The organism is Spiractinospora alimapuensis, assembly GCF_018437505.1.
In the GTDB taxonomy this organism is placed as follows: domain Bacteria; phylum Actinomycetota; class Actinomycetes; order Streptosporangiales; family Streptosporangiaceae; genus Spiractinospora; species Spiractinospora alimapuensis.
Window position 1 is genome coordinate 2,403,356 of the sequence record NZ_CP072467.1, and the last position, 56,183, is coordinate 2,459,538.

At 67.6% G+C, this 56,183-nt stretch carries 53 protein-coding genes, 3 rRNA genes and 2 pseudogenes (2 of these 58 running past the window's edge); 16 read left to right on the forward strand and 42 right to left on the reverse strand.

Going from position 1 to position 56,183, the window contains the following annotated elements; all coding sequences use genetic code 11:
- On the reverse strand, positions 1 to 1,890 hold the 5' portion of the coding sequence (locus J4H86_RS10940; RefSeq protein WP_236543391.1) for an ATP-binding cassette domain-containing protein. It extends 417 nt beyond the left edge of the window; the window shows 1,890 of its 2,307 coding nt (coding positions 1–1,890); its start codon is at positions 1,888 to 1,890; its stop codon lies beyond the left edge, outside the window.
- A gap of 99 nt (positions 1,891 to 1,989) precedes the next feature.
- Here J4H86_RS10940 and J4H86_RS10945 point away from each other — a divergent pair, with 99 nt between their 5' ends.
- Complete coding sequence (locus J4H86_RS10945; RefSeq protein WP_236543392.1) at positions 1,990 to 2,988, forward strand: helix-turn-helix transcriptional regulator; 999 nt, start codon at positions 1,990 to 1,992, stop codon at positions 2,986 to 2,988.
- Here J4H86_RS10945 and J4H86_RS10950 read toward each other — a convergent pair.
- The 10 genes and pseudogenes from J4H86_RS10950 to J4H86_RS10990 form a co-directional block, all read right to left on the reverse strand.
- Positions 2,960 to 3,499 carry a pyridoxamine 5'-phosphate oxidase family protein gene (locus tag J4H86_RS10950; RefSeq protein ID WP_236543393.1) on the reverse strand — a complete coding sequence of 180 codons (540 nt, stop codon included), beginning with the start codon at positions 3,497 to 3,499 and terminating at the stop codon, positions 2,960 to 2,962. The two genes, J4H86_RS10945 and J4H86_RS10950, sit on opposite strands and share 29 nt — an antisense overlap.
- Before the next feature lie 157 nt (positions 3,500 to 3,656).
- A complete protein-coding gene (locus tag J4H86_RS10955) occupies positions 3,657 to 4,004 on the reverse strand; it encodes a hypothetical protein (RefSeq protein WP_236543394.1) in 348 nt (115 codons plus the stop codon).
- Positions 4,001 to 5,620 (reverse strand): AMP-binding protein, encoded by a 1,620-nt coding sequence (locus J4H86_RS10960; RefSeq protein ID WP_236543395.1) that lies wholly within the window; start codon positions 5,618 to 5,620, stop codon positions 4,001 to 4,003. Before J4H86_RS10960 ends, J4H86_RS10955 begins: the two co-directional genes overlap by 4 nt.
- A complete protein-coding gene (locus J4H86_RS10965) occupies positions 5,617 to 5,820 on the reverse strand; it encodes a hypothetical protein (protein ID WP_236543396.1) in 204 nt (67 codons plus the stop codon). The genes J4H86_RS10960 and J4H86_RS10965 overlap by 4 nt, the downstream gene beginning before the upstream one ends.
- Positions 5,821 to 5,860: 40 nt before the next feature.
- Complete coding sequence (locus J4H86_RS27240) at positions 5,861 to 6,484, reverse strand: hydantoinase B/oxoprolinase family protein (RefSeq protein ID WP_269134580.1); 624 nt, start codon at positions 6,482 to 6,484, stop codon at positions 5,861 to 5,863.
- 2 nt (positions 6,485 to 6,486) lie between these two features.
- Positions 6,487 to 7,701: pseudogene (locus J4H86_RS27245) on the reverse strand (hydantoinase B/oxoprolinase family protein); the annotation flags it as partial.
- Positions 7,698 to 9,740: a hydantoinase/oxoprolinase family protein gene (locus J4H86_RS10975; RefSeq protein ID WP_236543397.1), complete on the reverse strand. Its 2,043-nt coding sequence runs from the start codon at positions 9,738 to 9,740 to the stop codon at positions 7,698 to 7,700. The gene J4H86_RS10975 and the pseudogene J4H86_RS27245, both read right to left, overlap by 4 nt.
- A 596-nt stretch (positions 9,741 to 10,336) precedes the next feature.
- The gene (locus J4H86_RS10980; protein WP_236543398.1) at positions 10,337 to 10,966 is read right to left on the reverse strand and encodes a TetR/AcrR family transcriptional regulator; all 630 of its coding nucleotides are present in this window, start codon (positions 10,964 to 10,966) and stop codon (positions 10,337 to 10,339) included.
- 317 nt (positions 10,967 to 11,283) lie between these two features.
- Entirely contained in the window at positions 11,284 to 12,048 is a 765-nt protein-coding gene (locus J4H86_RS10985) for an SDR family NAD(P)-dependent oxidoreductase (RefSeq protein WP_236543399.1), read from the reverse strand.
- A gap of 214 nt (positions 12,049 to 12,262) precedes the next feature.
- Positions 12,263 to 12,634: a DoxX-like family protein gene (locus J4H86_RS10990; protein ID WP_236543400.1), complete on the reverse strand. Its 372-nt coding sequence runs from the start codon at positions 12,632 to 12,634 to the stop codon at positions 12,263 to 12,265.
- A 6-nt stretch (positions 12,635 to 12,640) separates the two neighbouring features.
- Here J4H86_RS10990 and J4H86_RS10995 point away from each other — a divergent pair, with 6 nt between their 5' ends.
- Both J4H86_RS10995 and J4H86_RS11000 read left to right on the forward strand, forming a co-directional pair.
- Positions 12,641 to 13,498, forward strand: coding sequence for an AraC family transcriptional regulator (locus tag J4H86_RS10995; protein ID WP_236543401.1), 858 nt, complete (start codon positions 12,641 to 12,643; stop codon positions 13,496 to 13,498).
- Positions 13,495 to 13,962, forward strand: a complete 468-nt coding sequence (locus tag J4H86_RS11000) for a hypothetical protein (RefSeq protein WP_236543402.1) — start codon at positions 13,495 to 13,497, stop codon at positions 13,960 to 13,962. The genes J4H86_RS10995 and J4H86_RS11000 overlap by 4 nt, the downstream gene beginning before the upstream one ends.
- A gap of 21 nt (positions 13,963 to 13,983) precedes the next feature.
- Here the strand turns inward: J4H86_RS11000 and J4H86_RS11005 are convergent, their stop codons facing one another.
- From J4H86_RS11005 to J4H86_RS27625, 3 genes are read right to left on the reverse strand one after another with little or no spacing between them, the layout of a single operon-like run.
- A complete protein-coding gene (locus tag J4H86_RS11005; RefSeq protein ID WP_236543403.1) occupies positions 13,984 to 14,649 on the reverse strand; it encodes a class I SAM-dependent methyltransferase in 666 nt (221 codons plus the stop codon).
- 30 nt (positions 14,650 to 14,679) lie between these two features.
- A complete protein-coding gene (locus J4H86_RS11010) occupies positions 14,680 to 15,144 on the reverse strand; it encodes a GbsR/MarR family transcriptional regulator (RefSeq protein WP_236543404.1) in 465 nt (154 codons plus the stop codon).
- Complete coding sequence (locus J4H86_RS27625; RefSeq protein ID WP_394356475.1) at positions 15,135 to 15,437, reverse strand: helix-turn-helix domain-containing protein; 303 nt, start codon at positions 15,435 to 15,437, stop codon at positions 15,135 to 15,137. The genes J4H86_RS11010 and J4H86_RS27625 overlap by 10 nt, the downstream gene beginning before the upstream one ends.
- A gap of 134 nt (positions 15,438 to 15,571) precedes the next feature.
- Here J4H86_RS27625 and J4H86_RS11015 point away from each other — a divergent pair, with 134 nt between their 5' ends.
- Complete coding sequence (locus tag J4H86_RS11015) at positions 15,572 to 17,095, forward strand: FAD-dependent oxidoreductase (RefSeq protein ID WP_236543405.1); 1,524 nt, start codon at positions 15,572 to 15,574, stop codon at positions 17,093 to 17,095.
- Positions 17,096 to 17,188: 93 nt separating this feature from the next.
- Here the strand turns inward: J4H86_RS11015 and J4H86_RS11020 are convergent, their stop codons facing one another.
- On the reverse strand, positions 17,189 to 17,596 hold the full coding sequence (locus J4H86_RS11020; protein WP_236543406.1) for a MerR family transcriptional regulator: 408 nt from the start codon (positions 17,594 to 17,596) through the stop codon (positions 17,189 to 17,191).
- A 47-nt stretch (positions 17,597 to 17,643) separates the two neighbouring features.
- Between J4H86_RS11020 and J4H86_RS11025 the strand changes: the two genes are divergently transcribed.
- A complete protein-coding gene (locus J4H86_RS11025; protein WP_269134554.1) occupies positions 17,644 to 18,531 on the forward strand; it encodes an NAD(P)-dependent oxidoreductase in 888 nt (295 codons plus the stop codon).
- Positions 18,528 to 18,881: a nuclear transport factor 2 family protein gene (locus tag J4H86_RS11030; RefSeq protein ID WP_236543408.1), complete on the forward strand. Its 354-nt coding sequence runs from the start codon at positions 18,528 to 18,530 to the stop codon at positions 18,879 to 18,881. The genes J4H86_RS11025 and J4H86_RS11030 overlap by 4 nt, the downstream gene beginning before the upstream one ends.
- Positions 18,882 to 19,020: 139 nt before the next feature.
- Here J4H86_RS11030 and J4H86_RS11035 read toward each other — a convergent pair whose 3' ends face one another.
- Positions 19,021 to 19,617 carry a TetR/AcrR family transcriptional regulator gene (locus J4H86_RS11035; RefSeq protein ID WP_236543409.1) on the reverse strand — a complete coding sequence of 199 codons (597 nt, stop codon included), beginning with the start codon at positions 19,615 to 19,617 and terminating at the stop codon, positions 19,021 to 19,023.
- A gap of 80 nt (positions 19,618 to 19,697) precedes the next feature.
- Between J4H86_RS11035 and J4H86_RS11040 the strand changes: the two genes are divergently transcribed.
- A complete protein-coding gene (locus J4H86_RS11040) occupies positions 19,698 to 20,606 on the forward strand; it encodes an NmrA/HSCARG family protein (RefSeq protein WP_236543410.1) in 909 nt (302 codons plus the stop codon).
- Positions 20,607 to 20,844: 238 nt separating this feature from the next.
- On the opposite strand, the gene J4H86_RS11045 is transcribed toward J4H86_RS11040, so the two are convergent.
- Positions 20,845 to 21,699 (reverse strand): NAD(P)H-binding protein, encoded by an 855-nt coding sequence (locus J4H86_RS11045; protein ID WP_236543411.1) that lies wholly within the window; start codon positions 21,697 to 21,699, stop codon positions 20,845 to 20,847.
- 149 nt (positions 21,700 to 21,848) lie between these two features.
- On the opposite strand from J4H86_RS11045, the gene J4H86_RS11050 reads away from it, so the two are divergent.
- On the forward strand, positions 21,849 to 22,436 hold the full coding sequence (locus J4H86_RS11050; protein ID WP_236543412.1) for a TetR/AcrR family transcriptional regulator: 588 nt from the start codon (positions 21,849 to 21,851) through the stop codon (positions 22,434 to 22,436).
- Here the strand turns inward: J4H86_RS11050 and J4H86_RS11055 are convergent.
- From J4H86_RS11055 to J4H86_RS11065, 3 genes are all read right to left on the reverse strand, one after another.
- The gene (locus J4H86_RS11055) at positions 22,433 to 23,476 is read right to left on the reverse strand and encodes a DNA-binding protein (protein WP_236543413.1); all 1,044 of its coding nucleotides are present in this window, start codon (positions 23,474 to 23,476) and stop codon (positions 22,433 to 22,435) included. The two genes, J4H86_RS11050 and J4H86_RS11055, sit on opposite strands and share 4 nt — an antisense overlap.
- Before the next feature lie 200 nt (positions 23,477 to 23,676).
- Positions 23,677 to 24,378, reverse strand: a complete 702-nt coding sequence (locus J4H86_RS11060) for a phosphotransferase (RefSeq protein ID WP_236543414.1) — start codon at positions 24,376 to 24,378, stop codon at positions 23,677 to 23,679.
- A gap of 124 nt (positions 24,379 to 24,502) precedes the next feature.
- Positions 24,503 to 24,994: a glycine-rich domain-containing protein gene (locus tag J4H86_RS11065; protein ID WP_236543415.1), complete on the reverse strand. Its 492-nt coding sequence runs from the start codon at positions 24,992 to 24,994 to the stop codon at positions 24,503 to 24,505.
- A gap of 153 nt (positions 24,995 to 25,147) precedes the next feature.
- Between J4H86_RS11065 and J4H86_RS11070 the strand changes: the two genes are divergently transcribed.
- Positions 25,148 to 25,645: an NUDIX domain-containing protein gene (locus J4H86_RS11070; protein ID WP_394356476.1), complete on the forward strand. Its 498-nt coding sequence runs from the start codon at positions 25,148 to 25,150 to the stop codon at positions 25,643 to 25,645.
- Positions 25,646 to 25,823: 178 nt separating this feature from the next.
- Here J4H86_RS11070 and J4H86_RS11075 read toward each other — a convergent pair whose 3' ends face one another.
- From J4H86_RS11075 to J4H86_RS11085, 3 genes are all read right to left on the reverse strand, one after another.
- On the reverse strand, positions 25,824 to 26,000 hold the full coding sequence (locus tag J4H86_RS11075; protein ID WP_236543417.1) for a DUF397 domain-containing protein: 177 nt from the start codon (positions 25,998 to 26,000) through the stop codon (positions 25,824 to 25,826).
- A 224-nt stretch (positions 26,001 to 26,224) separates the two neighbouring features.
- Entirely contained in the window at positions 26,225 to 26,470 is a 246-nt protein-coding gene (locus J4H86_RS11080; protein ID WP_330932519.1) for a DUF397 domain-containing protein, read from the reverse strand.
- Positions 26,391 to 27,224, reverse strand: a complete 834-nt coding sequence (locus J4H86_RS11085; RefSeq protein WP_269134555.1) for a helix-turn-helix domain-containing protein — start codon at positions 27,222 to 27,224, stop codon at positions 26,391 to 26,393. The genes J4H86_RS11080 and J4H86_RS11085 overlap by 80 nt, the downstream gene beginning before the upstream one ends.
- 361 nt (positions 27,225 to 27,585) lie before the next feature.
- Between J4H86_RS11085 and J4H86_RS11090 the strand changes: the two genes are divergently transcribed.
- Positions 27,586 to 28,005 carry an ATP-binding protein gene (locus tag J4H86_RS11090; RefSeq protein ID WP_236543420.1) on the forward strand — a complete coding sequence of 140 codons (420 nt, stop codon included), beginning with the start codon at positions 27,586 to 27,588 and terminating at the stop codon, positions 28,003 to 28,005.
- A 75-nt stretch (positions 28,006 to 28,080) separates the two neighbouring features.
- Here J4H86_RS11090 and J4H86_RS11095 read toward each other — a convergent pair whose 3' ends face one another.
- The 15 genes from J4H86_RS11095 to clpS all read right to left on the reverse strand — a co-directional run bounded on the left by J4H86_RS11095 (position 28,081) and on the right by clpS (position 44,883).
- The gene (locus J4H86_RS11095; protein ID WP_236543421.1) at positions 28,081 to 29,451 is read right to left on the reverse strand and encodes a serine/threonine-protein kinase; all 1,371 of its coding nucleotides are present in this window, start codon (positions 29,449 to 29,451) and stop codon (positions 28,081 to 28,083) included.
- A gap of 314 nt (positions 29,452 to 29,765) precedes the next feature.
- Positions 29,766 to 31,118, reverse strand: a complete 1,353-nt coding sequence (locus tag J4H86_RS11100; RefSeq protein ID WP_236543422.1) for a M16 family metallopeptidase — start codon at positions 31,116 to 31,118, stop codon at positions 29,766 to 29,768.
- A 45-nt stretch (positions 31,119 to 31,163) separates the two neighbouring features.
- Positions 31,164 to 32,459, reverse strand: a complete 1,296-nt coding sequence (locus J4H86_RS11105; RefSeq protein ID WP_394356477.1) for a M16 family metallopeptidase — start codon at positions 32,457 to 32,459, stop codon at positions 31,164 to 31,166.
- A gap of 315 nt (positions 32,460 to 32,774) precedes the next feature.
- Positions 32,775 to 32,891, reverse strand: a 5S ribosomal RNA gene (gene rrf, locus J4H86_RS11110).
- A gap of 125 nt (positions 32,892 to 33,016) precedes the next feature.
- Positions 33,017 to 36,108: ribosomal RNA gene (locus J4H86_RS11115) — 23S ribosomal RNA — on the reverse strand.
- Between the two features lie 310 nt (positions 36,109 to 36,418).
- Positions 36,419 to 37,957, reverse strand: a 16S ribosomal RNA gene (locus J4H86_RS11120).
- The 16S, 23S and 5S rRNA genes sit together here, the layout of an rRNA operon.
- A gap of 733 nt (positions 37,958 to 38,690) precedes the next feature.
- Entirely contained in the window at positions 38,691 to 39,323 is a 633-nt protein-coding gene (gene rdgB / locus J4H86_RS11125; protein ID WP_236543423.1) for an RdgB/HAM1 family non-canonical purine NTP pyrophosphatase, read from the reverse strand.
- A complete protein-coding gene (gene rph, locus J4H86_RS11130; RefSeq protein ID WP_236543424.1) occupies positions 39,320 to 40,039 on the reverse strand; it encodes a ribonuclease PH in 720 nt (239 codons plus the stop codon). Before rph ends, rdgB begins: the two co-directional genes overlap by 4 nt.
- Before the next feature lie 10 nt (positions 40,040 to 40,049).
- Positions 40,050 to 40,817, reverse strand: a complete 768-nt coding sequence (locus J4H86_RS11135; RefSeq protein WP_236543425.1) for an MBL fold metallo-hydrolase — start codon at positions 40,815 to 40,817, stop codon at positions 40,050 to 40,052.
- A 185-nt stretch (positions 40,818 to 41,002) separates the two neighbouring features.
- On the reverse strand, positions 41,003 to 41,806 hold the full coding sequence (locus J4H86_RS11140; protein WP_236543426.1) for a thioesterase family protein: 804 nt from the start codon (positions 41,804 to 41,806) through the stop codon (positions 41,003 to 41,005).
- Positions 41,807 to 42,187: 381 nt separating this feature from the next.
- Complete coding sequence (locus J4H86_RS11145; protein ID WP_236543427.1) at positions 42,188 to 43,135, reverse strand: PLP-dependent cysteine synthase family protein; 948 nt, start codon at positions 43,133 to 43,135, stop codon at positions 42,188 to 42,190.
- Positions 43,136 to 43,140: 5 nt separating this feature from the next.
- Positions 43,141 to 43,419, reverse strand: coding sequence for a MoaD/ThiS family protein (locus J4H86_RS11150; RefSeq protein WP_236543428.1), 279 nt, complete (start codon positions 43,417 to 43,419; stop codon positions 43,141 to 43,143).
- A gap of 161 nt (positions 43,420 to 43,580) precedes the next feature.
- Positions 43,581 to 44,000: a Mov34/MPN/PAD-1 family protein gene (locus J4H86_RS11155; protein ID WP_236543991.1), complete on the reverse strand. Its 420-nt coding sequence runs from the start codon at positions 43,998 to 44,000 to the stop codon at positions 43,581 to 43,583.
- Positions 44,001 to 44,039: 39 nt separating this feature from the next.
- Positions 44,040 to 44,567, reverse strand: coding sequence for a DUF2017 domain-containing protein (locus J4H86_RS11160; RefSeq protein WP_236543429.1), 528 nt, complete (start codon positions 44,565 to 44,567; stop codon positions 44,040 to 44,042).
- A 19-nt stretch (positions 44,568 to 44,586) separates the two neighbouring features.
- Positions 44,587 to 44,883, reverse strand: a complete 297-nt coding sequence (gene clpS / locus J4H86_RS11165; protein ID WP_236543430.1) for an ATP-dependent Clp protease adapter ClpS — start codon at positions 44,881 to 44,883, stop codon at positions 44,587 to 44,589.
- A gap of 123 nt (positions 44,884 to 45,006) precedes the next feature.
- Between clpS and J4H86_RS11170 the strand changes: the two genes are divergently transcribed.
- From J4H86_RS11170 to J4H86_RS11180, 3 genes are all read left to right on the forward strand, one after another.
- Positions 45,007 to 46,359 carry a nicotinate phosphoribosyltransferase gene (locus tag J4H86_RS11170; protein WP_236543431.1) on the forward strand — a complete coding sequence of 451 codons (1,353 nt, stop codon included), beginning with the start codon at positions 45,007 to 45,009 and terminating at the stop codon, positions 46,357 to 46,359.
- On the forward strand, positions 46,356 to 46,973 hold the full coding sequence (locus tag J4H86_RS11175; RefSeq protein ID WP_236543432.1) for an isochorismatase family protein: 618 nt from the start codon (positions 46,356 to 46,358) through the stop codon (positions 46,971 to 46,973). The genes J4H86_RS11170 and J4H86_RS11175 overlap by 4 nt, the downstream gene beginning before the upstream one ends.
- Before the next feature lie 205 nt (positions 46,974 to 47,178).
- Positions 47,179 to 48,852 (forward strand): hypothetical protein, encoded by a 1,674-nt coding sequence (locus J4H86_RS11180; protein ID WP_236543433.1) that lies wholly within the window; start codon positions 47,179 to 47,181, stop codon positions 48,850 to 48,852.
- Here J4H86_RS11180 and J4H86_RS11185 read toward each other — a convergent pair.
- A pseudogene (locus J4H86_RS11185) lies at positions 48,849 to 49,421 on the reverse strand (HD domain-containing protein); the annotation flags it as partial. The gene J4H86_RS11180 and the pseudogene J4H86_RS11185 overlap by 4 nt on opposite strands.
- A 285-nt stretch (positions 49,422 to 49,706) precedes the next feature.
- Positions 49,707 to 52,043: a tetratricopeptide repeat protein gene (locus tag J4H86_RS11190; protein ID WP_236543435.1), complete on the reverse strand. Its 2,337-nt coding sequence runs from the start codon at positions 52,041 to 52,043 to the stop codon at positions 49,707 to 49,709.
- Positions 52,044 to 52,383: 340 nt separating this feature from the next.
- On the opposite strand from J4H86_RS11190, the gene J4H86_RS11195 reads away from it, so the two are divergent.
- The 3 genes from J4H86_RS11195 (at position 52,384) to J4H86_RS11205 (ending at position 54,453) form a co-directional block, all read left to right on the forward strand.
- Positions 52,384 to 52,914, forward strand: coding sequence for a DinB family protein (locus J4H86_RS11195; protein WP_236543436.1), 531 nt, complete (start codon positions 52,384 to 52,386; stop codon positions 52,912 to 52,914).
- 291 nt (positions 52,915 to 53,205) lie between these two features.
- Positions 53,206 to 53,694, forward strand: a complete 489-nt coding sequence (locus tag J4H86_RS11200) for a globin domain-containing protein (protein WP_394356479.1) — start codon at positions 53,206 to 53,208, stop codon at positions 53,692 to 53,694.
- 99 nt (positions 53,695 to 53,793) lie between these two features.
- Complete coding sequence (locus J4H86_RS11205) at positions 53,794 to 54,453, forward strand: pyridoxamine 5'-phosphate oxidase family protein (RefSeq protein ID WP_236543438.1); 660 nt, start codon at positions 53,794 to 53,796, stop codon at positions 54,451 to 54,453.
- A 120-nt stretch (positions 54,454 to 54,573) separates the two neighbouring features.
- On the opposite strand, the gene J4H86_RS11210 is transcribed toward J4H86_RS11205, so the two are convergent.
- Both J4H86_RS11210 and J4H86_RS11215 read right to left on the reverse strand, forming a co-directional pair.
- Positions 54,574 to 55,701: a serine hydrolase domain-containing protein gene (locus J4H86_RS11210; RefSeq protein WP_236543439.1), complete on the reverse strand. Its 1,128-nt coding sequence runs from the start codon at positions 55,699 to 55,701 to the stop codon at positions 54,574 to 54,576.
- 82 nt (positions 55,702 to 55,783) lie between these two features.
- Positions 55,784 to 56,183, reverse strand: the 3' portion of a protein-coding gene (locus J4H86_RS11215) for a hypothetical protein (RefSeq protein WP_236543440.1). It continues 272 nt past the right edge of the window; the window shows 400 of its 672 coding nt (coding positions 273–672); its start codon lies beyond the right edge, outside the window; the stop codon is at positions 55,784 to 55,786.

A 56,183-nucleotide genomic window follows, 5' to 3' on the forward strand; every position in this document is an offset into this window, starting at 1 on the left:
CGGCCGGTCGGCGAACAGGGGCGCGGCCTGGGCGGGAGACATGGCGAGCACGTCGGCCATGGAGTGACCCCCCAGGGTGGCCGCGCGGGTCTCCGGGGCGAAGCGGGTTCCGTCGCAGGCGTCGCAGGTGGTGCGCACGTCGTCCAGGAAGGCGAGGTCGGTGGTGATGACGCCCTTGCCCTTGCACACCGGGCAGGCGCCGCGGGCGTTGGCGCTGAACCACGACGGGTGTCGCCCGGTGGCGCGGGCGAACGTCTCCCGGATGGGCTCGGCGACGGCGAGCGCGGTGGCGGGGGTCGACCGGGTGCCGCCGCGCAGGGGCGCCTGGTCGACGGCGACGAAGTCGGGGTGCTGGCGCGGGAGTTCGGTGCCGAACAGGGAGCTCTTGCCGGAGCCGGCGACCCCGGTCACGGCGGTGAACACGCCGAGGGGCACATCCACGGTGACGTCGCGCAGGTTGTGGGTGGTCGCGTGGCGGATGGTGACATGGTCCCGGGGGTCGCGGGGGTCGGTGCGGAGCGCGACGGGTGCGCGCAGGACACGGCCGGTGGCCGTCGCCGTGTCGCGCACGCCGGCGGGGCTTCCCTCGTACTGGACGGTGCCCCCGTCCGTTCCCGCGCCCGGGCCCAGGTCGATCACGTGGTCGGCGGCGGCGATCACGCTCGGGTGGTGCTCCACGACGAGGATCGTGTTGTTGAGGTCGCGCAGCCGGGTCAGGAGTTCGAGGAGCCGGTGCACGTCGTGGGGGTGCAGGCCGGTGCTGGGTTCGTCGAACACGTAGCAGATGTCGCTGAGTGGGCTACCCAGATGCCGCACGATCTTGACGCGCTGGGCCTCCCCACCGGAGAGGGTGCTGGAGACCCGGTCGAGGCTGAGATACCCGAGGCCGACGGCGTCGAGCGAGTCCAACCGGTCGCGGATGGCCGCGAGCAGAGGTTGGACCTCGGGGGCGCGCATTGAGGCGACCACGTTGCGCAACGCGCTCACGGGCAGCGCGGACCAGTCGGCGATCGACGCACCGTCGACGCGGCTGGCCCGGGCTCGGTCGTTCAGGCGGGTGCCGCCGCAGTCCGGGCAGGGGTGACGGGTCACCACCCGCTCCAGCGCGTCCCGCTCGGCGTCGGTGAGGCGGGACGGCGTCTGGCGGAGGTAGGCGTCGCGGAGCCGGGGCAGGACGCCGTCGAAGATACCGGACTTCGGGTACTCGGGATGGGGGTTGGTGAGTCGTAGTCCTTCGGCGTGCAGGATCGTGTCCAGGTCGCGGGGCGACCAGCGGGACAGGGGCAGGTCGGGGTCGCCGACCCCGGACTGGGTCAGGCGTTTCCAGCGATAGGTCCCCGGGGCGAAGGTGGGGAACCGGACCGCGCCGTCCCGAAGGCTCACCGCGCGGTCGAGCAGTTGGTCCAGGTCGATGTCGTCGACGGCTCCCAAGCCCTCGCACCGGGGGCACATGCCCTCGGGGTCGTTGAAGGAGTAGGCGGGGGTGAACCCGGCGGAGGGGCGGCCCAGGCGCGAGAACAGGAGTCGCAGCGGGGCGGCCAGGTCGCTGGCGGTGGCGACGGTGGAACGCGCGTTGCCGGTGAAGCGGCGCTGGTCCACCACGGTCGTGTAGGTCAGTCCGTCGACCCGGTCCACGTCCGCCGGCGGGTGCTGCGGGAGCCGGTTGCGGATGAACGTCGGATAGGTCTCGGCGACCAGCCGTCGCGCCTCCGCGGCGATGGTGTCGAACACGAGCGACGACTTCCCCGACCCCGAGACTCCGGTGAACACCGTCAACCGGTGTTTCGGTATCCGCACCGAGGCCCCGCGCAGGTTGTTCGACCGGGCGCCCTCGACGGTGATCCACTGGGCTCGGGCGGTGGGCGGGTCGGGTGTGTGTTCGCTTGCCATACGTCCACGCTACGATCAGATGTGGACATTTATTGACCACAACGGACTGCATCATTCACCGGTGACGTGACCTGGGTCATGCACTACGGGAGGGACGCCATGGCGGCGCCACGCGCACGGATGCTTCGACTTCTCTCACTGCTGCAGACCGGACGCCCCTGGCCCGCGGACGAACTCGCCGCCGCCATGGACACCACGTCCCGTACGTTGCGCCGGGACATCGACCACCTGCGCACCATGGGCTACCCCGTGCGCAGTGCCCGTGGCCCCGGCGGAAACTACCGGCTCGTCGCCGGGTCCGCGCTGCCTCCCCTGATGCTGGAGGACGACGAGGCGACCGCGACGGTGCTGGGCCTGCGGCTTGTGTCCGCGGGCGGGGCGGGGCTGGAGTTCTCGGCGGAGTCCGCGGAGCGGGCCGCCGCCAAGCTGCGGCGCCTTCTCCCCGCGCCCCTGCGGCGGCGAACGGACGAGGTTCTCGCCGCGGTCGAGGTCGCGGGGGCCGAGCACCCCCTGCCGAGCCCTGAGGCGGTGAGTCTGCTCGCCGCCGCCATCACCGCACGGGAGGGGGTCACCTTCACCTACGCGGGCAAAGAGGGGACCTCGCATCGCCGCGTGGAACCGGCCCGCCTCGTCCGGCTCCGCCAACGCTGGTACCTGGTCGCCTGGGACTCCGACCGCGACGACTGGCGGACGTTCCGCCTCGACCGCGTCGACGACCCGCGCCCCACGGGCGAGACGCACCCCGCACGGGACCTCCCCGCGGACGACCTGACGCGCTACCTCCGGGAACGGTTCCGCGGCCCGGAGACCATCGAGGTCGTGCTCACCCTGCGCACCGACGCCCGTGACGCCGCGACCCGGCTCCACCGTGTCGACGGCGCGCTGGAGCCCGTCACCGAGCACGAGTGCCGCTACGTCGCCCACGTGGACTCCTACGCCTGGCTCGCGACGGTCCTCGTCCACTCCGACGTCGAGTTCACCGTGGAGCGACCCGCCGAGTTCGCCGACTACCTCGCGGGCGTGGCCCAGCGCCTGCTCCGGGGCACCGGCCGGGGATCCGACGTCGGCGTCACCGAAAGCGGTAGCGGGTCTGACTGAAGGGCTCCCCCTTGTGGAAGGTCAGCACTTTGGCGGGCGCCACGGCGAAGACGTGCGCGGAGCCACGGTCGTCGAACTCCTGTCCCGCGAGCTCCGAGGTGCTCTCCCGGAATCCGTCGTCGGTCGCCTCGAAGGGCCAGTCCAGCTTCTCCCGCCACATGCGGGCCAACCGCTCCAACAACGCTCGGTCGGTGACGCGGACGGCCGATCCCTCCACGACGACATCGGTCCCCGACCCGAAGACGTTCGTCCCGGTGGTGAGGACGCACGCCGGGTTGCGGCCGAGGTTCACCGCCTTCTGTTCCCCCGGGCCGGTACAGAAGTGCAGGGCACCGTCGAGCCACATCGCGGGAAGCGGTGTGACGTGGGGGCGTCCGTCCCGACGCACCGTGGAGAGCCAGAAGATGTCCGCGGCGTGGATCAGGTCCACTACGTCCGACCATGGCAGGGCGAGCGCGCCCTGGCTGGAGAAACGGGTATCGATCTCGGTGATGGGCTCCTGGGTGGACATGACCTCTTCTTTCCCGCTGGGCACAGGTGACACGACTCTGACCAGGTCTGAGTCGAAAAGTCACCGGACACCGAACGTGCCTTGGGCCTCACCCTCCGCCCCCTCACGGGGGTGAGGCTGAGGCCCACAAGCGCGTAGGCGGCGGGTCACCCCACCTTCACGAGGGGGACGCTTGGTCGCCCTCCCCCTGGCGGCGCTTCTCGTAGTCGGCGGCGAGCCCGAGCATGAGCCCTCGAGCCAGGGTGTGCCGATCGACCGCCATGACCCGCTCCACGCTCTGCAGGCCGGGAAGGGCGCTCACACACTCCTCGAGGGTTTCCCGGTCGGGAGCCTCGAACAGCATGTAGTACTGCAACGTGTCGACGGTGCCGCAGCCACCCAGCCAGATCACCGGCCCACGCGGCGGATCCTCCAAGGAGCGCGCGACCACTGCGGCGAGTGGCTGGAGATGGTCCTCGGTGGGGTCGGCGTCCGGGGGGAGCCGCTGGCGCACCATGAACTTCATCGCCGCTCCTCGGGGATCTCGTCCGTCCCGTCGGTGCCGAGCTTCTTCAGCTTGAACTTCTGGATCTTTCCGGTTTCGGTCTTCGGCAGCTCCTCGAGGAACCGTACGTAGCGGGGCACGGCGAAACGCGGCAGGTGCTCCCGACAGAACGCCACGATCTCCGTCGCGGTGGACTTCTGGCCGGATTTGAACGTGACCGCGATCGCGATCTCCTCCTCGCCGAACGGCGAGGGCACCGGGTAGGCGGCCGCTTCCGCCACGGTGTCCATCGCGTTGACGACGTTCTCGACCGTCTGCGCGGCCACGTTCTCCCCACGGCGCCGGATCATGTCCTTGATCCGGTCGGAGAACCAGAGATAACCGTCCTCGTCCAGGTAGCCCGCGTCCCCGGTGTGCAACCCGAAGTTGCGCGTGGTCTCCAGGGTGGTCGCCGGCTGGTTGAGGTATCCGGAGAAGGTCGACCACGGCTCGTCGCTGGACACGACGATCTCACCGACCTCGCCCGCGGGCACCTCGCGGTCGTACTCGTCGACGATCCGAAGCCGGTAGGGCGGGTACGGCTTCCCGCAGGCTCCCTTCGGCCCGCCGAAGTTGAACACCGTGATGTTGCTTTCCGTGCTGGCGTACGCCTCGAACACCGTGACGCCGAAGCGTTCGGTGAACCGGTCGCCCACCGCGGGCGGACACGGGGCGAGTAGGCCACGGGTGATCGAGTGCTCCCGATCCTTGGCCGAGGGCGGTTGGGCCATCAGGAAGTGGCCCACGGAGAGCAGGGCGTGCATCGCCGTCGCCTCGAACCGCCGCGCCTGGTCGAAGAACGCGCGACCGCTGAACGCACGAACGTACCCGCAGCGCGCCCCCGACAGGAAGCTGGCCCCGACGTTCATGTACCGCCCCGCCGCGTGGAACAGCGGAAGGATGCTCATGAGGGTGTCCGAGCCGTCCAGGGTGAGAGCGGCGGCCGTGCGCTGGCTGATCAGGTAACAGTGGTGGTGCGGCAACACGGCGCCCTTGGGCAACCCGGTCGTCCCCGACGTGTACATGATCGTGGCCGCCATGTCGGTCCGGACGTCCTCGCCGGTGTTCAGGACCGTCGTCTCGTCGGCGAGCATCTCGTCCAGGGTGTGCCCGGAGCCGGGATCGTCCGCGCCCTCGCCCCCCTCGGGGGCCGCCTCGAACATCATCGGCGACGCGCCCTCGGGGAGGGCGGCGAGGAGGGCGTCCCGGAACTGGGGAGCGACGACGACCGCCTTGGGGTCGGCGTCGGCGAGCAGGTGCCGCAGACTCCCACCCACCAGCGCCGGGTTCACCGGGACCTCGACGGCGCCGATCTTGGCCAGAGCGGTGCCGATGTACACGACCCGTACGTCGTTGGCCATCAGGGTCACGACCCGGTCGCCGGCCCCGAGGCCGCGCGCCCGCAGCGCGGCGGCGACCGCGCTCGCCCGCTGGTTCACCTGCGCGTAGGTCACGGCGACGCCGTCGTCCTGCACGTAGCACTCGCGGTCCGGGTCGTGCTCCACCCACCGCTCGATGATGGTGCTGAACACACGGTCATGGACGTCGAGGTGGAACGGGAGGGCCAGTTCGAGACGCGTGGGCGGTGACCAACTCACGATTCCCCCTGCGGGGGTGCCACGATCTTCTCGCTTTCCAAGGTGGTGAGGCAGGTGCGGCACTTCACGACGCGGAGCCAGCCGCGGTAGTCGGCCAGCCGGTAGCGGAACACGGTGTCGGCGCCGCAGGCACTACAGCTCGTGTCCACCCGCTCCAGGGGTTCGTCGATCGTTAGTTCTTGGGGTTGTGGGAACAGCATGTGTTTTCTCCTTGCCCGTCAACTGTCGGCCCGTACGTGCTCACCAACCATCGGCTCCCGGTGTCACGAGCCCGTCGCGGATGTCCTTGCGCAGTGCCTCCGGGTCACGCTCGGCGGGGTCGCCGTAGCCGCCTCCGCCCGGCAAATGGACGGCGATCACGTCGCCCGCGGCGAACGGCTTCCCCGCGCCCTTGCTGTTGCGGAACTCCGTTCCGGGTTCGTCCTCGGACGGGGCGGGCGCGCCCGACTCCGAATAGGCGAACCCCGAGATCACCTCGGCCTGGGGCAGGTCCGCTCCGCTGGCCCAGCTCTCCAGTCCGCCCCGGTGGACGGTGATCGAGGCGCGGGCGCCAGTACCTCCGCCCAGCACCCCCTGAGTCGGGAAGCGGCACTGGTCGAGCTGGTAGATCATCTCCACGCCGGTCTGGGGCGCGACGACCAGTCGGGTGGCCGGGCCGCCCCGGTGCTTGCCCGGGCCCGCTGTGTCGGGGACGAACTCCCGCGCCACCACCAGAACGGGATACGCCTCCTCGTCGAGCTCGATGGAGGGCTCCACACAGTTGGCGCCTTCGGAGAGGGTGAAGCTGCACCCGTCGCCGACGGCGGTACCACCGAAGGGACCGACAGGGCGCGGATGGTGATGAACGGCGTCGGCACCCCCGATCGGGCGTCGAGGCCCGCGAGGCCGAACGCGGCGACGTCGTCGTAGTTCTCGGCGACCGCGAGCTCGGGATCCGCCTTGGAGAGGGCGAGCTTGACGAGGCTGAGCGCCTTGGTGAGCAGCATCGTGTGCCCGGCGTTGGTCGAGGCCGGGGGTAGGGCATGCAGACAGCTCCCCGGCGGAACCACGACGTGGATGGGCCGGTAGCTGCCGGCGTTGGGGCTCGCGCCCACCGTCCGCAGAATCGCGCCGAGTCCGAGGTGCGCCGCCGACACGGTGTCCGACCACTGGGAGGCGTATCCGCCCCACTCCTCCCGCCGGGTGCCGGAGTAGTCGACCTCGACGTTCTCACCATGCTTGCGAACAGTGCAGCGCAGCACCATCGGTTCGCCGTGCATGTTGTTGTCCAGGTAGTCCTCCGCCGTGTACTCCCCGTCCGGGACCTGGCGCAGGGCGTGCCGCACGGCGCGCTCGGAGTAGTCGAGGGTGTACTGGATGGCGCTGCGGTAGGCCTCGCGGCCGTAGCGCGAGACGTAGTGGCCGACCATGTCCGCGCCGAGCTGCAGGGCCGACTTGATGACCTGCATGTCGTTGGTACTGACCTCGGGGATCCGGGTCTGCTCGGTGAACAGTTCCAGGGTCTCCTGGACCAGCTCCCCCTTCTTGTACAGAAGGCGGGGGGACAGCCGAATCCCCTCGGAGTACATGTCCTGCTGCAGACCGGCGCCCAGGCCGCCGGGAACCGGGCCGCCGATGTCCAGCCAGTGGGTGATGCTGACGGCGAACCCCATCAGCTCGTCGCCGTCGAAGATCGGCATCGCCGCTCCGACGTCGTTGACGTGGCTCCCGCCGCGGTAGGGGTCGTTGTAGACGATGACGTCGCCGGGCTCGAAGCGGTCCACGCCCCAACGCTCGATGGCCATTCGCGCGTAGTACTGGTTGATGACGTAGTGGCCGGCCGCGGCGGTGGCCATCGCGACCGCGTCGAAGTCCAGGTCGCGTTCCTCGTCGCGGGGTGTCAGCAACCCGATCCCGAAGTCGTTGACCTCGCTGAGGAGCGGGCTGAGCGCCGCCGTGTTGATCCGCAACTGCATCTGGAGCGCCACGAAGCCCAGGGCGTGGCGCAGCACCTCGGCCGTCGTGAGGTCGATGCCGTACCGGTCCTGTACCTCCTGGGCGTTCAACTGCAGCGAACCCGACTGCTCTGAAGCGTTGGTCATGACCGCTTGGCCTCCTTCAGTTCCACGATGACGTCTCCGACCTCGTTGACCCGGGCGACGTCCCCGGCGTCGAGCACTCCGGTGTAGCTGGCCGCCTCGATGACGGCGGGGCCGTGCACGACCTGCCCCGGGGCGAACTCGTCGGCCCGGTAGACCGCGGCCCCGTCGTGCTCGACTCCCCCGATGACGATCGTGCGGTGCGTCCGCGGGGCGGCGTCGGCCTTCGGTGTCAGGGCCTGGGGTCGGACGGTGCGGTCGGCCGTGGAGACGACCCGCACTCGGACACTGGAGATGTGCAGGGGCGCGGGCAGGCTGTAGCCGAACTGCCGGTGGTGCGCCGCGTTGAACGCCTCGGTGAGATGCGCGAGGGCGTCGGTGCGGGTCGGGTCGACGAACGCTGGAAGCTCCCAGCGCTGTCCGGCGTACATCGCGTCCACGACGAACTCGGCGTGCAGGGTCTCGGTGTCGCCGCCGAGGTTCCCCTCCAGGCGCGCGGCCGTCTCCCGCATGCGGGCGAAGGCGTCGGCCACGAGCTCCTCGGAGGCCAGGGCCATCACGGGCGAGACCTCCTCCTCGAACCCGGCTCCCTCCAGGAGTCCGAACGCGGAGAACACGCCGGCGAGCGCGGGGAACACGACCCGCGGCATCTCCAAGACGCGGGCGACCTGGGTGGCGGCGAACGGTCCGGCGGCGCCGTAGGCGAGGAGGCTGAACTCGCGCGGGTCGACGCCGCGGTACACGGTGAGCTGGCGGATCGCTTCGGCCATGCGGTGGATCGCGACCTCGGCGACCGTGCTGGCCACCTCTCGGGGCTCCGCGCCGAGCGTCTCCGCGAGTCGGCCGTACGCCTGCTCGGCGGCGGCGACGTCGGGACGGATCTCCCCGCCGAGGGGGTTGTCGGGCGCCAACCAGCCGAGCAGGAGGAGGGCGTCGGTCACGGTGGGCAGTTCGCCGCCCCGGCCGTAGCACGCCGGACCGGGGTTGCTTCCGGCGCTCTCCGGACCGACGTTCAGGCCGCCGGCGGCGTCGAGCGCGGCGATGCTGCCGCCGCCCGCGCCGATGCTGTGGATCTCCAGCACCGGCATGCTCACGATGAGGTCGTGTTCGAGCTCCAGCTCGCGTTTGGTGGAGGCCCGGCCGTCGGCGACGACGGCGACGTCGGTGCTGGTGCCGCCCATGTCGAACCCGACGAGGTTGGGCGTGTTCAGCAGCCGCGAGTAGGTCTGCACTCCCATGACCCCACCGACCGGGCCACTGTTGAGCGTGGTCACCGGGATCGAGCTCACGGTGTCGGGGGTGCTCAGCCCGCCGTCGTTCGTCATGAACATCAGGGGCGCCCGGTGCCCGGCGTCGCTGAGCCGTCGCTCGATGGAGCGTGTGTAGTCGGCCATCATGGGCTGGGCGTAGGCGTTGAGCACCGAGGTGGAAAGCCGGTTGTACTCACGGGGGAACGGAGCGACCTCCGAGGAGACGCTGACGCCGAGGTCCGGGAACCGGTCGCGGATGAGCTTGGCCGCGCGTTGTTCGTGCTCGGGGTGCTTGTAGGAGTGCAGGAAACACACGGCGATGCTGCGGCAACCGTCCGCGCGCAGGTCCTCGACCTCCCGTAGGAGCCCTTCCTCGTCGAGGGGAACGAGGATGTCGCCGTTGGCCTGGATGCGCTCACGCACGGTCCGGCGCCGGTAGCGTTCCACGATCGGCCGGAGCTCGTGGGGGCGTCGCCATCGGGGATCGAGGAGCGCGTCGGCGGAGCGCCACCCCCGGCCCATGTCGAGCAGGTCACGGAAGCCGTCCGTCGTGATCAGCCCGATCTCCGCGCCACGGCGGGTGAGGATCGCGTTGAGCGCGACCGTGGTGCCGTGCACGATCTGCTGGACGGCGTCCGCGTCGACCTCGGCCTTGCCCAGTGAGTTCAGCAGGCCGGCGGCGAGGTCTCCGTGCGTGGTCAGGGACTTGGCGGCGACCTTCACTCGGTCGTCCTCCGCGACGACCAGGTCGGTGAAAGTCCCACCCGTGTCGATTCCGATTCGTGTCGCCATTGCTCCTCATTTTTGGTTTGTACAGGGGGCGAATCCACGGCGAGGCCGTCGAGGAGAGAAGAGAGCCGGCGGTCACATGCCCGTTCCCAGAGGGAGCGGGAACGGTTCTGGCGCCGCATGCGCCGCCGGCCATTTGACCACGGGCCAATAATTAACCCGTTGGTAAGTACAAATTCCCCAGGGTGTCGCCGCACATCGGCGACCGCGAGCCACGTGAGGTACTCACCGACGGAACCCGTGGGATGTTTCCGGTGGACAACCACAAAATGGCGACCGTTCACCGCCTTTGCTCGTCATGCCACCGCCGCCCGATTTGTCGTGCCTGAGTGGAATTGGCGGTTGGATTTCGTTTCGATCCGCAATACTAACCGGATAGTACAATAACTGTGACGCACCAGACAAGACGTCAGTTTGGCGAGATGTCGGTTCGTGCGGAGTCGCCGCGGCGTGGCCTCTCCGCGCCCGGTTCACCAGGAGGTGTCCGGCGCACAGGGGATTTCGCTACCGGAAACACCCGACCGACCGACGCGGAGGCGGCACCGGTGCGCGACACGACAAAGGACTGGCGTCCGGCCCGGACCACCGGCGGCGCGGAATCAGTCCGCGGAAGCCGGTGCGCGACGCTGGGCGGACTCGGACTCGGACTCGGGTTGAACGTAACCGGAGAGCAGGCCCATCACCTCGTCCAGGATCTCGTCCGGCTTGAGCCTGCCGAGGGGGTCGTACCAACGGGACACCGACAGCGTCATGCCGTGGATCAGGTTCACCATCGTGCCGACGTCGAGGTCAGCGCGCACGACGCCCTCCTCGGCGCACTGCCGCAGCAGCCCGGCCGCGGCGCGGTTCACGTCACGCGCCCACGACTGGTAGTTGCGGAGCGCCTGGGGCGAGAGCTGACGCTGGTCCGTCGTCAACACCACGATGTAGGTCCGATACCGGATCGCGGACTTGACCTGGACCCGAAGGTAGCTCTCCAGCTTGCTCCTGGCGCTGGCGTCGCTGCTCAGGATCTCCTCGATGTTGTGGCGGAGCGGATAGATGACCTGCTCGACGATGGTCTCCAGCAGCCAGCTCTTGGACTCGACGTACTGGTAGACGGTCGGCTTGCTCACCCCGGCCTCGGCGGCCACGTCACTGATGGTCGCGTTCACGAAGCCCTTGCGCTCGAAGACCCGTGCGGCGGCGTCGACAAGTTCCTGGACACTGGTAGCTCGCTCTCGCGCCATGCCGTCCTTTCGCTCCGACCCCGCCTACGCCGACCTCGCCTGGTGAGAGATTACCGAACCGACCGTTCAGTAGGTTGTATAGTCTTTCGATTCATGCCCCACCGCGCGAAAGACCAACACTCCCCGGAAAGTCAACCCTCCGTGGCGTGAGCAGTTCCTGGCGGGAGGGGGGACACGGTGTGACACGTCGACGTCGCCGAGCGTGCGCGCGGCCGACATCGGTCAAGCCCGCCACCCGGTCACCTCACCGGGGAGGCCGACCGACACGATGGCGGGCTTCGCGTGACCATCCGGTCCGACGGACCGGAAACGCGGCATCAGCGGGCGGACATGCGCGTCGCGGCGTCGAGACGGACGCACTCGGCGTTGATGTAGGCGTTCTCCACCATGCTTCGGACGAGTCGCGCGAACTCGTCCGGCTCACCCAGACGTTGGGGTTCGGTGACCATGGAGACCAGTCCGGCGCGCACCGCTTCCGGTAGCCCCGCGGCCATCGGGGTGTCGAAGAGGCCGGGCGCGATGGTGTTCACCCGAACGCCCTTGCCGGCGAACTCCCGCGCGACCGGGAGCGCGAGGCCGACCAACCCGGCCTTGCTCGCGCTGTACGCGGCCTGACCGATCTGTCCCTCGAAGGCGGCGCCCGAGGCCGTGTTGATCACGACGCCGCGCTCCCCGCCGCCATCCGGCTCGTTGCGCAGCATCGCCGCGGCCGCCACCCGCATGACGTTGAACGTCCCGCACAGGTTGATGTCCACCACGCGCCGGAAGTCCTCAAGGCTGGCGGGTTCTCCCCGGGACACCAATTTCGCTCCGGAGCTCACGCCGGCGGTGTTCACGTTCACGTGCACCGCGCCGAACGCGTCGACGGCCTCGGCGATGGCGGTCTCGACGGACTCCGCGTCCGTGACGTCGATCTCGACGGCGATCGCGCGGGGAAGCGCGTCGGCGACCTCGCGGGCCCCGTTTCCGTCCCGGTCCAAGACCGCGACCGCGGCACCGTGCTTGGCGAGATCAGCGCACACCGCGCGACCCAGGCCCGAAGCGCCACCAGCGACGACAGCGACTTTGTCGGCGACATCCACTTGGTTGTTCCTTCCAACGCCGCGGGAATTAACTTTCCTTACTGGTTAACCTTGATTTAAACACGCGCCCCCAAATGACGTCAAGAATGGTCAGACCTGCGCCACGCGCCCTCTCGGACGCGTCATCGCACGTCAGCCCACATCGCTACCCGCGACGGAGAACCGACGCGACGACGGTCGCTGTCCGGAGAAGGCCACGACCACGCGACCGGGTTCACCCCACGGTTGTCGCCACCGCGACCGCCCACGCGATATAGACACCGTTGACCACCAGTCGCGCCGCCACACCCACCGGTCGGTCGAGCACGCTGGGGTGTTGTGGGGAGACCCGCCACAGGGCGTCCAGGTGGGAGGCCAGGTAGCCGGTGATGAGAGCCGCCGCGCCCCACGCCCCCACCGCGCGGGTCTCCGTCCAGGCGACCAGGACGCCGAGCACGATCTCCACCAGGCCCGTGCCGAGGACGATCACGGTGGACCACGGCGCCCACCCGGGGACCAGGCCGCGGAAGTAGTCTCGGAGAACGAAGTGAGCGATGCCCACTCCGACCAGGAAGATCGCCAACACGGTCGCCGCAGTGGAGTGCATGACGTCATGGTCGACGAACGCAACGACTGGACGCTTGAACGGAACGATCGTCGGATCGTCTTCGCCTCAGGCGCCGATGCCACCGTGTTCGCGGAGTCCACCGCGTTCCGAGTCACGCGACATGCCCTTCCGGTGTGGAAGGTGGTCCTGCCGATCGGGGGCGACGTGGAGGTCGGCGGTAGGGGGCCCGCCGCGGCCGCCCCGGGGGTGGTGGTCCCCCCTGGGTTCGCACACGACTGCGGGACCGTGTCTCCCTACCTGGCCGTCTTCCTGGATCCGTGGCACCTCGCGCCGGACACCCGCACGCGCCTCCTCGACCGGCGTGTCGTGCGGCGCCTGCTGGCCGCCCTGGGGGACATTGGGGAGCACGGCCCCGAGGGGATCCTCGACCTCGCCGCGGTCCGGGCCGAACTCGAGGCCGTCGCCGGGGTTGGCTCCGCGCCTGACCCCCGGGTGCGTCACGCGCTTCGCGCGGCGAGCCGTCCCGGGGCGGGTGGGAACCTCAGGTCTGTCGCGGCCGAGGTCGGTGTCTCCGCCCCTCGGCTGCGTGCGCTGGCGCGGGAGGGCGCGGGGGTCCCGCTTGTTCGGCTCCGGCGATGGGCACGGCTGCGGTCCGCGGTCGCGGCGTTGCCGGGTCGATCGATCGCCGAGGCGGCGGCGGAGGCCGGGTTCGCCGACCAGGCGCACTTCGCCCGCACCGCACGCGGCATGCTCGGACGGGCGCCGTCCTCGGTCCTCGCCGGGGCGGGGTTAGCGCGGGCGAACGCCGGGATCGATCTTTCTGACCCCCCAGCGTGTTCGGCCGAACACCGATGCGAGAGGATCCCCGGGTTTGGATTTCCGATCATCGAGGACTGGTCATGAAGCGCCCGCTTTTCCTGAGGACCGCCCTGAGTGTCGCCCTGCTGAGCGTCATCGCCGCCTGTGGCACTTCGGACCCGGAGGACACCGAGAGTTCCGAGCCGGACGAGCAGGAAACCGCGGTGGAGGAGACGCCGGAGCCCGAACCGGAGGAGCGGGACACCCCGGAGGAGACCGAGGCTGACGGCGCCAACCCCGAGGTCGCGGCGCTGGAGGGTACGTGGTCGGGGCCGAAGAACGAGGATGGTTCGGACGCCAGTCTCACGTTCCAGCCGAACGGGGCCGCGACGCTGGACTCGGGTGGCTTCGTCTGCAACGGCGAAGTGGACCCGGTGGATGGCAGCACCTTCGTCCTGACGATGTCGGAGTGCATGATCCCGCTGCCATCGGTCCAGTTGGAGATGGCCGACGACGGGGAGTCCTTCGTCGACGACGACGGCAGTGAGTGGTTCCGCGAGGAGTCCTAGTAGGGGGTACCGCCTGGCGCCTCAGTCCGGCATGCGTGCCATGAGGTAGCCGAACGGCAGTGACAGCCCGGGGCCGTCCGCGTCGACCCTGGGCTGGCTGACCAACTGCGCCTCCACCCGAAACCCCGCCTCGGAGAGCTGTTGGCCCAGGTGTTCGGGCCGCCAGCGTTGGTAGTCGAGGTCCAGGCTCCGACCGAACGCCTCGTCGAGGTGGAACGGCTGGTCGCCGACCTGGAAGGCGAGCACCACCATTCCGCCGGGAGCGAGCACTCGACGGAACTCCGCCCACACGGTGTCGAGGTCCGCCGGGGGCACGTGGATGAACGAGAACCAGGAGACGAGGCCGGCGAGCGCGCCGTCGGCGACGTCCAACGCCCGCAGGTCACCGACTTCGTAACGCACCTCGGGATGTTCACGCCGCGCCAGGGCGACCATCTCCGGCGAAAGGTCGATCCCGTAGGCGTCGAGGCCGAGCTCCAGGCGCAGCAAAGCGGTGACCTGGCCCGGGCCACACCCAGCGTCGACGACGAGCCCACCACCGGCCGCGCGGACCATCTCCGCGAAAGACCCGAGGAAGCCGCGCCCAAAGACCATCTCCCGCAGCTCGCCACGGAACAGGTCCGCGTACTCCTGCGCGACCGCGTCGTAGGACCGCCGGGTGGCCTCCAGGTACTCAGGTTCGCTCATCCGCGCATGGTAGTCCTCGGCAGCCTCGGTTCACTCCGAGACCGTGCGGCGCCAGCGCTCCCTGGCGTGGGTTATCGTGCCGCGCACCATCCGCATGAAGTACGCGAGGTCCATGAAGCGTGCGCCACGCACGGTGTCCGGGCCGAAGAGTTCGGCTCCCCGCAGCGCACCGTCCTCCCATGGGGCGAACAATGCCTCACGCCGCGTGAAAGTCTCCACCCAATCCCCACTGAACCGATAGATGTCCCGGCCTCCGACCCGGGTGCGGTGGAGCAAGCCGAACGCCTCCAGGTACCGGACCGCTTTTGACACCGATCCCGGACTGATCGAAAGCTCCGCACGAATTTCCCGCGCGGTCAACTCGCCCGTCTGGCTGGCGAGCAGAGCCGCGAACACACGGGCCGGCATTCGTGCCATCCCCGCCTGGGTCAGCATGGTCGCGAATCGTTCCGTGAAGCGTCGTATGTCCTGCGGGTGCGGATCCGTCAGTGCCACGGTGGAGGCGGGAGTGGCCTCCCGTGGCACGCCGCTCTGTGCGCGCCTCCTGCGTGCACGCTCACGCGTTGCCCGACCGGCGGCAGTGGCGGCGCCCCAGAGCGGCCACCGTTGCGGCCGACTTCTCGGCTCACCGTGGATGTGGGCTGGCCCAGCCGCTGGGCGATCACCGCATAGCTCTCTCTCCGGCCGAGCCCCTCGGCGATTTGCGCCCGCTCGGTGGCGGAGAGCCTCGCTCCCGGCATCACCAACACCCCGTTGCAATGAATACCACACACACCAACACGAGTCATTGCAATGAAGGCCACAGATCAACCCTGCCTACTGGGCGCTCGCAATCGACACGGCTAGGAAACTCTTCAATTCTGCCGGGTACACCCTGAGAACAGTCATTCACCACTCTGGAAACAGGTTCTACGGTCAAGCCATGGATCTCGACTCGTCAAACACCCCGGTGGTCATCATCGGCGCCGGCCCCGTGGGTCTGAGCCTCGCTCTCGGGCTCGCACACCACGGTGTCCACTCCGTTCTCCTCGAACGTCGCTCCGAGACGAGCGAACGTTCCAAAGCTCCAGCCCTACACACCCGGACACGGGAGATCCTGCGCCAGTGGGGAATCGCCGATGCCCTGGAACGCGAAGGGACACTGGTGGAAACCATGAACGTCCATTCCCCCGCGGGACGCCGCCAGTTGACACTGGACTTCACCGAACTCGCCCACGAGGCGCTGGCGCCGGGCATTCTGTTCCTTGAACAGGCGGCGACCGAACGCATCCTGCTTGCGGCGGTACGAGCGAGCGGATACTGCGACGTCCGATTCGGTGCGGAGGTAACCGCGCTGGAGAACGACGCCGACGCCGTACACATCAGCTACCGATCCGGCGATACGCAGCACCACCTCACCGGCCGCTTCGGAGTTGGCTGCGACGGCGCGTCGAGCTTCGTGCGTTCATCGCTCGGTCTCTCATTCGACGGAGCGACGTTGCCGCTACGGGCGAGCCTTGCCGATGTTCGTGTGGACGACACCAGAGACACCCTTCCTTGGCCCCGCACGCACAACGGCTCGTCCGGAATCATCGGCGCACAGCGCCTCGCGCCACACCTGTGGCGCATCGTGCGTGTGGAACCCGGTGCGGCGCGATCGGGTACACCCGTCCCGGACGCGGAGGTTCGGTCCTGGGTGGACACAGTGCTCGGGGCGGGTTCCGCCACCGTTCTCTGGGCGAATCGGTTCCAGTTCAACCGCCGGACGAGTCACCGGTTTCGCGTGGGACGCGTCCTGCTGGCTGGCGACGCGGCGCACGTCTTCCCCCCGGTGATGGGGCAGGGCATGAACTCCGGTATCCAGGACGTACACAATCTCGCTTGGAAACTCGCCGAGGCGCTGGACGGCGGGGATCACGAGCTCCTCCTGGCGTCCTACGACGAGGAACGTCGGCACGCCATTGGGGCGGTGTCTCGCTACGTCGCCCAACAGACGCGTATCGGGGTTCGTGCGCCACGACCGCTGCGGATCGGCTTGGTGTGGCTGATGCGCATCGCTATGGGAGTACCTGCGATGCGACGGAGGAGTCTTGGGAACATCGCCATGACAGATCGTTCGTATGGCGCGTCGGCGCTCCTCGACCCACAGGAACGCGCGGCGGGCGTCCGACTGCCCAATCCGGAACTACTCACCCCTACTGGTGATGGGATCCGTCTGTACGACCTTCTGCCCACTGGAGGGGCACTGGTGCACCTCGACCCGGCCCCCGCGAAGGCGGACAACGCACCCGAAGTCGACGGGCTTCCCGTCGTCAGGATCGGCCCTGACGGCTACACCGACCCCTCCGGCCTACTGCGCAGGCTCCTGGGCTCGTCACGCGGATGGATCCGTGTCCGCCCCGACCGCCATGTCTCCTGGGCACGCGCTCAGCGGCCACTCAGGACCGGGGAACCGCTGGCCGAATGAGCGGGCCCTGTATCCCGTCCGCGGCGCACACCATGGTGTCGCGGGAACAGGACGCTGACCGCGTCACCTGGGTCGGTCCCGTTGTCCGATCGCTCAGACGGGGGCTGGTAGAGCTTCGCTCGCGCCGAACGGGCCGTAGGTTTCACCGCCGACTCGGGCAGCTTCGTCAATGTAATGCCCGAGGGCCTCCCGGGAACGGGTGAGGGTGTCCATCTGTTCGTCCAGTCGACGCAGTCTGTTGCGCATCGCGGCCAGCAACTCGGGACAGCCGACAAGTTCGGGGGGCTCGCCCGTGGCGCATGGCAGCAGGTAGGCGATGTCCTCGGTCGAGAGCCCCGCGTTGAGGAGGTGCCGGACCTGCTTCACCTTGATGACGTCCGTCTCCTTAAACACCCGGTAGCCGGCAGCGGTTCGGGTGGGCTGCAGCAGTCCTCGTGCTTCGTAGTACCGCAGCTGGTGGGAATTGACCTCAGTACGACGACTCAGCTCTCCGATATGCACCGCTCCCCCTTGACCTTCACACCGGTATCAACGTCCACCATGTTGCCATGAACACAAAGACTCGTTCCGACGTGACGATCATCGGTCTCGGGCTCATGGGGAGGGCACTGGTGGACACGTTGCTCCAAACGGGGCATTCGACCACCGTGTGGAACCGCACGGCCGACAAAGCAGAGGAACTCATAACCCGGGGGGCGCTACGTGCCGACTCGGTCGACCGGGCGGTCATCGCGAGCCCGGTTACGCTCCTCTGTGTCTCCGACTACCCATCACTCCACACTGTGCTTGACCCGGTCGGCGAACAGCTCGACGGACGACTCCTGGTCAATCTCACCTCGGGCGACTCCGCGCAGGCGCGTGAGATGGCCCGATGGGCCGAAAAGCGGGGGGCTCGGTATCTCGACGGCGCGATCATGGCCGTCCCTCCAACCATTGGCACCCCCGAGGCGGTGATCCTGCTGAGTGGCTCAAAGGCCGCGTTCGAAGCGCAGCGGTCGATTCTCGACGCGCTTGGGACCGCCACCTATCTCGGGGAGGATCATGGCTTGTCCTCGCTGTACGACGTCGCCGGACTGAGCGTGATGTGGGGCGTCCTGAACGCCTGGCTGCAGGGTGTCGCCCTGCTCAGCACCGCTGGCGTCGACGCCGCCAGCTTCACGCCGTTCGCGGCGCAGGTGGCGCAGGGAACGGTCGGATGGCTGGAGGATTATGCGGGCCAGGTCGACGGTGGCAGCTATCCGGCCAACGACGCGACGCTCACCACTCATGCCGGCGGGATGGCACATCTCATCGAGGAGAGCGAACGGCTCGGTGTCAACGCGGAGCTTCCGAAACTGTTCAAGACGCTGGTGGACCGTGCGATCACCGATGGCCAAGCAGAAGCCAGCTACCCCGCGCTGATCACACAGTTCAGCCCAGAATCGACGACCTCATGACGGCGGAGAAAACCGACACGGATGTGTTTGCCGCGTACATCTCGGTGTGGAACGAGCGCGAATCACACGCCAGACGGACGATCGGTGCCGAGGTCTTCACTCCCGACGCGTGCTACGTCGACCCCAACACCTCGTCACAGGGAAGGGATGCGATCGACATCTATATCGCCGCCTGGCAGGCGCGGTTTCCCAACTTTGCCTTCATTCTGGGTACGGTGCGCTGTCACCACGAGGTCGCGCACTTCCGCTGGAGCTTCGGCCCGCCCGGCGGTCCATCGGCGGCCACGGGCGAGGACGTTGTGGTGATAGAGCAGGGCCGGCTCAGCAGGATCTACGGCTTCTTCGACTGAAAAGACTGAGGTCCAGTTGCCCAGAGCGCGACACGACGACACTGAAGGCATTGTGCTGCGGGCCAGAGCTGCGTGAACCTAGCGCGGAGCGGGAGCCTCGCCAATGGGTTCTGAACGAGAAGTCACGACGTCGATTCGCTCACTCGCTCTGGTCCTCTGCGCCAACGAGGATCCCGCGAAGGGCGACGTCCGCCAGGCGGCGGGGGGTCGTCTGGCCACCGCTCTGCTGTGCCGCCCAGGCCACGCCGCCGACCAGGAGAAACAGCTCCTCGGCCGTCACGTCCTCCCGGGCGACTCTCGCGGTTTGGGCCCGGCGCAGCAGAGCCGCTCCACTTTCCTGGGCTTGGGAGCAGGCCTCGTGCAGTTCGGAGTTCCGGTCCGTGCCGCTGGCGAGCAGCGTCGCCGCGAGGCCGCGGTAGGTGGTCACGTGCGCGGTCAGGAGTTCGAGCCAGGCGACGAGGGCGCCCCGTGGGGACTCCTCTCGGGCCACCGTGTCGCCCTGTTCCCGAAGGGTGGCGAAGCGTTGGTGGAGGAGGGCGCGCAGGAGGGCCTCCCGCGTCGGAAAGTGCCGGTAGAGCGTCCCGATCCCCACCCCGGCGCGGCGCGCGACCTCCTCCAGGGGCGCGTCCGTCCCGGCTTCGGTGAACACTCGGTGCGCGTCGGCGAGCAAACGGTCCCGGTTGCGCTGCGCGTCCGCCCGGAGATGCGGCGCGTTCGGCTCTGAAGTAGTGGCCACACGGCGATTTTACAAACCGGAGTCCGCCTCCGTATATTTCCGGAGGGACCCTCCGTTTATCCGACAGTTAGGGGCACGCCATGCACGACGCTCGACCGAAAGTGCTGGTCACCGGGGCTACCGGACAGCAGGGGGGCGCCGCCGCCACCCACCTGCTCGCCGCGGGATGGGATGTACACGCTCTGGTGCGCACCCCTGAATCCGCCGCCGCCACTCGCCTCGCACGGGCCGGGGCCACGCTCGTGGCGGGAGACATCGAATCCCCAGAGACACTCGACCAGGCGATGCGGCCCGTGTCGGCGGTGTTCGCCGTCACGCCCAACGAGACGGACCCGGCACGCGAGATCCGCCAGGGGACGAACCTCGTGGACGCCGCGGTACGCCAGGACGTGCGGCACTTCGTGTTCGCCTCGGTCGGCGCGGCGGAACGATCCACGGGACTGCCGTTCTGGGAGAGCAAGTGGGAGATCGAACGTCACCTCGACGCGAGCGGAATCCCCGCCACCGTGCTCCGTCCAGTGCGGTTCATGGAGAACCACACCGTGCGCGCTCCCCTCGGCGGCATCGATGACGGGGAACTCGTCCACGTGTTCGCTCCCGACGTTCCCGTACAACTCATCGCCGTGGATGACATCGGGGCATTCGTCGCCCTCGCGCTCGACCACCCGGAGGAGTACGTCGGTCAGGCCATCGAACTCGCCGGAGACGAGCTCCCCTCAACTCGAATCGTCGAGCTCATCAGCGAGGCGACCGGCCACCCCGTGACGTACCGCCAGTGGACAGGGGAATCGAGCGGGATGGGTGCGGAGCTCGACGACGCGCACGCCCCGGTACTACGACTCGCCGAAGAGTTGTCGGCGGAGCGTGGGCTCTGGCAGGCCGACATCCCCGCCCTCCGCGCGCGGCACCCACACCTCAAGGACTTCCCCACCTGGCTGGCGCGCGGCGGCGCCCAACGCATCGCCGCGATACTGCGACACGGTGAATGAGACCAACCACTGAGTACTAACTCCGGGCACCAGGCCAGGAAGTGGGTCCCGAGAGCGGCCGGAGTTGCCACACGTTGGCCAGCACGCGCAGCGTGGCATGTGCGTCTTGGCCTTTACTCGCAGGGCGGGGGCCTCGGTTCGTCGCGGTGGACGGTGTGCGGAAACGCCCGCCGCTCAGTGGCGAGGACCGCACGCGCCCTGCGGTGAACTGGACGGGGTTGTCGCCGGACGTGAATCCTCAGGCTGCGAGGTGGGCCGCGAGCCGATCGGTAGCGGTGCGGGGCTCCCGGCCGAGGAGTTCGGTCAGGAGAGGGTCGGCGTCGGCGAAGTAACCGGCGCGGGCGGCCTGGTACCAAGTGAGCATGAGTCGGGCCGCCGGCTCCGGGACTCCGACCGTGATCTGGTCGGCGACCCATCGTTCGTCGTCCACGACGGTGCGCTTGATGGTGCGACCGGTGAGGTCCGAGGCGATCTGGCTGAGATCGTCGAAGGTGACGGCCGTCGGCGCGGTGAGGGTGATGGGGCCGTCGAAGGAGCGGTCGCCGGCGAGGACGGCCGCCGTGGCCTCCGCTGTGTCGGCACGGTCGGTGTACGGGACGGGACCGTCTTGTGGTTGGGCGATCTCCCCGGTCCGCTGCCACGGCCCCAGGACCTGGTCGAGTGGGCCGTAGGCGCCGTTGCGCAGGGCGGTCCAGGCGACTCCGGATTCGGCGAGGATCGCCTCGGTGTGGATGTGAATGTCCGACGGTTGGTAGGGGTTGCCGGCGACGGCGCCCTGCTGGCTCGTGTACACGATGCGGCGGGCGCCGGCCTCGACAGCCGCTTCGATGGCATTGCGGTGCAGACCGACCATGTCGGCGGCAGGGTCGTTGCCGGACACCAGAAGGACCTGCTCGGCACCGGCGAACGAGTCGCGCAGCGCGGCCGGGTCCTCGTAGGAGCCCTGCCGCACGCGCACGCCGCGATCGGTGAGATGCCGCGCCTTGGCGACGTCGCGCACGCTGGCTCCGATCTGGTCGGCGGGCATGCGCTTGAGGAGGTGCTCGACGGTGGCACCGCCCAGCCCACCGGTAGCGCCGGTGACAACGATCATGTGCGTGGCCTCTCCCTCGGTGCCCACAGCGCCCGTGGCGGCCGTAGGCGGCGTCACAACCTGACCAGGGTGGTCAAGTTACCTTCCGCCATCGACCGTAGGTAAGCTGACCATAGGAGTCAAATTACGATGCGGGGCGACCGCGAGAGATGGTGAGGGCCTTGGCCGTGCCTTCGGAATCCCGGTTGCGCGCCGACGCCAGGCGCAACTCCGAGCAGATCCGCGCGGCGGCGATCGACGCGTTCCAGGGGCGGGGCCTGACCGTCCCGTTGGAGGAGGTCGCCCGTGCGGCAGGGGTGAGCAAGGCGACGATCTTCAACCGCTTCGGCGGGCGGATCGGTCTCATCGAGGCCGTCATCGAAGAGGTCGTCGCCACGGAGCTGCTCGCCGTCATCGATCACTCGCGGAGCATCGACGACGTCGGCGAGCGGATCACGTACTACTTCACCGCGCTCCGGGACCTCCAGTACCGCCAGCCCGCCGTCAACGACGTCCTATTACGCACGTATCCGCACTCGCAGCAGCTCATGACCATCTGCCGGGCCGGAAGTGAGGCCAACGACGAACTCATCGCGGCGGGGCGGGCCTGCGGGGCGCTCCGCCCGGAGTTCACGGCGGACGATCTCCACGCCCTCGTCGTCGACAACGCCCTCGCCCTCAAGCACGGCGACCGGCCTCCCAGGGACGGCTATGACCGCCGCACCACCTATCTCCTGGACGGGATCCGCGGTGGCTAGCCCGCACCGGGCCGACGCCGACGATCTCCACCCTGGGATGCGGAGTGGGGCCATTCGTGGTGTGGGGCGAGTTGACGGGCGGTCTCGCGCAGGGTGGGCCGGCTGTGCACACGGTCCAGTATGTGTCTGGTCTCGGCGAGCAGCCGGGCGGACCGAACCGACCCCACCGTTCCCTGGAGAGGAAGGACGTCGTTGACCAGCACGGCCTCGGCGTCGGTCCACGCTCCCGCGCGCGCCAGTGCCCAGAGCAGGCTGGTCTGGGCGACGAACACCGCCCGCTCGTAGCCGGCGGGGTGCTCGGTGGCGGCGGAGAAGCGTTCGATGGTGCCGTCCCAGTCGTCCGCGTCGGCGTGGATCATGGCGTGGTGCCACGCGATCTCGGCCTCGGTGAGCCACCAGGTCCAGGACGGGTCGCCTCGGCGCGGGCCGTCCTGGTGGGAGCTGTAGGTTCGGCCGATCAGCTCTCGAGCGCGGGTGTGGTCTCCCTGCTGGGCGGCCGCCCGCGCCTTCCGAAGCGTGAAGAGGGTGCGGACGCTCCCCCGCCGGGTTTCCTGGAGCGCGGTGTCGCAGATGTGTTCGGCCTCGACCGGTTGGCGCAGGTGCACGTTCTGCATGGCTAACTGGCTGAGAGCGAAGTGCGCCAAGGGCCGGTCACCGGCGGTGCGGGCGAGGACGAACGCCTCCCGGCTCAGGTGACGTGACAGCGTCTGGTGTTCCGCGTCGTAGGTGATCCAGCCCGCGACCTGGTTCGCTTCGGCCGCCGCGGCAAGGGTGTCCCGCCCGGACTCGGGGTCGCGGCGCGCTGTCCTGCGGGCCGCCGTCGCCGCGCGCACCGCGGCGGGAACGAGGAACTCGGCTCCGATGCGGGTGTCGAGGGCGATGAGGTGCGCGGTGGTCGCGCGGATACCGTCGGCCACGCTCTGGGGCACGTCGGACTGGGCGCTGTTGCCGGTGGGTGCGTCGGCACGGAGGCCGGTGTCCAGCGTCCGGGGTGTGTGGGTGCCGGCTTCCCCGCCGCGCCGGAAGTCGTGAGGGGTCATGGTGCCATCCTCACCGAACAACGTGGGCCGCGCTGCCGTTCCCTTCGAATCCCTCCGGAGCCCATCGGAACAGCCCGCCCACCCCGCTCCAGGCCAGGAAGTGGTTCCCGAAAGCGACCGGAGTTGCCACAAACTGGGCAGCACGCGAAGCGTGGCCGTTGAGCAGGTTGTCTGCGTTGGTTTTGGGTGCGGGTGATGGCTTAGTGGTGGGTGGTTCGGTGGGTGTGCCAGGTGTGGGCGTGCGTGGCGAGTTCGGTGCGCCAGGGTGCGGGGTTGCTCGTGGCGAAGTGCTGCCACAGGCGGGTCATGAGTGTGGCGAACAGTGTGATGGCTTCTGGTGGTGTGGTGCGCCATTGGGGGAAGCGGATGGCCCATTGTTCGGCTTGGTGGGGGGTGTGCCCGGCGTGGATGAGGCGGAGGATCGCGAAGGCGGGTTCGCACCATGCGGGCCCGGTGGTGGCCATGGCCCAGTCCAGGATGTGGGTGCGTTCTCTGGTGATGAGGATGTTGTGGGGGTTGAGGTCGGTGTGTAGGAGTGCGTCGCCTCTCAGGGTTCGGAGTTGCCGGTCGGTGGCGTAGTCACGGAGGCGTTCGGGAAGCTGCACGAAGGGAATCGCTGGTGGTGGTGTCGCGGAGACGCGGTTGATGGCGTCGGTGAGGATGTCGAGGTCGGGGGATTGCGGAGCATAATTGGGGATGCGCCCGCTGACATGCTCGAAGCCGAGGAGCCGCCACCCGTCGGCGTCGACGCGCCACAGTAGACGCGGGGCGAGTGGTGTGACGTAGGGGTTGATGACGGCTTCTTTGTTGTGGGCGCGGACGCGTGGATGGTCGCGGCGCAGGCCCTTGACGAAGTACGTGGTGTCGGCGGTGTGCAGGACCGTGGCCAGGGACGAGTTCATTCCGCTCGATACGGTGGTCGCTGCGGTGACTGGCCCGACCACGGTCTCCACATGTGTTCGTAGTGTTCGTGGAAGCTCGTCCCACGAATCGCGAAGTGCTTCCATGGTTCAGGGTTGATTCGTCCTACTTCGAGTTGCTGTCAGTGCATCCTTTGTGGCATTGCGAGCAATCTTCGTTTCCGGACTGCTCGAATTCGCAGTCCATGACTCCGCTGTGGTTCCACAGCGGAACGTCGACTGGATATCCGGCGCGTTCGATGGTGCTTACCGTATCGCGGAGTGTGGTCCCGCCCTCGGCGCCTGGATAGTCGGTCGGTTCGTGGTGAATGAAACGTCCCGCGACACGAGCACAGAACTCCGCGTAATGCCGTGTATAGAGAATGAATGTGTGCCATCCGACATCGACACTTCGGGACGGCGACAGCCCCAGGCCAGGGTTCTCACCACAGGCCGCGAGGAAGGCAAGCGCCTGGTCCATCACTCGGCCCGCATATTCGGGGGCCACGTTCTCCTCCTTGACGATCCGACGCACCAGCCGGTCGTACAGCTCCTCGGTGATGAGATCCCGGGGGTTCCGTCGCACTATACCCACCGGCCGCGATTCGATAATTGTCATAATTCCTCCATTCATCGAAAACACATATTCCCTTGAGAGTCCAATACACGGAATCATCGAACCAACGTTCGGGGGTTCGGTATCCGTTGGTGGATGGTGAGGTAGCCTGGCGGTGTGGCTGATGGCGTATGGGAAATTCACAATCATCGGTTGGTGGATGAGAACCGGCACATCCACCTGTCGCAGGTTGATGTGCGGCTGCCCGATGGGACCGAGTTCTGCCAGTACGTGGTGCGCATGCCACCCGCCGCCATGACACTGGTCCTCAACGACGCCGAGGAAGTGCTCTTGCTACGTCGACACCGGTTCATCATCGACAGGTGGGTTTGGGAGCTCCCTGGTGGCTACGTCGACGAAGCCGAGGACATCGCCGCCGCTGCCGCCCGCGAGGTCGAAGAGGAAACCGGGTGGCGCCCCAAGACCATGGAACACCTGGTCACCTTCCAACCCGCCCTCGGCTCCATCGACCACCCACAGGCGATCTACCTCGCACGCGGAGCGCAACCCACCGCGACCGCACCGGATCGCAACGAGACCGCCGACGTGCGCTGGTTCCCCCTCACCCACGCCGTCACCATGATCGACAACGGCGAACTCGTCGGCGGAGCCAGCGTCGCCGCCATATACCGCGCCCTCACCCTGCGCCCATAACCTCAATCGCCCCCGAACGAAACACCGCCACCTCCGGAAGCGCTTCATTCAGACGCTGAATCCCCAGCCAGGGCACCAGGCCAGGAAGTGGTTCCCGAGAGCGACCGGAGTTGCCACAAACTGGGCAGCACGCGAAGCGTGGCCGTTGAGGCTTGGTCTCTTCTTCAGGGGTGAGGGTTCACAGTTCGTCGCGGCGGACGGCGTGCAGGAACGCCTGCCACTCGGTGGCGGGAAGGGTGAGGTGGCCCAGGTGGCGATGCTGGGTATCACGGACGAGGACCTGGCCGGTCACGGTACGGCACTCCACGCAGTTTCCACGGTTTTGGGAGTAGCTGGACGTGTGCCACTGGTGCATTGGGCCTCCCGTGGAAGGGGTACGGGTTGACCCCTGGATGCCCGGCGGGGAGGGGCGAGAAACCCGGCATCAGAGAGCGACCAGGCCTGTGGACGGCCCTCAGCGGAACGGGCTCGCGAAAAGTACGCTGTGCTGAAGGGGGGCACCCCGCGCCCAGGGGAACCTTTTCCGCAGGACAGACCAGGGCGCGCGGGTGGTAACCCGCGCGCATCACTCGAGGGGTGCTAGCCGAGCTCGCCGCCACGGACCGCGTGCAGGAACGCCCGCCATTCGGTGGTGGGGACAGTCAGGTGGCCAAGGTGGCGGTACTGGGTGTCACGGATGAGGACCTGGCCAGTCTCGGAACGGCACTCAACGCAGTTGTCTGCCCCACCTTGGCTGTACGAGGCCTTAGTCCACCGCTCGTCCATCATTGATTTCGCTCCTGATCCGGTCGATGAGGCCGCATGATTGATCTGGTGTGAGGGCATGCGCGCTGAGGGCTGCGAAGAGCCCAAAGTACGTTTCCAGCGCTTCGGAATCCTCCCGCGGGCTGGAGTCCACACGAGTCTCGCGGTACACCATCTGGCCCCGGTTGGGAACCTTGAGCAGGATGAAGGACCCATCCATACCGAAATGCACCTCAGAGTCCATGGGCACGGCTTGGAGTGTAATGCGTGGTGACTCTGCGACATCCAACAGGTGCGTGAGTTGCCCCCGCAGGACCGCCCACCCGCCGAGCGGACGGCGCAGAACATGCTCCTCGACGATCGCTGAGATCAGTGGCCCACCATCAGACGCCACAAGCTTCTGGCGCTTTTCTCGCCCTTTGACCAGTTCATCGATGCTGGAGGTTGGCGCGGTGGGCTGCCCAATCCGAATCTGCGCACGGGAATACTCCGGCGTCTGCAGCAGCCCCGGCACGACGAGTGGCTGGTAGCTACGAATTTCCGAAGCGTCCGCTTCGGCCGCGACGAAGTCTCGGGACCAAGACGGGTAGCCGTAGCTGTCCTCTTCCAGGACATGCAGGAATTGGACAAGGGACCCACCTGTATTAAACAGGCCATCAAGGCGGGCCAGATCGTCCACTTTTGGGAGCCGTGTCCCTCTCTCCCAAGAACTCACTGTCGTTTGCGCGCACGCCAGGGACTCACTCACTGATCCCTGTGAAAGGCGTGCTTGATTGCGGCGACGCCGGATCTCACGCCCCAGTCGACGCCTCTGCTCCCCACTGTTCAACGTCATTTCAGAACGCTACAGCACACCATCAATACATTCCAAGATCAACAATTGACTGTGGATGCGGATTGGTAATGCTCCTGGCCAGTGCTAGCCAAGTCATATATCAAGGAGCCAATAGCCAAGACCCCCGCGAGCGATCGGCTCCGGGGGCGTGGCCCATCGGGATAGGAGCCCCAATGGACATGTCTGACCCTAACGGTCGTAACTGGTTTCGCCGTCGTGGCCCCGCGCGGATCCGGCGTTACGTCATGGAGTCGGTGGCGTGGATGTGCTGCCGGTCCTGCGGGGTGGCGTTGACGCACCCCTCCACGGTGTCGTCGGTGCTCGCGACCGGACCTATGCGTGTTGTGGGTGGTGGTGCGCGATGAGGCCCATCACTCCGACAACCCCGCGGAAGACCCTGGACGGTGTTGCGGAAACCGTCGCGCTCGCCCGGGCGTGGGTGCGTGAACAATGCGCACTCCGAGGGATCGACGCCGACACGGTCGACCGCGCGGTCCTCATCGCTTCGGAGTTCGCGACCAACGCGATCAAGCACTCACGCAGCGGACGCCCAGGCGGCACCTACACCGTCCACACCGAATTCCAGGACTCGACCCTCTACCTCAGCGTCACCGACAACGGAGCCCCCTACCCGCCCTACAAACAACCACGCGGTAATGCGGACGGAGAACTCCCCGAAAACGGCCAAGGCTTGTGGCTCGTCGAAGCACACGCCGACTGGTGGCGCGCACTCAAATTCACCAACCACCACACCATCACCGCCAAACTCACCACCACCTAACCCCCACAAACCCCGGCCCCGGGGACACACCCTCCCGTCCTCGGGGCCGGACACACCAGTGAAGCGGAGTCACCCCTACCGGGCGACGAGGCCCCACAGGATGATGCAGAGCAGGGCGACGATGGTGATGGCAACGGCGATGGCGACATGGCGGGAGCGTCCGGAGGACTCCGGGTCCCGATGCCGCCCGGTCTTGGTGAGGCCAAGGTTGTCGGTCGACTCGCGGATGGACACCAGCAGCTCGCTCACCGACTCATGACGGCGGGCGTGGCTCCCCCGGTAGAACGCCGAGGACACCGTCCCCGACAGCGAGGACACCGAGTCGTGCAGCGACTCCTGGATAGCCAGGGTGAGCTGCCCCCGCGCGGACGGGCCGTCCGTCTCCGACCGCTCATCCCCGGCACGATCCCCGTCATCCTCGGCGGCTTCCTCGGCCGAGCCCTCGGCCTCACCGCGCCATGGCGGCTCCTCAGGCTCCGCCTCGGGCTCTTCCTCCCCGTCCTGCGTCGGCGGAGCCAGGGCCGCGATGCGGAGCATCTTGGTGGCGTTCTCGGCCGTGAGCCGATCCTCGGGCCGGACGTGCAGCAGCCCCTCCAGCACCGGGCTCAGCGGACCAGCCGTCCGCGCCGGTTTCGGATCCGACAGCTCCTCGCCCCGCAGGATCGAGATATAGCCTTTCCGGTCGTACGGCGGGTACCCGTCGACCGCGGTGTAGAGCGTGGCTCCCAGCGACCACAGGTCCGACGCCGGGCCCACCGTCCCTGCCTGGGCCCGCTCGGGCGGAATGTAGGCCGGCGAACCCACCACGCGGCCAGAGGCGGTGAGGGACTGTGCTCCGGCCCACACGGCGAGCCCGAAGTCGGTCAACACGACTCGGCCGTTATCGGCGATGAGCACGTTGTCCGGTTTCACGTCCCGGTGCACGATGCCTTCGTCGTGCGCGGCGGACAGTGCGCTGATCAGTTGCAGACCGATCTCTGCCACCCGCTGGTAGGGCAGGGGTCCGCCCGCCTTGGCGATGACCTCGCCCAGGGTCTGCGCGGTCACCAGCTCCATCACGATCCACGGCCGGCGGTCCTCGTTCACGACCTCGTGTACGCGGACGACGTTGTGGTGCCGCAGCCGGGCCGCCAGCCGCGCCTCGTGGGAAGTGCGCTCCACCAGCTCGTCGCGTTCGGTGGAGCTGATGTCGTCGGGCATCCGCAGCTCTTTGACCGCGACGTCCCGACGCAGCAGGAGATCCCGCGCGCGCCACACCACGCCCATGCCGCCGTGCCCCAGCTCTTCCATCAGCTGGTACCGGCCGGCCAACGTCCGTTTGTCGCCGCCCTCGCCCTCGTCGGTCTCGACGGTATCGGCGAGCTCGGCGTCGGTCATGGCTTCGGAGCGCACCGCGTCCAGCGGTGCGCTCGACAGTTTCGCCTGGGATTCGTCGGTGGCTGACACGGCTATGGCGCGTTCGGCGCGGGTCGGGTTACTGGGTTGGTGTGCGCGGCGGGCACCCGACGGCGGACCGGCGGGACGCAGGCGGACAGGATCGCTGTACGCACAGGGAGCCCCCCTTCTCCTGCCTCATGCGGCATGATCCCCGGACAGCGAAACCCGATCAAATCACCCTTTATACCAGGCCTCGGCCATCTTCGGGTGAGTCGTTGTGGTGCCATAGTCAGATCGTTGGGTTCTGTCCCGTCCCACGCCTACCGTCACATGCGGAGCGTTCCCGCACCTTTGCCCAATCTAGACCGTCACCGGAGCTTTCGTCAGCTCCACAGGGTGTCGGCTTCGTGGACCTCGACCGGACCGAACCCGATGTCGCGCAGCGGCTCGGCGATGGACGCGGCGTCGCCGACCACCACGGCCACCTGCTCGCGGGGCCGCAGCAGCTCACGCGCCGCCCGGTCCAGGTCCTCGACGGTGAGACGTTCGAAACCGGCGCGCAGTTGGTCGACGTGGTCCTCGGGGAGGTCGTGCACCACCATCTCCACCGCGGCGCCCGCCAGAGCACGCGCGTTGGAGTAGGTCACCGGCATACCCACCGTGTTGGACTCCCGAACCGCCTCCAGTTCGCTCTCCTTGACACCCTCCGCCTGCAACCAGGCGATCTCGGTGAGCGTCGTGGACAGCGACGCGGCCGTCGTCGGCCCCTCCACCTGGCTGCGGATCTGGAACACGCCGCTGTCACGCCGCAGGTCGAACCCGGCGCCAACGCCGTAGGTACTCCCCCGCCGTTCCCGAAGCTCGCCGTTGAGACGCGAGGTGAACATGCCGCCAAGTACGTCGCTCATGCCCTCCGCGCTCGGCAGGTCGATGTCCCGCCGGGACGGCGCGCGCTGGGCCAGCACGAGCGCGGACTGCACGGAGTCCGGCCGGTCCAGCACCACGATCCGCGGCGCGTCACTCGAGGCCGGCTCCGGCGTCGTGGCCGGTAGGCGTCGCCCGGCCGCCGCGTCCCCGAAGACCGCCTTGCCCACACCCTCCAGGTCCACGTCGGCGAGGTCGCCGACGATCACCAACGTCCCCGCGGAGCCGCCGAGCGCGGAACGGTGGAACGCGCGCACGTCCTCCGGCTCCAGGTTGGCCAGGCCCACCGGGGAACCACCGAGCGGCGTCGCGTGCCGCCCGTCGAAGAGCTGCGCGCCGACCATCCGCCCGGCCATGACGTTCGGCCGGGACACCTCGATGGCGAAGCGTTCGACCAACTGGCCGCGGCGGCGGACGATGTCGTCACTGGTCAGTGCCGGGCTGCGCAGCGCCTCGGCGAACAGGGCGGTCGCCGCCTCCAGCCGGTTCACCGGGGCGTCCACGCCAGAGACGAAGCTGTCCCAGGACACCCGGCAGTACCACTCGGCGCCGAAGCGCTCGAGCTGCGGGGCGAGAGAGCTGTTGCCCTCGATCCCGTCCTCCAGCGTCTCCCCCACCAGGGTCGCCACTCCCGCGTGGCCGTCGGGCTCCGCCAGGGCGCCAGACGGGTGGATCAGACGAAGCGACGCGTAGGGCTGGCCCGGCAGATCGATCGCGATCACGCTGCCGTTGCCGACGTCCAAGCGGTTGAGGTCGGGGAAGGTGTAAGGCTGTGGGGCGCCCAGGGTCGGGCGGGGCTGGAGTGTACTCACGCGCTTATCCTCATCGCTGGCGGGTTTCCGCGGGTCTGTTGGCGCTTACTCGGCTGGGGTCAGCGGCTCGAACCGAAGTTCCAACCGGTTCTCCGCCGTAAGGAGTCGCCCGGCCACGTCGGCGATCTCCTCTGCCGTGATGGACGCCCACCGGTCCGGCCACGTGTAGGCGAGCGCGGGGTCATCGAACAACTGCTCGCAGCTCCCCAGAGCGTCGGCGAGCATGCTCGGCGAGGACAGCCCCTGCAGGTGGTCCCGCTCCAGCAGCGCCCGAGCGCGCTCCATCTCCTCGGCTGTCACACCGGACTCCGCCAACTGCTCCACCTCGGCGAGGATGGCCTCGGTGAGCTCCTCGCCGCTGACGCCCTCCCGGGCGAACATGGAGAACATGAGCAGGCTCGGGGTGTAGCGGAAGGGCAGCGGGAAGGCGGCCGCGCCGCCGTCGTCCACCGCGATCCCACGCTCCACCACCAGCTTGCGGTACAGGCGACTTCCCTGTCCCTGCCCGAGGACGACGCCGGCCAGGTGCATGATGTCGAACTCGCGGCTGCCGTACTCACCCACCCGGTAGCCCAGGTACACCGCGGGCGCGGGGCACTCCTCGGTGACGACCTCACGGCGCGGGCCGCCGATCGGACCTTCGAGGGAGGCGTCCGGGGCGACCGCGAGCTCCTCGCGACGGGGGATCCGACCGAAGTAGCGCTCGACCCGCTCTCGGATGTCGGCGTCCTCCAGGTCGCTCACCACGGTGAGGACGAGGTTGTCCGGGCCGTAGTGGCGCTCGTGGAAGGAAAGCACGTACTCGAGGTCGGCCGCGTCCAGGTCCGCCATGGACCCGATGGTCGGGTGGTGGTACGGGTGCCCTTCGGGGTACCCGAGCTTCAGGATGAGCTCGAGCGCGGTTCCGTAGGGAACGTTGTCGTACCGTTGACGCCGCTCGTTCTTCACCACGTCGCGCTGGTTGTCCAGCACTTCCTGGGTGACACCCTCCCGAAGGGTGTGCAGTCGGTCGGCCTCCAGCCACAGGGCGAGGTCCAAACCGTGCGCGGGAACGGTCTCGAAATAGTTGGTCCGGTCCGTCGAGGTCGAGGCGTTGATCTCTCCGCCCAGCCGCTCGATCGCGTCGAAGTGTTCGCCCTTGTCGACGTTTCCGCTGCCCTGGAACATCAGGTGCTCGAACAGGTGCGCGAAACCGGTACGGCCCGGCGTCTCGAACCGAGACCCCACCCCGTACCAGAGGTTCACCGCGGCAACCTGGCCCGTCGCGGCGGGCGCGGTGACAATCCGCAACCCGTTGTCGAGCGTGAAGCGGCCGATCCGTGCCGCAGCTTCCGTACTCACCAGTACATCTACCCCTAACCCAAACTCAAAGCGCGCCGCCCTCCCTGTGAGCCTACTGGCCATGAGGTGGTGGCCAGCACAGTTACTGGTGGTTGGCATGATGTTTCGGGGCCATTTATCCGAAACGGATCGCCTTCTTTTTCCACGGCCGAACGTACCGACCAAAGTCGACGAAGAAGGAGTGCGTACCGCGCGAGGGACAAATGTGAGGGTTCAACAACCGAACTGACAGAATGACAGCACGAAAAAGCGTGAGCGTCTCGGACCTGATCAATGATCGGTCGACGAGGCGCTCACGCTTTTCTTTGTGGTGTTGTGCGGCGGTGTCCTACTCTCCCGCCCCGGCGTGGGGGTAGTACCATCGGCGCTGGAAGGCTTAACTGCCGGGTTCGGAATGGGTCCGGGTGTTTCCCTTCCGCTGTCACCACCGCACGTTCGTGTGGTTCGCGGTCACACACCCCTGTTGTGGGGTGTTCCCGTGCACACGTGTTTGTGCGTGTGTGGGGACCCTCGGGGGGGTGTGTGTCGTGTGTGTGCGCGAGTGTCCAGTGTGTTGTGGTGGGCAAGCCCTCGGCCTATCAGCACCAGTCAGCTCCACCCATTGCTGGGCTTCCACGTCTGGCCTGTCAACCCCATGGTCTCTAGGGGGCCTTACCCACTCGATGGTGGTGGGAGACCTCATCTCCAGGACGGCTTCCCGCTTAGATGCTTTCAGCGGTTATCCGTTCCGAACGTAGCCAACCAGCCATGCCCCTGGCGGGACAACTGGCACACCAGAGGTTCGTCCATCCCGGTCCTCTCGTACTAGGGACAGCTCCTGTCAAGTCTCCAACGCGCGCAGCGGATAGGGACCGAACTGTCTCACGACGTTCTAAACCCAGCTCGCGTGCCGCTTTAATGGGCGAACAGCCCAACCCTTGGGACCCGCTTCAGCCCCAGGATGCGACGAGCCGACATCGAGGTGCCAAACCATCCCGTCGATACGGACTCTTGGGGAAGATCAGCCTGTTATCCCCGGGGTACCTTTTAGCCGTTGAGCGACACCCCTTCCATACGGGAGTGCCGGATCACTAGTCCCTGCTTTCGCACCTGCTCCACCCGTCAGTGTCACAGTCAAGCTCCCTTAAGCACTTACACTCACCACCTGGTTTCCAACCAGGCCGAGGGAACCTTTGGGCGCCTCCGTTACCGTTTGGGAGGCAACCGCCCCAGTTAAACTGCCCACCAAGCACTGTCCCTGATCCGGATCACGGACCGAGGTTGAGGTGCCCAAGAAGATCAGAGTGGTATCTCACCAACGCCTCCACCCCCACTAGCGTGAAGGTTTCACCGGCTCCCACCTATCCTGCACAAACCCACCCAAACACCAATACCAAGCTGCAGTGAAGGTCCCGGGGTCTTTCCGTCCTGCTGCGCGAAACGAGCATCTTTACTCGTAGTGCAATTTCACCGGGCCCATGGTTGAGACAGCGGAGAAGTCGTTACGCCATTCGTGCAGGTCGGAACTTACCCGACAAGGAATTTCGCTACCTTAGGATGGTTATAGTTACCACCGCCGTTTACCGGCGCTTACATTCCCAGCTTCACCCCAAAGGGTTAACCAGTCCTGTTAACGTTCCGGCACCGGGCAGGCGTCAGTCCGTATACCGCGCCTTACGGCTTCGCACGGACCTGTGTTTTTAATAAACAGTCGCTTCTCCCTGGCCTCTGCGACCCCCACCAGCTCAACACGCACGGCGTATCACCGGCCGGGGCTCCCCTTCTCCCGAAGTTACGGGGACAATTTGCCGAGTTCCTTAACCATGGTTCACCCGAACGCCTCGGTCTACTCAACCTGACCACCTGCGTCGGTTTCGGGTACGGGCCGCACACACACTCGCTAGAGGCTTTTCTCGGCAGCACGGGATCACTCACTTCACCACAACGGCTCGGCATCACGCCTCACCCCTATGAGACCCGGATTTACCTAGGCCTCGGGCTACACGCTTACCCCCGGACAACCATCGCCGGGTAGAGCTACCCCTCTGCGTCACCCCATCACTTACCTACTCCCCCCTCAGGTCCCACAGAACCACAACAACACCCCCCGAAGGGAGCGAAGCACGATTCCATGGTTAGTATCAAGAGTTTCAGTATCGGGCGCGTGTATGCGGGTACGGGAATATCAACCCGTCATCCATCGACTACGCCTGTCGGCCTCGCCTTAGGCCCCGACTCACCCTGGGCGGATTAACCTGCCCCAGGAACCCTTAGTCAATCGGCGCCAACGTTTCTCACGTTGGTTTCGCTACTCATGCCTGCATTCTCACTCCCCCACACTCCACACCGGTTCACACCAATGCTTCACCGCGTGAAGGACGCTCCCCTACCAACCAGCCACAAAGGCTAGCTTCTCGGTTTCGGCGGTGTGCTTAGCCCCGCTACATCGTCGGCGCAGAACCACTCGACCAGTGAGCTATTACGCACTCTTTCAAGGATGGCTGCTTCTAAGCCAACCTCCTGGCTGTCTCTGCAACTCCACAACCTTACCCACTCAGCACACCCTTAGGGGCCTTAACCGGAGATCTGGGCTGTTTCCCTCTCGACCACGAAGCTTATCCCCCGCAGTCTCACTGCCATGCTCCACTTGACGGCATTCGGAGTTTAGCTGACATCAGTAACCCTCGCGGGCCCATCAACCAACCAGTCGCTCTACCACACGCCAAGAACCACACAACGCTGCACCTAAATGCATTTCGGGGAGAACCAGCTATCACGGAGTTTGATTGGCCTTTCACCCCTACCCACACCTCATCCCCCGGGTTTTCAACCCCGGTGGGTTCGGGCCTCCACGACCTCTTACAGCCGCCTCACCCTGGACATGGGTAGATCACTCCGCTTCGGGTCCACACCACGCGACTCAGACGCCCATTTAAGACTCGCTTTCGCTACGGCTCCCCCACACGGGTTAACCTCGCCACACAGCATGACTCGCAGGCTCATTCTTCAAAAGGCACACCATCACCCAACACAAAAGCATCAGGCTCTGATGGCTTGACAGCACACGGTTTCAGGAACTATTTCACAACCCCTCACCGGGGCACTTTTCACCATTCCCTCACGGTACTCAATCCACTATCGGTCACCAGGACGTATTCAGGCTTGACAGATGGTCCTGCCAGATTCACACGGGATTCCTCGAGCCCCGCGCTACTCGGGAAACACACCCACACACCACCGTGAAACTTCGCCTACGGGACTCTCACCCACTCCGGCGTCGCATCCCAACGACTTCGACTACCCCACGATGACACGCGACCCTCCGGCAGAAGGATCCAGCATGCTCCCACAACCCCACACACGCAACGGCCGCCGCCTATCACACGCGCATGGTTTAGCCACCATCCCCTTTCGCTCACCACTACTCAGGGAATCACGTATTGTTTTCTCTTCCTACGGGTACTGAGATGTTTCACTTCCCCGCGTCACCACCAACCGCCCTATACATTCAGACGGCAGCGACTCGACATGACTCGAGCCAGGTTTCCCCATTCGGACACCCACGGATCAACGCCCGGTTGACAACTCCCCGTGGACTATCGCGGCCTCCCACGTCCTTCATCGGCGCCTGGTGCCAAGGCATCCACCGTATGCCACACTCACTTGACCACCACAACAACAAGACACTCGCGCACACTATCCACAAACCAAAACCCCACCCGCGACCACCCACCACCCACAACCGTGAACAGCAGACAGCCCGGAAAGAAACCCACCCAAAACGGGCAGTGGCTTCTTCAGAGCCCAACAGCGCGCCCCCCACACCCACACTCCGCAGAGCATGACCATGGAGGACCGTAAGTTCTTGACACCCCACACACCCCGCGGGTGTGTGTCCACTTTCGAGCCACCCGACAGGTCGGCACATCACGCGAGTGTGATGTGACTGCGAGCCTGTCTTGAAGGTTGAGGCTCCTTAGAAAGGAGGTGATCCAGCCGCACCTTCCGGTACGGCTACCTTGTTACGACTTCGTCCCAATCGCCGGTCCCACCTTCGCGCGCTCCCTCCCTTACGGGTTGGGACACACGCTTCGGGTGTTACCAACTTTCATGACGTGACGGGCGGTGTGTACAAGGCCCGGGAACGTATTCACCGCGGCAATGCTGATCCGCGATTACTAGCGACTCCACCTTCACAGGGTCGAGTTGCAGACCCTGATCCGAACCGAGACCGGCTTTTCGGGATTCGCTCCACCTCACGGCTTCGCACCCCGCTGTACCGGCCATTGTAGCATGTTTGCAGCCCAAGGCATAAGGGGCATGATGACTTGACGTCATCCCCACCTTCCTCCGAGTTGACCCCGGCAGTCTCCCATGAGTCCCCACCATGACGTGCTGGCAACATGGAACAAGGGTTGCGCTCGTTGCGGGACTTAACCCAACATCTCACGACACGAGCTGACGACAGCCATGCACCACCTGTCACCCACCCCCGAAGGGCACCACATCTCTGTGGATATAAGGGCGATGTCAAACCTTGGTAAGGTTCTTCGCGTTGCGTCGAATTAAGCAACATGCTCCGCCGCTTGTGCGGGCCCCCGTCAATTCCTTTGAGTTTTAGCCTTGCGGCCGTACTCCCCAGGCGGGGCGCTTAATGCGTTAGCTGCGGCACAGAACCCGTGGAAAGGTCCCACACCTAGCGCCCAACGTTTACAGCGTGGACTACCAGGGTATCTAATCCTGTTCGCTCCCCACGCTTTCGCTCCTCAGCGTCAGGAAAGGCCCAGAGACCCGCCTTCGCCACCGGTGTTCCTCCTGATATCTGCGCATTTCACCGCTACACCAGGAATTCCAGTCTCCCCTACCTTCCTCAAGCACGCCCGTATCCACTGCACACCCGGAGTTAAGCTCCGGGCTTTCACAGCAGACGTGACACGCCGCCTACGAGCTCTTTACGCCCAATAATTCCGGACAACGCTCGGACCCTACGTATTACCGCGGCTGCTGGCACGTAGTTAGCCGGTCCTTATTCCCCTCCTACCGTCAACCACGGCAGAAACCGTGGCCTACGCCAAAAGGAAAAGAGGTTTACAACCCGAAGGCCGTCATCCCCCACGCGGCGTCGCTGCGTCAGGCTTTCGCCCATTGCGCAAAATTCCCCACTGCTGCCTCCCGCAGGAGTCTGGGCCGTGTCTCAGTCCCAGTGTGGCCGGTCGCCCTCTCAGGCCGGCTACCCGTCACCGCCTTGGTAGGCCATCACCCCACCAACAAGCTGATAGGCCGCGAGCCCATCCCCGACCAGACGAATCCTTTCCACCCTCCACCATGCGGAGAAGAGTGAACATTCGGTATTAGACCCAGTTTCCCGGGCTTATCCCAAAGTCAGGGGCAGGTTACTCACGTGTTCCTCACCCGTTCGCCACTCACCAACACCCCCGAAAGGGTGCGGTGCGTTCGACTTGCATGTGTTAAGCACGCCGCCAGCGTTCGTCCTGAGCCAGGATCAAACTCTCCATCAAAGGCCAAACACACCCACCAAAGGGCGGGTGTAAACCTTTAGAGAAATCTAATTCCCGACAAAATCAACCACAACACACCAACCATCCCGAAGAACGGTTACTGTGTTTCGGCTTGTTCATCAAAGGAACCCCTAAAACAGGGGCAAACCATAAAGGCACAAGAACAAACGTACGCGCTGTTGAGTTCTCAAGAAACAACCACCCACCACCCACAACAACCAAACACCCCCGAAACCGGGAACCTTCAGCGTCTTCGCGTGGAAGCGGCTCTCTTCACTTTGTTAACCCCAATTTAGCATCCCCCCGAATTCCCCGCAAACCGGCGAATTCCGAGTGAAAACCCTCGGGATTTTCCAATCTCCGGCGGAAAACCTCTTGGCTTTCCCCGCCGTGGTTACTAGTGTAACCCCCACCCAGAGTCCTTCGACCCAGTTCCTGCGAACCGGATTTGGGGTCCAGGTGCGGTCTTCCGGGAAGTCCCGGCTGGGGGCGTACCCCCTGACCGCTCCATAACTGTACCCCGACTCGTGGGGCGCTCGAACCATCGTGCGGCCACTGTGTGGTCACCTGATGGTCACCACGTTCTCTCCGACGGGCGTTTTCCCTGGTGTCGCCGCTTCGGCTCCACCGAGGGATCCACTTTCATACCCACTTCCGCGCGTCCCACACCGATGATTCCGTGTGGATTCGAGGGCCTGGCTCCCCTGGCCCCCGGGCGCTTGGCATGGACGCCTCAGGCGCCGGCGTCCACCACACCGTGGGCACGTAGGTGCTCCGCGAGGAGCCGGAACGCGCGGCGCCGGTGGCTGATCGCGTTCTTCTCCGTTGACCGCATCTCCGCCGTCGTTCGTGTCTCCCGCTCGGGGAGGAAGATCGGGTCGTACCCGAACCCGTTCGTCCCGCGTGGCTCCCGGAGGAGGACCCCGGGCAGTACGCCTTCGACCGTGTGCTCGTGGCCGTCCGGAGTGACCACCGCCGCCGCGCACACGAACGCCGCCCCGCGTCGGTCGTCCGGGGTGTCGGACAGTTGGTCCAGGACGAGGTTCATGTTCGCGCGGTCCTGACTGTCGGTCCCCGCACCGAACCGGCCCGACCACCGCGCGGAGAGAACGCCCGGCATGCCGTTGAGGGCGTCGACCCGGAGGCCGGAGTCGTCCGCGAGGGCGGTACGTCCCAACGCGGTCGCCGCGGCGCGCGCCTTGAGGAGCGCGTTGCCGGCGAACGTCGGCTCGAACTCCACGACCTCAGGGAAGTCGGGCAGTCCGTCCAGACCGACGACTCGCACGCCGGGGAGTTCGGTGCCGAGGATGGCCTCCACCTCGTCGACCTTGTGCCGGTTACGGGTGGAGAGCACGAGTTCCGTCATCCGGCGAGTGCCTTCTTCTGCATGGTGGTCAGTTCGGCGCATCCGGCCACACCGAGGTCGAGCAGGCCGTCCAGCATCGAGCGATCGAACGGTTCCCCCTCGGCGGTTCCCTGTACTTCGACGAAGCGACCGTCTCCGGTCACGACGACGTTCATGTCGGTCTCGGCGACGGAGTCCTCGAGGTAGTTGAGGTCGAGGCGTCCCTGCCCCTGGACGACGCCGACGCTGACGGCCGCGACGGAACCGGCGAGCGGGTTCCCCTTGAGCTTGCGGTGCTTGCGCAGGTAGGCGGCGGCGTCGGCGAGGGCGACGTAGCCACCGGTGATCGCCGCGGTTCGGGTACCACCGTCGGCCTGGAGCACGTCGCAGTCGATGGTGATGGTGTGTTCGGCCATGGCCTTGAAGTCCACGATCGCGCGCAGCGACCGGCCGATGAGTCGGGAGATCTCGTGCGTACGTCCGCCGATCTTGCCCTTGACCGACTCGCGTCCGCTTCGGGTGTCAGTGGAGCGGGGCAGCATAGAGTACTCGGCGGTCACCCATCCCTGACCACTGCCGCGGCGCCAGCGGGGGACGCCGTCCTCCACGGAGGCGGCGCAGAGGACTCTGGTGTCGCCGAACTCGACGAGTACAGAGCCTTCCGCGTGCTTCAACCAGTTCCGCGTGATCGTGACCGGGCGGAGTTGCTTAGGGGTGCGTCCATCGGATCGAGCCATGGGGATGAGACTATCCCGCCGTCGCGTGCGCCCCGATCTCGTGCACCGCTCCCGGTTCCGCCAGCCGGATCGGCCCGGTGAAGGAGGAGCTGGCCTCGGTGAGGGTGCGTTCGTCGTCGTTCCAGGGCACGAGGTGCGTCAGGATCATCTCGCCGACGTCGGCGCTGCTCGCATGGGTGCCGGCCTCGACTCCGGTGAGGTGGACGTCCTTGGGGTTGTCCCGGTTCTCGTGGAACGACGCCTCGCACAGGAAGAGGTCGGCGCCGCGCGCGATGTCGACCAGTTCCGGGCACGGACCGGTGTCGCCGGAGTAGGCCATGCTGACGCCGCCGTGGTCGAGTCGGATTCCGAAGGCCTCGACGGGGTGGTTCACGCGCTGTACCTCGACGCCGAACGGGCCGATCTCCAGGCGACCGGGGAGGAGTTCCCGGAACTCGAACGCGTCGCGCATTCCGGGGTCGGGGTCGAGGCCGTAGGCCGTCGCCATCCGGTCGGCGACCCCGCGGGGTCCGTACACGGGCATGGTCGGCTGTGGCCCGTCGGGTGCGTAGGTGCGCGCCACCCAGTAGGAGCACAGGTCCATGCAGTGGTCGGGGTGGAGGTGGCTGAGGTACACGGCGTCCACGCCGTAGATGTCCACGTAACGGTGCAGAGCGCCGAGCGCCCCGTTTCCTAGGTCCAGCAGCAGCCGGTATCCGTCGGCCTCGACCAGATAACAGGAGGCCGGGCTGTTGGGGCCGGGGTAGCTCCCCGATGCGCCGATGATGGTGAGTCGCACGTCCTAAAGCCTCTTCGCATGGGATGCCGCTGGCGAACCCGCGGAACCAGGTCAGCAGGTCCTTACTCGATTTCCCCGTTGTTACGGGTCTACCCCAACTACCCCCTGGGTGGCACCCAAATGTGGGCGGGGTCTCAAGCGACCTACGTCACAGTGAACGGTGTGTGGCCTGGGATCGGGCCGCGCTATCGCCCGACTCGGGCCAGTTGGCGGCACTGGGCGACGAACGTTCCCGCGCTGTCCCACAGGTCCACGTTCTCGTCGAACCATCCGTCGCTCACCATTTCGGCGCGGGACCGGAAGGTCAACGGCCCCGGGGCCGGAACCGCCCGGAGGTTCCAGGTGAGTTCGACCGTGGGCGCCCAGCGCCAGGTGCCGAAGACCATCACCACTGGAGGAAGGGAGTCCACCGCCATGGGTAGGAAGGCGAGGGTGTCCTCGGGGGCTCCCTCGGACTCGGGGAGTCGCACGTAGCCGTACAGCTCGGGGACCGGGTCGGCTCCCGCCGAGGTGAGGCGGTGGTAGCTGGTCGCCGAGAAGCGGAGCTCGACCCGCCGGCTGAACTCGGAGGCGGGGGACTCCTCCGCTCGTGGGTCGAATACGGCGCAGTCGGCGTAGGCGGGGAGTTCGGGCGCGGTCGGGGCGTACTCCGGCACCGCGCTCGACTCCAGGGTCGCGGTGGCGAAGGTGCCGGTCACGGTGGGCCGTCCGTCCTGGGTCAGGACGGCGCGCATGGTGCTGACCGTACGGCCGGACTTCACGGTCTCCACCGCGATGTCGGCCGGCCCGCCGGTCCCCGGGCGGAGGAAGTGGAACGACGAGGAGACCGCGTGCTCGTGCGACGACTCCGCGAGCGCCGCGCTCTGGAGCACTGCCATGAGGTAGCCGCCGTTGATGGCGGTACCGATGAGGTATCCGGGATCGAGTTCCGTCTTGTACTGGCCTTCGCCGGACCTGGACACTGCGATTGCTGCGGAGTAGCGCGACATGGTGTCCATTGAAACCTGTCACTGTCGGTACACGAGCGCTGGGGGGCGTGTCCTCGCAGTTCGGAGGCCAACTCCCTGCCTACCGAGCGTGGCCGTCGGACTCTCCTCCGGCGTTCCGCGCGATCCCGGTCGCACCGTCTCACCGTGTCCCAGGGCGAGCGCGTGCTTTAGCGGGGTGCGCGTCTCCGCGCGCGCCCACGCGTCCAGATCCTGACCACGTATCGGTCGGCGGGGTGTGTCACTGAGGCGGCTTCGCGTCCCCGGGGGCGCGCGCTCCCTGGTCCAATTCGGCGAGGACCGGCCGGACAAGCCGCTGGGGGCCGGCCTCGGTGCGGCCGGCCCCCAGCGAGCGGCCCCACGTGGTGGGACCGCGGACATCCGTCAGGCCCAGAGCTGGCCTTCGAGGCGTTCTTCCGCTTCCTCGAGGGTGCCCTCGTAGGCTCCGGTGGAGAGGTACTTCCAGCCGCCGTCGGCGATGATGACGGCGATGTCGGCCTCTCCCCCGGCCTTGTCGACCTTGGCCGCGACGCCCAGCGCGGCGTGCAGCGCGCCGCCGGTGGAGATCCCGGCGAAGATCCCCTCACGCGTGAGCAGTTCGCGGGTGCGGCGCAGTGCAGCGTCGGCGGGGACCGAGAAGCGGGTGGTGAGGACGTCCTCGTCGTACAGTTCCGGGATGAAGCCCTCGTCGAGGTTGCGCAGCCCGTAGACGAGCTCCCCGTACCGCGGTTCCGCGGCGACGATCTGTACCTCGGGACGGTGCTCGCGCAGGTAGCGGCCGACTCCCATCAGGGTGCCCGTGGTCCCCAGGCCCGCCACGAAGTGCGTGATCTCCGGGAGGTCGGTCAGGAGTTCGGGACCGGTGGTCTCGTAGTGCGCGCGGGCGTTGGCGGAGTTCCCGTACTGGTAGAGCATGACCCAGTCTGGGTTGTCGGCGGCCATCTTCTTGGCCACCCGTACGGCCTCGTTCGACCCGCCGGCGGCGGGCGAGTAGTGGACCTCGGCGCCCCACATGCGCAGGAGCTGTGTGCGCTCCGCGGACGTGTTCTCCGGCATCACGCAGATGAGGTGGTAGCCGCGCAGTTTGGCGACCATCGCCAGCGAGATGCCGGTGTTTCCCGAGGTCGGTTCCAGGATGGTGCTGCCCGGGTGGAGGAGGCCGTCCTTTTCCGCCTCCTCCACCATGAACAGCGCCGTCCGGTCCTTCACCGACCCGGTGGGGTTGCGGTCCTCGAGTTTCGCCCAGAGTCGTACGTCGGGCGAGGGGGCGAGGTTCGGCAGTCCCACCAGCGGGGTGTGGCCGAGGGAGTCCAGCAGCGAGTCGTAGCGCATGGTGATCAGCGCATGCCGCCGGCAACCGCCGGGAGGACCGTGACCGTGTCGCCGTCGTTGAGGGAGGTGTCGATTCCGTCGAGGAACCGGACGTCCTCGTCGTTGAGGTAGACGTTGATGAACCGGCGGAGCTTGCCGTCCTCGACGATGCGCGAACCGATGCCGGGGTGCTTCTCGTCCAGGTTGGCGACGAGCTCACCAAGGGTCTTGCCCGAGCCCTCAACGGTCTTCGCGCCGTCGGTGTGCGTGCGCAGGATCGTGGGGACGCGAACCTCGATTGCCATGGGTCAATCACTCCTGTGGGGTCGTTCGTGTGGGCCGGTCGGGCGCGACTGCCCGCCGATGCGCCGGTTCCGCCGCTGGACGGTCTTCCGGTTCCAACATGGGCCGGCGCGCATTCATTCCGGTCAGGTGCGCCCGCTGGCGGCGGCGCGGTCCGGTCGACTCAGTCGACGAACTCCACGTCTTCTTCGGTGACCTCTCCGTCGAGGATCCGGTAGGAGCGGAACTCGAAGGTCTCCGGGTCACGCGTGGAGACAAGGACGTAGTGGGCCTGGGGCTCGCCGGCCTCGGCCGCCTGACTGACGTCGGTGGGCGAGGGGTAGGCCTCGGTCATCGTGTGGGAGTGGTAGACGACCACGACCTCCTCATCGCGGTCCCACAGCCGGTCGTAGACCTGGCGCTTGTACTCGTCGGGGTCGAACTCGTACCACGTCGGGGAGCGGGCCGCGTTGGTCAGTTCGAGGAACGTCTCGGGCCGGTCCGAGCCCTCCGGCCCCAGGACGACGCCACAGGCCTCGTCGGGGTGGTCACGGCGGGCGTGCGCGACGATCGCGTCGCGAATGGAAGCAGGGATCCTCAGCATCATTAATCCTACTCGCCTAGTAGGGAATCTTCCCCCAGGCTATCTGACCGCCCGGACCAGGGAATCCTGGAGTGCCGTCAACCAGTCGTAGATGTTGACCGCGGCCCAGTCCTCCATCGAGGCGTCCTGCGGGGGACGCCCGGTGTCCTGCTGGATCCCGATCCTCGTGCCAAGGGCCAGGCGGACGTCGTTGAGGGACTTCATCCAGGTCAGTCCCTGCTCGTCGTCCAGCTCGATCCGCCCACCGGACTCCGGAACCACCTCGATGATCGACTCGGCGGCGGCGCGCTTCTCCGAACGCAGCCCGTCCTCGGTGTAGCGGCGAAAGTCACCCGCGGACTCCTCGTCCTGCGAGTAGGCGTCGGGGAACAGGCGCGCCAGGACGGGGTCGTCCGGGGCCTCCCGCTGCTCGCCGATGCCGACCAGTTCCGCCAACTCGTCCTTGGGCTCCGGTGGATCGACCAGTGACAGCACCAGGTTGGCCATGGAACGCAGCACCGTCGCCTCCTCGGGGTCGAGGTCGATGACGATGCTCCCGCCCCACGTGCGACGGAATCCAAGGGTCATAGTGAACGATCCGTCCCGCCTACTTGTCCTGCTGCAGGGTCGCCCACAACCCGTACCCATGGAGCGTCGCGACGTCGCGCTCCATCTCCTCGCGGGAACCGCTGGAGACGACCGCTCGACCCTTGTTGTGGACGTCGAGCATGAGCTTGCGCGCCTTCGCCTTGGAGTATCCGAAGACCTTCTGGAAGACGAACGTGACGTATGACATCAGGTTGACCGGGTCGTTCCAGACGATGGTCACCCATGGGAGGTCAGGGCGCACCACGTTCTCGGTCTCCGGGCGTTCGAGTTCGACCGGTGCCGGTGCCGTGCTCACCGTGGCATCACCTCCAAGCTGCTCTCTCCCCTATTGTTCCATCCCCACTGGTATGCCTGCTTCCACCCTCAGATGCCCCTCCCGGGATTTATTTACTCTGAGGCGCAAACTACGCTAGGGGCTATGGCCACGGCATACAGGGGCGCCCCATCGCTGGAACACGCGGTGAGCAGTGCGCTACTCACCGACCGTTACGAACTCACCATGTTGAGCAGCGCGCTGAGCAGCGGGACCGCCCACCGGCGATCCGTGTTCGAGCTGTTCGCCCGTAACCTGCCGCACGAGCGTCGCTACGGAGTGGTCTCCGGAACCGGACGATTCCTGACGGCCCTGGAACACTTCCACTTCGACGACGCGACCCTCGCCTTCCTCGAGGACGAGCACATCGTCGACGGCCCGACGCTCGAGTGGCTGGCCGACTTCCGGTTCTCCGGCGACATCTGGGGCTACGCGGAGGGTGACTGCTACTTCCCCGGCTCGCCGATCCTCGTCGTGGAGGCCGACTTCGCCGAGGCCGTCCTGCTGGAGACCCTGGCCCTGTCGATCTACAACCACGACTCCGCGATCGCGACCGCGGCCTCGCGCATGGTGAGCGCCGCCGACGACCGGCCCATCATCGAGATGGGCTCCCGGCGTACCCACGAGTTCGCCGCCGTGGCGGCGGCCCGGGCCGCTTACATCGCCGGGTTCGCCTCGACCTCCAACCTGGCCGCCGGCCGCGACCACGGCATCCCCACGGCCGGCACGAGCGCCCACGCGTTCACACTGCTCTTCCAGGACGAGCGCTCCGCCTTCGAGGCCCAGCTCGCCAGCCTCGGGAACGGAACGACGCTGCTCGTCGACACCTACGACATCCCCCAGGCCGTACGCACCGGACTGGACCTCGCCGGGGCGGACCTGGGCGCCGTACGCATCGACTCCGGTGACCTCGCCGAGCTCGCCGTCGACGTCCGGTCCCTCCTCGACGACGCGGGCGCGAACAAGACCCGGATCGTCGTCACCGGCGACCTCGACGAGTACGCCATCGCCGGCCTCGCCGTCGCCCCGGTTGACGGATACGGCGTCGGTACCGCGCTGGTCACCGGCTCCGGCGCCCCGACGGCGGCACTCGTGTACAAGCTCGCGGCCCGCGCGCTCGAACCGGACGGGGAGCTCCTCCCTGTCGCCAAGCGTTCCCCCGGCAAGCCCAGTCGTGGCGGACGCAAGTGGCCGGTGCGGCGCTACGACCGGTTCGGTGTCGCCCAGGACGAGGTCATCTACGGCCACGAGCCCAAGCCCGACGATTTGGAGCGCCCCCGCCTACGCAGGCTCGTCGCCTCCGGCGAGGTCGTGGGACACGAACCGGTGTCGGCCGCACGGGAACGGCACCGCCGCACGGTGCGGGAGCTCCCCCTCGCCGCGCGACACCTATCCCGGGGAGAACCCGCGTTGACCACGGTCTTCGTGAGCGACGAGCACGAGGAGGAGTCCGCATGAGCGCGAACCAGACGGACCCGACAGGCACCGTCGGCGGTGAGAGCGCCGCCCTGATCATCGTCGACGTACAGAACGACTTCTGCGAGGGCGGCAGTCTCGCGGTTGCCGGCGGGGCGGCCGTGGCCAGCGACATCTCCGGCTTCCTGGCGGCGGCCTCCTACCCCCACGTGGTGGCGACCCGTGACCACCACATCGACCCGGGGGCACACTTCTCCGACACACCGGACTTCGTGACGTCCTGGCCGCGCCACTGCGTGGCCGGTACACCCGGCGAGGAGTTCCACCCCAATCTCGACACGGGCTCGGTGGGGGCCGTCTTCGACAAGGGGCAGTACTCCGACGGCTACAGCGGCTTCGACGGCGTCACCTCGGAGGGCGCGTCGCTCGCGGAGTGGCTGCGCGGGCGGGGCGTGTCCCGCGTGGACATCGTGGGCATCGCGACCGACCACTGCGTACGCGCCACAGCACTGGACGCGGCACGCAACGGTTTCGACACACGCGTCCTTCTCAACCTCACCGCCGGAGTCGCCCAGCCCACCGTGGACCACGCCCTGTCCGAAATGGCGTCCGGTGACGTCACCCTCAGCGGGGAACCACGGGTCCTCAGCGAGTAGACGCACGCCGGCGGTCCGTCCTCTCGGCACCGCGGGCAGAGTCCGCTGGTGCGCGGCCGTGGCCGGCACCAGCCGAGGGGACGATGGGCGGCACCAGAGCGTGCCGGCCAACGGCCGGGGATGTGGGTGGGCTCGTGCCCACTGCTCGGGTGCGCAGAGGCTACTCTGGGGCGACGCCGCGCCCGCCGCTCAGCGAAGGAGCGTCATGTCCCTGGACGAGCCACTTCGCGCGCCGATCGGCCTCCTGGCGGACTCCCACTCCACGCGTCCCGACGCCCGACGGGTGCTGCTCGTCGTGCACAACGTGACCTCACTCACGCGGCTCCTGGAGGTCATCCCGGTCCTCGACGCGGAGCTCGAGGTCACCACCTTGGCCACGCGGGCGAACACGTCGGCGTTCCTCGACAGCGTGGGCGGGATCCTCGAGGAGAAGGGGATCCGCACCGCTCCGTGGTCGCAGGCGCTCACCGAGAAGTTCGATCTCGTGCTCGCCGCCAGTCTCGGCGACGAACTGCACCGCATCAACGGGCCGTTGATCGTGTTGCCGCACGGTGTGGGCTATAACAAGCGTGGCGCACCGGGCGCGGCGTCGGCGGAGGGGACCTATGGTCTCTCCCGCGAAAGCCTCACCCGGGACGGTCGGCTCGTGGCGCACACGCTGGTGTTGTCCCACCCGGAACAGCGGACACGGTTGGCGGAGTCCTGTCCGGAGGCGCTGTCCACCACCCTGGTCGCGGGCGATCCCGTGCTGGACCGGATCCGCGCCGGACTGCCGTTCCGCCAGCGGTACCGTGACGCACTCGGCACCGGCTCGCGTCGCCTGGTGCTCATCTCCTCCACGTGGGGACCGACGTCGTTGGTCCGGCGACGGCCGGAACTCGTCTCCCTGCTCCTCGCGCACCTTCCTCGGGACGAGTTCCAGGTGGTTCTGGCGGCGCACCCGAACGTGTCGGAGACCCACGGCGAGTGGCAGGTGCGGTCCTGGTTCGCGGAGGCGGAACGGGCCGGTCTGTGCATCCTTCCGCCGCTCGTCGGCTGGCAGGCCGCGGTGGTGGCCGCCGACCACGTGGTGGGCGACCACGGCTCGGTCACGGGCTACGCGGCGGCACTGGGAACGCACACCATGCTGGGCGTCTTCGCGCACGAGGACCTGGCCCCGGACTCGCCGATGGCGGCGTTGGGGCGACTCGCTCCGGTGCTGCGCTCGGGGACGTCGCTACGGGATCAGCTCCTCGCCGACGCCGCGACTCACCATCCGGACCGGTACCGCCCGGCGACCGACCTGCTGGCCTCGTGTCGTGGGCGGTCCCACGCGGTGCTGCGGTCAGCCTTCTACCGAATGCTGGAGCTCCCCGAACCCGAGGACGACCCGACGGTCGTCCCTCCGGAGCCGCCGGTTCCCCACACGCTGCGGTGGCCGGCCGTCGGCCACCATCCCCCGCTGCGGGTCACGGTCGCGCGCGCCGGCGACCGGATCTCCGTCGAGCGCTTCCCGGAGGAACTGAGCGCGCTGAACGGTGAGTGGCGGGGCTCCCCCGGATCACACGTGGTGGTGGCCGACGACGAGCCGGAGCGGTCGTGGCTGGAGTCGGCGCACGTCGTGACCCGCGTCGACGACGGGGACGACGACCCGTGGGCCCGGTTGGCCGACACCCTCATCATGCACGGCTCGGCTGGTCTGGCCGCCGCCGCGCGAAGAGGCGAATGCCTCGTCCTCACCCGTGCCGGGCATCGTGTCCGCCTCCGCGCCCCCGGCCTCGCCGACCCGCTGGTCTTGGCCTCCGCCTGCTGGCCGATCCCCAACGCGGGCCCCGCACCGGAGAGGTTCGTCCTCGTCTTAGGCGACCGCGAGTACCCGGCGTACCGGACGATCGGCTAGGGACAACTGGGGCCGCTTCGCGACGACGTCCCAGCGGGGGACCGGGCCTCGGCCCGCGAGACGATCCGTACTGGACACCCTGGTGGGCTGTTCGAAAGGTTCGACGCAGGGCGCGCCCAATTGACGCAGCGCTGAAACATACGCGACCTAATCCCCCGCCGGGCTTCCCACACGGGCCCAGCCCCGTGCCTCGCCCTCGTCGATGGGCGCCGCGCGGCGTGCCCCAGGGGAGTGGAGGCGTCGCCGATGACCGCCTTGCGCGCGCGGATGGCGTCCGCCGTGACACCTGGGGAGCGCCTTGTTCCCCCGTGTGTCATCCAGTTGAGCAGCAACGGTTGGAACCGGTCCATCGCCTTCGCGAACCGCGCCTCGAACTCGTCCCACAGCGTCCGCAGGCGGGTGGCCTGGTCCTCCGGCAAAAGGCCGAACAGCTTCTCCGCCGCCTCCTCACGCTCCCGCTGTGTTCCCTCGCCCTCGATGTCGTAGGTCGGCGTGTCCCCGGCGTAGACCTCGACCAGGTCGTCGGCGTCCGCCGCGAGCAGGATGACCGTCATGGCCAGGTGCCAGGAGTGCTCGGCGTCGTCCTACCGACGTCGCGCCGCCACCAGGGCGACTGGCGCGGGACGGCCTTCATCTGGTCGATCCCGACCAGGAACGTCAGTTACTCCGTCATCCGTCGCCCCGGCCCGGGCGGGAAGGGACTCTTCTGGTCCGCGTGGGATGCGGATCGTCGCTCACGCGGCCATGGTCGCACGAGGGCCGGGACGGGCTGAGGCGGTTTCCGAGGCGCTCGGCCCCCGCGAACACACGCTGACCGGCCGCCGCTCCGTCGGATGTCGACGCCACCCGCGCGGTCACACGCTGTCAGGGTCGTCGAGTTCGCCCAGGCGACGGACCAAGCGGCGGCAGGGAATCGTCGCGTTGAGACGGGCGTAGAGGAGCAAGGAGGCGTGGAGGTCCTCACGCGCCGACGCGGCGTCGGCCGAATGGAGCGAACGGGCACGCTTCTCCAGGAGCTCGGCCGCGCGACGGAGGTGCCCGGCCTCCAGGTGGGTCTTCAGGGCGTTCTCCCAGTGCTGGTTGGCCGCCGCTGGGTCGCCCTCGGCCAGGGCGAGATCTCCCAGGGACGTGATCAGCCGGGCGAGATTCTGTGGGTCGTCGTGATCGAGGCGCCGCACCGCGTCGGCGACCCAGCGTGGAGGCCCACCGTCACGGTCGGCCACGATCCCGGCGGGACGGCCACGGTGGTCCAGATGTCCGACCGCCCACGCACAGAGCTCCAGCAGGCCACGCGCCGCGACGAGGTCGCCGTCGGCGAGAAACGCCCGTCCGAGCTTGTGGGTCAGGTTGAGGACGGCGCGCGGTCGCTGTCGCTCGGGCAGCTCAACGGCGACGGCGAGGGAAGCGGTGAAGAGCCGGATCGCGTCCGTGGTCTCCCCCGCGTCCAGGTGGACGTCGCCGCGCGCCTCCAAAGCGCTGTGCAGGACAAGGGGGACCTGAGGAGCTTGTTCGGCGAGTTCGATCGCGCGGTCCGCGTCGCCGCGCGCGGTGACGAGGTCCCGTTCGCGGCGCAGGGCGATGGAGCGCTGGAGCAGCAACTGGGCGCGCTCACTGGGGGTGAGCGCGCCGTTTTCGGCGGCGAGGATCAGCGCGTCGTGGGTGTCGACGATCTCGTCCATGAGTCCGCGCGGGAACCAATAGGCCCACAGGGCCGCGACGAGTCGGTAGGCGACACGGAGGTAGCGGGGGTGGACTTGGCGACCCAGGCGCACGGCGTCGTGTACGACCTGGCCGAGTCCCGCGCGCTGCTGGTCCAGGAAGGTTCCCGCCTGCCGCGCCGTGCCGAGGGATGGTGGAGCGACGGTTCCCGTGGGGTGGTCCGCTCCCGCCGCCTCCAGTGGCCTCCCCGGCAACAGGACGCCGTGGGCGGCGTGGGCGAGATCAAGGTAGTACGCGAACATGGTGTCGCGCGCGCCCGACCCACTGGCCTCACCTCGCAGACGCAGCGCGCGGTGCACTTCGTCTTGGCGGAACTGGTAGCCGGCGCCAGGGGACTGTGCGCCCTCTCCGACCTCGGGGGCCTCCAGCAGTCCGGACTCGACGAGGTCGGCCAGCCATACGTCGACCTGCGCGGAGGACGCTCCGGCCAGGCGACGGGCGAGTTCCTTGGTGAACGGCGTGTTCGGATGGACGGCCAGGTTTTGGGCGAAGTACTCGATCTCCTTGGGGCGACGGTTGAAGAAGGCGGCCAGGAGACGCTCGGCTTCATAGGAGATCGACGGCTTCGCTCCTTGGCCCGAGGGGGACTCGGGCGGCAGGGACGCCAGCTCCTCCGCGACCCGCGCGAGACCGGCCCCGTCCCCTTCCGTGTCCTCCCACCTCTGGATGAGCTTGCCGTAGGTCCTGAGGAGGTAGGGCAGCCGCCCCAATGCTTCGCACACGTGGCGAGCGAGGGCACGGTGCTTGGGCGTCGTCCATTCGGCTCCGGCCGCGTGGCCCAGCATGGCCACCGCGTCGTCGGGTTCCAGCGGGGGGATGTGCAGTTCGTGCGCCTCCAGGTGCCGGAGGCGGTCCTCGATGTCCTCCCCGGTCCCTGGAGCCCCGTCCGGGAGGTCGTCGGGTCGCACCATGTCGATGTCGGGAGCCGCCGCCGTCCTGTCGCCGGCCACGATGAGCACGCTCCCCTCCGTGCCGGGGACGAACGGCAGGACGTCCTTCAGGTCCCGCGCGTTGTCCACGAGGATCGCCACGGGTCCCCTGCGCTCGATCTCCTGGTGCAGCGCACGGATGGGGTCAGCTCGGGGCGGGAGGTCCCGTTGGGTGATGCCGAACTTCTCCAACACCTCCCACTGCGATCGCCGCCTGTCGGTTCGACCTCCGCGAACCCGCAGCAACCCGCCGGGGAACCGGGGGTCCGAACTTCGCTCTTCCTCTCGGATCTCGCGGAGACAGGCCAAGGCGACGGAGCTGGTTCCCACCCCTGGGTCACCGTGGATGGTCGTCCACGTGAGCACCGAGGTGCCGGCGTCGATCTGCTTGCGCAACGCCCGCATCGCGTCCCGTCGGTCGATCATCTCGGGCGCGGGATAGGTGTCGACCACGCGCGGTAGCGATACACCCGCCCCGATGTTGACATCGCCGTTGACCGACCCTGCGATCTGTAGCGCCGTGGTGATCCCGTCCCCGCTCATGCTCAGGCGCGTTCGCTCGCGGGCACAGTCGCACTCTGGGGCGTGGGAGCAACCGCATTCGGGCTCGCGCTCGGGGGGTCGTGCGGACATGGCGGGGGTCCTCACATCCGGCTCGGGGATGGCGGGGGCTACGCCGGCGTCACTCGCAGTGTAACGGCGTGTTCTCCGCGCGGACAGGTATTCGCGTCCGCGACGGTGCGGTGCCCCAGACCGGGACCCAGACCCCACGGCGACCCTCAATGATCCATGTGCACCGACACGCCCCGTCGAGGACTCGCCCTGTCCTCGATACTCCGTAAGTTGATCTCTGTTACCAGCGCGAACGAGACAGGAGCGGCGTGTGACCACCGAGAACCTCACCCACGAGACCGACCCCGAGCGGGAGACCCTGCTGGAGACCCTGGCGAAGCACCGCGGCTTCCTCAGGTACACGGTCGAGGGGCTCACCGACGAGCAAGCTGGGCTCCGGCCCACCGTCAGCGAACTGTGCCTCGGCGGGCTGATCAAGCACGTCGCCGCCACCGAGGAGGGCTGGATGCGGTTCGTCCTGGAAGGGCCGGAGAGCCAGAAGATGCCGGAGACGGAGGAGGAATGGGCGCAACGTGCCGCCGAGTTCTCCATGCTGGACTCCGACACCCTGCCGGCGATCCTGGAGCGCTACGCCGACGTCGCGGCGCGGACCGAGGAGGTCGTGCGCGGTCTGGACACCCTCGACGTCCAGCACCCCCTCCCCGAGGCCCCCTGGAACCCCCCGGGCGCGCGGTGGTCGGCGCGGCGGGTTCTCCTGCACGTGCTGGCCGAGACCGCGCAGCACGCCGGGCACGCCGATATCCTCCGCGAGTCGATCGACGGCCAGAAGACGATGGGCTGACCCGGCCCGTTGGTCGTCAGGCCTTCACCGTCATGGTCGATCCGTCATCATTTGGACGAATTTTCCATGATCATCTTCGCAGGCCACAACACACAGCACGCCTACGTGTCGGGTTTGTCGCCCTATGTCGATACTGCACGGATCGAATCGGGTGTCGTACGATCCCTCGGCGAGCACACGGTCCGCAGCTCGAACGCCGCTGTCCGTGACCCCCGCTCGCGATGTGCTGTGTTTCGTGTGCCGAAAGGCGAGGAGTATCGGTTGAGGCCCCGGAGTCTTTCCCACGTCTCAGTGCCCGACGAGACGACGATCGAGGCGGTTCGACAGTCCTGTGCGGGCATCCCCACGGGATCCCCCTTGCTGGCGGAGTCCTTCTACGCGCATCTGTTCGAGATGCGGCCGGAGCTGCGTTCCATGTTCGCTGCGGACCTCGGCCCGCAGGAACGCCGAATGGCGGATGCCCTGCTACAGGTCGTGCGTCATCTCGACCGCCCCGACGAACTGAGCGACTACCTCCGCCAGCTCGGCGCGCAACACCAGCGCAAGCTGGGCGTCGAGCCGGAGCACTATCCCCATATCGGGCGCGCCTTGGTACGCGCGGTCCGGGACATCTCGCCCACCTGGTCGACCTCGACGAGTTCGTCGTGGGTCACGGTCTACGAGTGGATCACGGCGGTGATGGTCGCGGGCGCGGAAGAGGGTGCGGAGCCCCAGCGCTCAGGGGTGGGCCGGGTCACCCACGGCACCGGTGGCACCCACCGCGAGCCGCCGCGACCCTGACCCCACCCCCGATCGTTGGTCCGGGCCGTGCCGTCCCCTCGCCGTCCCCGGCCGAGCGAACGCCGCACCGCCAGCCAGACACCCCACCGACGGAGACCCATGACCGAGGCCCACAGCTACGCCGGTGACGACGACATCTTCACGGGTGAACGTCGAATGCAGTCCCTGCACGGGACTCGGGACCGCGCCGACCGCTTCTATCGGGACCAGATGCTCGACCACCTGAATCCGCGGATGCGTGCGTTCATCGGTCGCCAGGAGATGATGTTCATCGCGACCGCGGACCGCCGTGGTGCGTGCGACTCCAGTTTCCGCGCGGGTCCGCCGGGTTTCGTCCACGTCCTGGACGCGTACACGCTGGCGTATCCGGAGTACCGCGGGAACGGAGTGCTCGCCAGCGTGGGCAACATCGCCGAGAATCCGCAGGTCGGCCTGCTGTTCCTCGACTTCGACCAGGAACGGATCGGGCTGCACGTCAACGGTTCGGCGATGACGACCGGTGACGCCGAACTGCGCCGCAGAACGCCCTCACTCCCTGTCCCCCAGGTTCCGGGACAGCGTGCGCTGCTGTGGATGGTCGTCCGGGTGGAGGAGGCCTACATCCACTGTCGCAAGCACGTTCCACACCTGCGCAAGGTCGACCGGGACGAGGCGTGGGGAACCGACGACACCCTGCGCAAGGGTGGGGACTACTTCGAGGCGCGGGGAACCAACACCGACTCGGTCCTCGCCTCAACGCCAACCGCGCGTCACGCGTGAGCGAGGTCCCCTGGCCTGAACACGCGCTTCCCGGGGCTGGAGTCACGCCCACGCTGGGCGCGCTTCAGCCCCGACGCGTCGCGGTCCCGGACCGGCGGCGGCCTTGGCTGCCAGGCGGCCTCATTCACTCGGAGGGGGGTCCTCGGCGTTGGCCAGACGGCGCATGACGCCGTCGGTGATGTCCTCCCCTGATTCACCGAGGTCCCAGGCGTCGGAGCGAGACGCGTTGGACACCCAGAAGACGAACGCGTCTCCGTCGCGTTGGCGGGAGATCCATCCGGAGGAGTAGTCGTTTCCGCCGTCGTGCCATAGGACGTCGGAGTCCTCCGAGTCGGCGCCCCAACCGTAGGCGTAGTACGTGGAGTCGGGCTCCTCTCGCACCGTGGGAAGGAACAGTTGTTCCTTGGCCTCGGTGTCCAGCACCGTGTCGCCCATCAGTGCGACGTGCCACCGGAACATGTCGTGAGCCGTGGACAACAGGCCGCCGTTGCCGTGGAGGTTCCAGTAGGGGCCGTCCTCGTCCCACGGCCGTTCGTACGGGCGCCCCTGAGCCTGCCCCTCTTCGTCGTACTCAACGGCGACCTGATCCTCGGACCAGTCGGGCAGCACGTAGCCGGTGTCCGTCATGCCGGCGGGCTCGAAGAGGTTCTCCGCCAGGTACTCCTCATAGGTCATACCGGACGCCTCCTCGATGATCAGGGCGAGAAGGCTGTAACCGACGTTGGAGTACTGGTAGGTGTCCCCAGGACTCTCCAATCGCTCCGCCGTGAACGCCCGCGCCACCAGCTCGTCTCGGGTCAGCGGTTCTTCGTCGCGCCCCAGGGACTCCGGTAGCCTGGATGTGTGCGTGAGGAGTTGATCGATGGTGATCTCGGCCTGGTCCGTGGGGACGGAGTCCAGGTGGTCGGTGATCGAATCGGAGACGCCGAGTTCGCCCTGTGACTGGAGCGCGAGGATGCCAGCCGCGGTGAACTGCTTGGTCATGGACATCGTGTCGTAGACGGTGTCGCAGGTGGCGTCGGTGGCCGCTTCGCGGTCGGCCTGTCCCCACGCGTGACACAGGATCTTCTCGTCGCCGATCGCGGCCACCAACGTGCCGCTGCTTCCGTCCGGTAGCTCCTCGTCCAAGAACGGTTGAATGGTTTCCGGCCCACCCACCGCGCACCCCAGAGGGACGAGCAGAACGAGAGCGGGCACGGCCAGCAGCGGAGGCCCATACCAACCACGTCCGAAGTTCTTCGCCGCCACGCCGTGCCGCCTTTCTTCGCACCGAGTATCGAGGGGTGACCAGACATCTCCGTCAAAGCACTCAGGTGAAGTAAGAACGGCGTCACCACTGGGCCTCGGTCAGGAGTTCGGGAAGGTCGGGATTGCTCCAGCGGTCGACGATCAGGATCTGCTCGTCGGGGACGTACCACACGTCCTGGGTGTAGGTGCTCTGCCCTCCGCCGTCCGCGCAGGGGAACTCGACCGTGTGGTGCTCGGCGTCGCGCCCACCCAGACTGACGGTCTCCACGGAGGATCCGCGCCCGGAGTCGACCAACTGGGCGGGGCACGGTTCGATCTCGGTTCCGGCGTGGAATCCCTGGTCCGGGTTGTACCACCCGAGCTCGATCGCCGCGGGGCCCAACACCGCGACGTGCGGACACGCGTCGACGTCCCCGCTCCACTCCCAGGAGGCCCCTTCCGCACAGCCCGGCCCGGTCTCGGGGACGAGCACCACCCAGTCG

Excerpts from the sequence above, each read along its gene's own strand:
- J4H86_RS11155 (WP_236543991.1), bottom strand. The coding sequence starts at position 44,000 with ATGCTGAGGATCCCTGCTTCCATTCGCGACGCGATCGTCGCGCACGCC.
- J4H86_RS11160 (WP_236543429.1), bottom strand. The coding sequence starts at position 44,567 with ATGACCCTTGGATTCCGTCGCACGTGGGGCGGGAGCATCGTCATCGAC.
- J4H86_RS10990 (WP_236543400.1), bottom strand. The coding sequence starts at position 12,634 with ATGCACTCCACTGCGGCGACCGTGTTGGCGATCTTCCTGGTCGGAGTG.
- J4H86_RS10965 (WP_236543396.1), bottom strand. The coding sequence starts at position 5,820 with ATGCTGTTCCCACAACCCCAAGAACTAACGATCGACGAACCCCTGGAG.
- J4H86_RS11190 (WP_236543435.1), bottom strand. The coding sequence starts at position 52,043 with ATGAGCGGGGACGGGATCACCACGGCGCTACAGATCGCAGGGTCGGTC.
- J4H86_RS11055 (WP_236543413.1), bottom strand. The coding sequence starts at position 23,476 with ATGACCCCTCACGACTTCCGGCGCGGCGGGGAAGCCGGCACCCACACA.
- J4H86_RS11000 (WP_236543402.1), top strand. The coding sequence starts at position 13,495 with ATGAAGCGCCCGCTTTTCCTGAGGACCGCCCTGAGTGTCGCCCTGCTG.
- J4H86_RS10975 (WP_236543397.1), bottom strand. The coding sequence starts at position 9,740 with ATGGCGACACGAATCGGAATCGACACGGGTGGGACTTTCACCGACCTG.
- J4H86_RS11085 (WP_269134555.1), bottom strand. The coding sequence starts at position 27,224 with ATGACGTTGAACAGTGGGGAGCAGAGGCGTCGACTGGGGCGTGAGATC.
- J4H86_RS10955 (WP_236543394.1), bottom strand. The coding sequence starts at position 4,004 with ATGAAGTTCATGGTGCGCCAGCGGCTCCCCCCGGACGCCGACCCCACC.
- J4H86_RS11170 (WP_236543431.1), top strand. The coding sequence starts at position 45,007 with ATGGCCACGGCATACAGGGGCGCCCCATCGCTGGAACACGCGGTGAGC.
- J4H86_RS11150 (WP_236543428.1), bottom strand. The coding sequence starts at position 43,419 with ATGGCAATCGAGGTTCGCGTCCCCACGATCCTGCGCACGCACACCGAC.
- J4H86_RS11180 (WP_236543433.1), top strand. The coding sequence starts at position 47,179 with ATGTCCCTGGACGAGCCACTTCGCGCGCCGATCGGCCTCCTGGCGGAC.
- J4H86_RS11040 (WP_236543410.1), top strand. The coding sequence starts at position 19,698 with ATGCACGACGCTCGACCGAAAGTGCTGGTCACCGGGGCTACCGGACAG.
- J4H86_RS11060 (WP_236543414.1), bottom strand. The coding sequence starts at position 24,378 with ATGAACTCGTCCCTGGCCACGGTCCTGCACACCGCCGACACCACGTAC.
- J4H86_RS11140 (WP_236543426.1), bottom strand. The coding sequence starts at position 41,806 with ATGTCGCGCTACTCCGCAGCAATCGCAGTGTCCAGGTCCGGCGAAGGC.
- J4H86_RS10945 (WP_236543392.1), top strand. The coding sequence starts at position 1,990 with ATGGCGGCGCCACGCGCACGGATGCTTCGACTTCTCTCACTGCTGCAG.
- J4H86_RS10980 (WP_236543398.1), bottom strand. The coding sequence starts at position 10,966 with ATGGCGCGAGAGCGAGCTACCAGTGTCCAGGAACTTGTCGACGCCGCC.
- J4H86_RS11045 (WP_236543411.1), bottom strand. The coding sequence starts at position 21,699 with ATGATCGTTGTCACCGGCGCTACCGGTGGGCTGGGCGGTGCCACCGTC.
- J4H86_RS11030 (WP_236543408.1), top strand. The coding sequence starts at position 18,528 with ATGACGGCGGAGAAAACCGACACGGATGTGTTTGCCGCGTACATCTCG.
- J4H86_RS11205 (WP_236543438.1), top strand. The coding sequence starts at position 53,794 with ATGACCGAGGCCCACAGCTACGCCGGTGACGACGACATCTTCACGGGT.
- J4H86_RS27625 (WP_394356475.1), bottom strand. The coding sequence starts at position 15,437 with ATGACTCGTGTTGGTGTGTGTGGTATTCATTGCAACGGGGTGTTGGTG.
- J4H86_RS11015 (WP_236543405.1), top strand. The coding sequence starts at position 15,572 with ATGGATCTCGACTCGTCAAACACCCCGGTGGTCATCATCGGCGCCGGC.
- J4H86_RS11050 (WP_236543412.1), top strand. The coding sequence starts at position 21,849 with ATGGTGAGGGCCTTGGCCGTGCCTTCGGAATCCCGGTTGCGCGCCGAC.
- rph (WP_236543424.1), bottom strand. The coding sequence starts at position 40,039 with ATGGCTCGATCCGATGGACGCACCCCTAAGCAACTCCGCCCGGTCACG.
- J4H86_RS10995 (WP_236543401.1), top strand. The coding sequence starts at position 12,641 with ATGGTCGACGAACGCAACGACTGGACGCTTGAACGGAACGATCGTCGG.
- J4H86_RS11090 (WP_236543420.1), top strand. The coding sequence starts at position 27,586 with ATGAGGCCCATCACTCCGACAACCCCGCGGAAGACCCTGGACGGTGTT.
- J4H86_RS10950 (WP_236543393.1), bottom strand. The coding sequence starts at position 3,499 with ATGTCCACCCAGGAGCCCATCACCGAGATCGATACCCGTTTCTCCAGC.
- J4H86_RS11025 (WP_269134554.1), top strand. The coding sequence starts at position 17,644 with ATGAACACAAAGACTCGTTCCGACGTGACGATCATCGGTCTCGGGCTC.
- J4H86_RS11080 (WP_330932519.1), bottom strand. The coding sequence starts at position 26,470 with ATGCCCTCACACCAGATCAATCATGCGGCCTCATCGACCGGATCAGGA.
- J4H86_RS11075 (WP_236543417.1), bottom strand. The coding sequence starts at position 26,000 with ATGCACCAGTGGCACACGTCCAGCTACTCCCAAAACCGTGGAAACTGC.
- J4H86_RS11175 (WP_236543432.1), top strand. The coding sequence starts at position 46,356 with ATGAGCGCGAACCAGACGGACCCGACAGGCACCGTCGGCGGTGAGAGC.
- J4H86_RS11065 (WP_236543415.1), bottom strand. The coding sequence starts at position 24,994 with ATGACAATTATCGAATCGCGGCCGGTGGGTATAGTGCGACGGAACCCC.
- J4H86_RS11145 (WP_236543427.1), bottom strand. The coding sequence starts at position 43,135 with ATGCGCTACGACTCGCTGCTGGACTCCCTCGGCCACACCCCGCTGGTG.
- rdgB (WP_236543423.1), bottom strand. The coding sequence starts at position 39,323 with ATGACGGAACTCGTGCTCTCCACCCGTAACCGGCACAAGGTCGACGAG.
- J4H86_RS11005 (WP_236543403.1), bottom strand. The coding sequence starts at position 14,649 with ATGAGCGAACCTGAGTACCTGGAGGCCACCCGGCGGTCCTACGACGCG.